We start from the raw sequence: 56,665 nt of genomic DNA on the forward strand, positions 1-56,665 counted from the left end.
TCGCGCAGGTGCAGCGACCAGACGTTGGGCACGATATTGCGCCAGGAAGCGATCTCCACCTTCATGCCCAGATTGGCGAGGATGCCCGAGAGCTTGGCGATGGTCTCTTCCAGCGGCCGGTCCTTGCCGGGAACGTAGGTCTCGCTGCCGGTATCGCTGGGCAACAGCAGGGCCTGGGCATCGGCGTCCAAACTCTCCACCGCCTCGATGATGAAGTCCGGACCGGCCTGCACCGCCTTCTTCACCGTGCAGCGGTCGATGGATCTGAGGATGCCCTGGCGATCCTTGTCGGAGAGATCCGCGGGCAGCTCTACCTGGATCTTGAACGTCTGCTTGTAGCGGTTCTCCGGGTCGACGATGTTGCTCTGCGCCAGGCGGATGTTGTCGGTGGAGATGTCGCGGGTCTGGCAGTAGAGCTTGACGAAATAGGCCGCGCAGAGCGCCGAGGACGCCAGGAAATAGTCGAAGGGCCCCGGGGCCGAGCCGTCACCCTTGTAGCGGATGGGCTGATCGGCGATCACCGAGAAGTCGTCGAACTTGGCCTCGAGCCTCAGGTTGTCGAGAAAATTGACCTTGATTTCCATGCACAGCTTTCCGGTTTGAAGACAGATTGGCGGCCATTATCCGGACAAAGGGGCGCGGGCGATATGCAGGCCGTCGTTCCGTGGACCACGGGGCAGGCGTCGTCAGTCGCTAGTCCAGCAAAAAGGTGCCGTCTGGATACCGTGCGCAGAGGAAGGCGACGAAGGCCTTCACCTTGGGGCTCTGCAGTCGTCGCGAGGTGTGCAGCACCCAGAGTTCGGTCTCACCGGCGAGGGTGCCCCAGCGCCTGAGCGCGCCTTCGTCCAGCTGACGTTGCACCAGCGAAAGCGGTAATAGCGCCGCACCCGCCCCGGCCAGTACCGCCTCGCGGATGGTCAGCAGCGAAGTCAGCTGCAAGACCGGCTGGGGCAGGAAGCGCTCCCCGCCCTCCGTCAGCGTCCAGACCTCGCCCTCGCGCTGGCCGGGCATGACCACCGCAGGCAGACGTGCAGGTTCGGCGCCGGACGCCAGAGGGCCTTCGAGGCCCGGCGCGGCGACCAGCACCCGGCGGTCCCGGGCGAAGCAGCGACCCACCAGGGTGCTGTCGGGCGCGGGGTTGATACGAATGGCCAGGTCGAAGTGTTCCTCCACCAGATCGACCAGGCGATCCTCGGCCACCACTTCGATGAGGATCTCCGGGTACTGCCGCCGGAAATCCGCACTCAGCCGGCCCAGCGCCACCTGGGAGAACAGCAGCGGCGCCGCGATGCGCAGCCGCCCGCGGGGCACAGCCACGCCCTCCTGCACCGCGGCCACCGCCTCCTGAATCTCGCGCAGCGGTCCCAGGGTACGGGCCGCCAATTCAACCCCGGCAGGCGTCAGGACGAGGCTGCGTCCGCCGCGCTCGATCAGGCGTATCCCCAGCGCCTCTTCCAATTCGGCCAGCCGCCGCGACAGGCTGGCCTTAGGTCGGCCACTGGCACGACTGGCCTTGCCAATGCCGCCGTGAGTGGCGATGAGCTGAAAATCGGCCAGCAGGCTGAAGTCCATCAAGCTGTCTCAATAATGGAACGGTATGTCCCTATCCTAGCGGCTATTGGCGAAACATGGGACGACTTAAGGTGGCTCCACCCTCACCCATCTGGAGTTACCGACATGACCATCCTCGTCACTGGCGCCACCGGCCGCGTAGGCCGCCACCTCGTTCACCAACTGGTACAGCGCCAGGCCAAGGTCCGGGTGCTGACACGCAATCCGGTCAACGCCGTTTTCCCCACCGCGGTGGAAGTCATCCGGGGCGACCTGCTGGATCTCGATTCACTGCGCGGCGCCTTCGCTGGCGTTTCCACCCTCTTCCTGCTCAACGCCGTGACCGGCGACGAATTCACCCAGGCGCTCATCACCCTCAACATCGCCCGGGAAAGCGGGGTCGAGCGGATCGTCTATCTCTCGGTCTTTGGCGCTGACAGCGCGGTCAACGTGCCGCACTTCGCCGTGAAGTTCGGCGGCGAGCGGATGCTGGACGCCATGGGTTTCAGTGCCACCGTCCTGCGGCCCACCTACTTCATCGACAACGAGGTCATGATCAAGGACATCATCCTGCAGCATGGGATCTATCCCATGCCCATCGGCAGCAAGGGCGTGGCCATGGTCGACGCCCGGGATATCGCCGAGGTCGCAGCCCTCGAACTCATCCGCCGCGATCAGGCGATCGACAAGCTGCCCAGCGAAACGATCAACCTGGTCGGCCCGGACAGCCTCACCGGCGCAGGCGCCGCGGCGATCTGGAGCGAACTGCTGGGCCGCCCCATCCACTACGCCGGTGACGATCCGCGCGGCTTCGAGCAGAACATGGCGACCTTCATGCCGGCCTGGATGGCCTACGAAATGAGACTCATGGCCGAGCGCTATGTCAGCGACGGCATGCTTCCGCAACCTGGGGACCGTGAGCGGCTGGTGCAAATGCTCGGGCGCCCGCTGCACAGCTATCGCGACTTCGCCCGGTCGCTGATCGACTGACCGTGCGCCACCTCTGAGCCTGGGCCGCCCGACGACCCCGACTTGCCAGCTAGACAATATACATTATATAAAACTGTATATTGTATAAGTCGGGCTTGCTCATGATTACTCCACCTACCAGACCCACCCCAGGCGCGGTCCTCTCCCCCCAGGACATGCAGACCCGCGCCCGGGAGGTGGCTGCCCTGCTCAAGACCCTGGCGCATCCGGTTCGCCTGCTGCTGGCCTGCGCCCTCGCCGAAGGTGAATACGCGGTCGGCGAACTGGAAGCCCGCCTGGACATCCACCAGCCCACCCTCTCCCAACAACTCGGCGTGCTGCGCGAGGCTGGCCTGGTCACCACCCGCCGCGAGGCCAAGCAGATCTTCTACCGGCTCACCGAAGACAAGGCCGCCCAGCTGCTGCAGGCGCTCTACCAGATCTTCTGTCAGCCCGAGAGCCAGACACCATGATCCTCGTCTCCTATATGCCCGCCCTGGGTGGCGGTCTGCTGCTGGGCCTGGCCGCCAGCCTGCTGTTGCTGGTCAATGGGCGGATCGCCGGCATCAGCGGGATCTTCGGCCGGCTGCTCGGCGGACAGCAGGCCGGCACCGGCCTGGTCTTCGTGCTGGGCCTGGTGCTGGGACCGCTGCTGATGAGCGGCCTGCACGCACCTCCCTCCCTGACCGTGGACGCGACCTGGCCGCAACTGCTACTGGCGGGGCTGCTGGTCGGTTTCGGGACGCGGCTGGGTTCAGGCTGCACCTCGGGCCATGGCATCCTCGGCGTGGCCCGCGGTTCGCGCCGCTCGCTGGCCGCCACCGCCGTCTTCCTGGCCTGCGGCCTGGCCACGGCCACCCTGCTGGGACTGCTGCGATGAAATCGTTGCGACTGGTCGTAGCGCTGCTGGCTGGCCTGCTCTTCGGCAGCGGCCTGGCCCTCTCGGGGATGCTTGATCCCGCCCGCGTGCTGGGTTTTCTCGATCTCGCCAGCGGACACTGGGACCCTGGCCTGCTGTTCGTGCTGGGCGGCGCCCTGCTGGTGGCGCTGCCCGCGGTCCAGCTCCAGCGCCGGCTGGCAAGGCCCCTGCTCGACAGCGCCTTTCACCTGCCGCCCACCGTACCTGTCGACCGCCGCCTGCTACTAGGCTCCCTGCTCTTTGGCCTTGGCTGGGGGCTGGCCGGGCTATGCCCCGGGCCCGCGCTGGCGGGCCTGGGGTTGGGTATCGCCAAGGTCCAGGGTTTCGTCGTGGCCATGGTCCTGGGGATGGTGCTGCATGACCGCCGCGCTAGTGGGCATTTCCAGGCAAGGCGTAGGCCTTGAGGTAGTCCCCCGCCTTGGTGCCCAGACCACCATGACCACCTGCGGCGATGACCACATACTGGCGGCCATCACGCCCGGTATAGGTCATGGGCGTCGCTTGGCCCCCCGCGGGGAGGCGCGTCTTCCATAGCTCCTGGCCGCTGGCCGCGGAAAAGGCCCGCAGGTAGTTGTCCGCCGTGGCGCCCATGAAGATCAGCCCCGAGCGGGTATTGACCTGGCCGCCGATATTGAACATGCCGGTGAGAAACGGCGGCGCCATGTGCAGGCCCAGAGGACCCATGTCGCGGGTGGTACCTACGTCATGCTGCCAGGCCAGGGTGCGGGATTTCAGGTCCACGGCTGCCAGCTGCCCCCAGGGCGGCGCCTTGCAGGGCGCACCGAGCAGGCCAAGCCAGGGGTCGACCTTGACCACATAGGGCGTGCCGTATTGCGGGTTGATGGCGAACTTCTTCGGCCGCGGCGGTGTGCCCTTGCCGTCCCAGGGCTCCACCAGCCCTTCGCGCTCGGCATCCGCCCGGGCATAGACCTCGGCCTTGAAGGGGATGTAGCTGAGGTTGGCATAGAGGCGCTTGCGCTCCGGGTCGATGGAGGCGCCATGCCAGTCGATCACGCCGTCGAACGCCGGATACACCAGGGTCGTCTTGTCCAGCTCGAAGGGCGTGAAGGCGCCCTTGTAGTTCATCTGGCGGAATTCGATCCGGCACAGCAACTGGTCCAGGGGCGACACGCCCCAGGTGTCGGACTCCTTGATCTCCGGCGGCGCGAAGGTGGGCATGCCCGTCGAATAGGGTTGGGTCGGCGCGACATGTTCCTCCGGCAGCCCGCCCTGGGGGGCCGGCTTTTCCTCGACCTGGGCGATGGGTTCGCCGGTCACCCGATTGAGCATGAAGAGTTCGCCGCGCTTGGTGGTCTGCACCAGCGCGGGGACGCTGTTGCCCTTGCCGTCCGGCAGGTCCACCAGCGATGGCCCTATGGGTACGTCCATGTCCCAGAGGTCATGGTGCAGCGTCTGGAAACTCCAGCGCGGCGCACCCGTGTCCACGTCCAGCGCCACCAGGGAGCTGGAATACTTCTCGTCGAAAGGTCTGCGCTCGGCGCCGTAGTAGTCGGGCACCGCATTGCCGGTGGGCAGGTAGATGATCCCGCGCGCTACATCGGCGGTATAGACGCCCCAGGCGTTGGGCGTGCCCCGGGTGAAGGTCTGGTCTGGCGCCGGGTGGACCACCGGATCGTCCGGATGGCCGATATCCCAGGCCCAGACGATCTCGCCATTGATGGGGTTGAAGGCCCGCACGGCGCCTGATGGCTCGTTGGTCTTCTGGCCGTCATAGATCCAGCCCCCGAGCACCACGCGGTCGTGGATCACCAGGGGTGGCGAGGTCACGAAGTGAAAGCCCTTGGGTACCTCGCCCAGATACTGCCGCAGCGAGACATAACCGCCTTTGCCGAAGTCCTGGCACAGCCCCCCGGTACGGGCATTGAGGGCCATGATGCGGGCATCGCCCACCGACGAGATGATGCGCTCCGGACAGGCCGTCGCCGTTCCTTCGGGGGCCTTGTAGTAGGCCACGCCACGGCAGGCCAGGTAGGCATTGTTCGAGGTATCGGCGCGCGGATCGAAGCGCCAGCGCTGCTCGCCGGTGTCCGGATCGAGGGCGATGACTTCCCGGTGCGGGGTGCAGAAGTAGAGGGTGTCGCCAACCTTGATCGGCGTGGCCTCGAAGTTGAATTCGTAGCCGTGCTTGTTTTCGTCGCCCCTGGGCAGATCGCCCGTGCGGTAGGTCCAGGCTTCCTGCAACTGGCTGACATTGTCAGGCGTGATCTGCGCCAGCGGCGACCAGCGCTCGCCTTCGGCGGTGCGCCCATAGAAATTCCAGTCACCCTCGGCGACACCCGAGGCATTGGTAGTCACCTGGCTACCTGGCGCGACGGCTGCCAGAGGCTGGTCTGGCGGATAGGGATGGGCGAAGAACAGACCGCCGACCAGGGCCGCGGCGGCCAGGGGAACGATCACATAGCCTGCCCCTGAAACCCTGCGGTTGCCATCCAGGCGCCGACGGATGAAGGGCAACAGCAGATAGAGCCCCAGCAGGGTCGGTAGCATGAGTCGGGGTTCGAGCTTCCAGACGTCGGGGCCAACCTCCCAGAACGCCCACAGCACGCTGCCCAACCAGACGAGGCCGTACACCCACAGCGCCAGCCGGCGCCCCTTCATCAGCAAGCCGCCGGTCAGGCAGAGGCCTATGCCGGCAACCAGGTAATAGGCGCTGCCGCCCAACAGCAGCAGCCAGGCCCCGCCAGCGGCCAGCAGTATGCCGAGGAGCAGGATGAGCAAGCCGGATAACCGGGGTTTCGTCAGGAGCCAGGACTTCATGCGTCTTATCCGCCAGATTTGTTGTTCTCCACTGGCAGACTAGGCACGACCGGCTGGTGTTCAAATGTTTTGCAAGAAATTTCAAAGATGGCGAGGGGTGGAACTAGCCTTGCTCTGCCTACCTGCAGGCTCACTCGCCTGAAGATCGCCCGAGCAGGACCGCGGTGGCCCTTCCTCACTACGGGCGGTGCCTGGCCACGACCTGTGCAAAGGCCCTCCTCCCGATCAGCCACCACCTGTCTCGTTTTCATGATGAGGCCGGAGCGGACGCTGCGGGTACTTCAGCCAAACGTCACTGTCCAAGCCTCTGACAGGTTGCCTCGGCGAACAGCGGGCAGTGGACTTCCGCTTGCGGACCGTCCAGGCCAGCGCCAAAAGCGCCACTCGCCTTGATCCCTTGCCCCAGGAGGCGCCCATGTGTGGCCGCTTTGCCCAGTACCGTTACGCTCTCGACTATCTGGACGCCCTGGGCGCCAATGCGGCTGACGTCCGCACCGGCCTGGAACCTCGCGCCCTGGGCCGCTACAACGTGGCACCCGGCACCCGGGTGCTGCTGCTCAATCAGCAGGAGGATGGCTTGCACCTGGACCCGGTGCTCTGGGGTTACCAGCCCGCCTGGGCGCGCCAGGCCAAGCGCCCACCCGTGATCAATGCCCGCGTCGAAACGGCGGCCACCAGCCGGATGTTTCGCGGCCTCTGGCAAAGGGGCCGCGCCCTGGTGATCGCGGACGGCTGGTACGAATGGAAAAAGGATCCTGAGGACCCGAAGCGCAAGCAGCCCTATTTCATCCAGCTGAGATCCGGCGAGCCGCTGTTCTTCGCCGCCATCGGCCACTTTCGGCCGGCAGACCAGGCGCCCCAGGAGGATGATGGCTTCGTCATCGTCACCGCAGCTTCCGACGCCGGCATGGTCGATATCCATGACCGCCGCCCCCTGGTCCTGCCCCCGACCATTGCCCGCGAATGGCTGGATCCCGAGCTGTCCATGGAGCGCGCCGCCGAGATTGGTGAGATCGAAGGAACGCCAGTGGAGGCCTTCGACTGGTATCCGGTCGGCAAGGCCGTGGGCAGCGTGAAGAACGATGGGCCTGAACTGCTGGAGCGGATCGCCGAGCCGCTGGTGTAGGCGCGATCAGCCTGAGCCTTGGCATCCAGCCCGCCGCGCCCGTGGTCCGCCCTTACTGCCTCTTGCCCTTGGCATCCTTGACCAGCAAGACACCAAGACCGAAGCCAGCGGAGTGCATGTCCAGACCGCCAACGCTGAAATTGAGGAAGTAGAACATTCCCGGCAAGGCCTCCGAACTCGTCCAGATCTTCGCGCCTTCGCCGAAATCCGCCGCTGCGACATTGGGAAAGACGCGTCGATCGAGCTTCAAGCCCGCGCAGCTATCCACCAACAGGGTCTCCAGCTCAGGCTCCGTGGGCAGGCGCCACTCGCCGAGAACAGCCTGAGCGGCGCGCTGGGCCTCCTTCTGCGAGTACCCCTTTGCCACACCCTCGCAACCCTTGGTCCGTGCGTTCCAGGTCGTTCCCAGCAGACAACGCTTCCAGACCAGTTGGGCCTGGCTGTCCAGGGCGCTGTCGCCCGCGATCTGCAGTTGTAGTGGCGGATGCTCGACGCAGGTGGCTGCTACTGCCGAACTCAACAGGAGCCCCCCCAAACACGACAACCCCACTCCCAGCCTCATCAACATCCCTTGCAAAATAAATACTCCAGAACGCCAAACAACAATTAAGACCAAATAAATGAGCGCGCGCATATCATGCAAAACAACCAAAAAAGAATACTACGAACGCACTATCAATACCTTATAAGCCCTTGATGCCAAGGGATTCATCCAAACTGCTACGCCTTTTTCCTGAAGATCATAAGCTTGCAGCCGCTCTTTGTAATAATCTAGAACCACGTCAGCAAACTTATAGAAACTTATCGCCAGAAGAATGGATAACGCTGGCCGAAGCATGATTCCAGCGACTTATCCATGACTCCAACCGTATTATCTTCGTTAAATGGCCAAGCTCGATGAAAATCATACTGATGCGCCATGGCAAGCCGGCGCTGAAGAGCTGTCCCGCCATGGCCTCCGCTGCCATGGCGCGCTGGATCGCGGACTATGATCGGTCCGAAATAGGCACGGATACCCCCACTTCGGAGGCAATAGCCGCAGTCAGGGATATCGGCCTGGCGGCCACCAGCACTGCCCCACGTGCCCTGACCTCTCTCGCCGCGCTGGGCATAGCACCAACCATCAGGGATTGGGTCTTCTGCGAGGCAGCGCTGCCCGTGGTGAGCGTTCCGATTCTGCGCCTGTCGCCCTTCACCTGGGCGTTCGTCTTTCGTCTGCTCTGGCTCTGCGGGCTGGCGAAGGAGCCGGAGTCCTATGCCCAGGCAAAGGAGCGGGCGCACCAGGCGGCGGATCAGCTGGCCGCGCTGGCCGGGCGCACTCCGGGAAGCGTATTGCTGCTGGGACACGGCTTCATGAACCGCCTGATCGCCAGGCAGCTGCAGCGTGGCGGCTGGGCCGCAACAGGCAATAGCGGTAGTGGCTACTGGAGCGTTGCCGTCTATGAAAAGGCGGGGTAACGCCGTCTTCGGTAAGCGCCTTTGACCAAGGACGGGTAACGTTCCCCTTTGCGGTTCGTCGCCAGAGCGCCGGGACGGTCTTCCCGCCTCAAGGGCGCCGCCAGACGCAAGCCCGGCAGCCCTGCTTCAACGAAGACCCGGCCTCAACCCTCCGGATTCAGCATCTCGTTGATCTTGTTGGCCAGGGTATCGATGGCGAAGGGCTTGGTGATGATCTCCATGTTCGCGGCGAGATAACCACTCACGTTCGAGCCTTCCGCATAACCGCTCGCCAACAGCACCTTGAGCTCCGGACGATTGGCTTGAGCCAGGTCCGCCAGTTGGCGGCCATTCATGCCAGGCAGACCCACATCGGAAATCATCAGATCGATGCGTTGAGGATTCTCCAGGAAGGGTATGGCCGCCTGGGCATCCGCTGCTTCCAGGGTCTGGTAGCCCAGTTCACCCAGCACCTCCAGGATCAGGGAGCGAACCACGGCCTCATCTTCGACGACCAGGACCACCTCGCCGCCTCCCAGAGGCGCAGCCTTCTGCTCCTCGACCGCGAGGATGCCTACCTCCCCACCCAGGCACGGCATGTAGAGTTGCACCCTTGTCCCTTTCCCCGGTTGCGAGAGGATACGGACGGCGCCATTGGCCTGGCGCATATAGCCATACACCATGGACAACCCCAGGCCCGTGCCCTGCCCGATCGGCTTGGTGGTGTAGAAGGGCTCGAAGACCTTGGCCAGGACCTCGGGAGTCATGCCCAGACCGGTATCGGCGACGGAGAGCATCACGTAGTCGCCCTCCTTGAGCTCCATGGCCGCGCCCTGCTCTGCGGTGACGTGCACGGCTGAGGTGGCGATGGTAATGGTGCCGCCGTCGGGCATGGCATCGCGGGCGTTGATGGTCAGGTTGATAATGGCGCTTTCCAACTGGTTGGCATCCATCCGCACCAGCGACAGGCCGGCGGCCAGCTGCGTCCGGATGGCGATGTCTTCCCGGGTCGTGCGATGCAGGAGGTCTTCCAGCGAGGCCACCAGTGGATTGACCTCGAGCGGTTTGAGATCGAGGGTCTGCCGGCGGGAAAACGCCAGTAGCCGCTGGGTAAGCGCCGCCGCCCGCTGGGCCGAGGTGACCGCCGCGTTGATGTAGCGCTCGTCCTCACTCGCATCGCCACCGCGTCGGCGCCGTTGCATCAGCTCCAGGCTGCCAATGACGCCAGTGAGCAAGTTGTTGAAGTCATGGGCGATACCACCGGTGAGCTGACCGACCGCCTCCATCTTCTGCGCCTGGTGCAGGGTGTCTTCCACCCGGGAGCGCTCGGCCACCTCGGCGGAGACGCGCGCTTCCAGCGTCTCGTTGAGTTCGAACAGCGCCTTCTCGGCTCGCTTGCGGGCGGTGATGTCGACGCAGGTGCCGGTCACATAGGACGGCTGGCCAGCGGCGTCGCGAAAGACCTTGCCCTTGCTCAGCAGCCACTGCTCTCCTGCCCCGCGGTGGAGCCGAAACTCGACAGCGAAATCCTTCCCCCGCAGGCACTCGGCCAGGCATCCGCGTAGCACGTCCCGGTCGCCCCCATGCACGAAGTCCAGGAAGCGCTCGACGGGATTCGTCGTCAGGACATCGGGCAGGCCGAAAAGCTGTTGGAGGGCGCTATCGCAATAGAAGCGACATTCGTCGAGGTACCAGTCGAAGATACCGGCTTCGGAGGCAAGCAGCGCCGCCCGAAAGCGTTCGTCGGCGAGCTTGAGACTCGGGCGGGAATGTTGCTGGGCCAGCACCTGTTCGGTGACGTCTTCGGTCTGGTGGATGATGTAGATCACTTCACCCTGGTCGTCCAGCACCGGAACGTTCAACGGACTCCAGTAACGCACCTCGAAGCCGCCACCTTCGCTGGACCGCCGCGGAATGTCGTACTGGGTTACCGCCATGCGATCGGGCTCACGGCTCTGCATCACCCGCTCCAGCGAAGCGCGCAACACGCCGGCGCCGAATTCCGACCTGCCGTCGGGATTGCGGCCGAACACCTCGAATATCGACCGCCCCATGCAGTCTTCGCGGCGGGTATTGGTGCCGCGCAGGCGTCCTTCGTTGGCTGCCACCATGATGAAGTCAGGACCTGGAGAGAGCACCAGCACCAGATGGGGAAGTCCTTCGAACAGCAACTGGAAGTCTGGATCCTGACGCATTGGCACCTGCGGAGTCGGTCGTCGCGAAGCGAGTCGATGCCTGGTCTAGTCCAGACACCCCTGTCTTGTCTCCTTCAGTGGAGGCCGATCGCCAGCGCTCGGTTCAACCAAGAAGACGAGACGCCTTTGGTGGAGCCATGAAGCCTGCCGATCCAGCAGGCCTGATGGGTTCGGGTGAGAGCAGCAGACGGCGGTCTGGTGCTGGCTAGACTCGCGGATGAGCATGCGTTGCAGCGAGAGCGGGCCTCACCGCCCTGCCCTCACCACACCCCCGAACCGCCGCCGGTAATCCCCCGGGCTCAGTCCCACGACACGGGTGAAGACCTTGCGGAAGGCGCCCGGATCGCTGTAGCCCACCTCCCAGGCGACGCGTTCGAGGGGCAGACGGCTGGCCTGCAACAGCTCCCGGGCGCGGCCGACGCGCAATTGCTGACAGTAGGCGGTGGTGGTCATGCCGGTCGCCTGGCGAAAGCGGCGTAGAAAGGTGCGCTGTTCGAGTCCGGCGCGCTTGGCCAGGGTAGCCAGGGCGATGTCCTGGGCGCCGGTTTCCTGCAGCCACTCCTGAACGGCGAGGACGGCGCTGTCACCATGGCTCAGGCGCGGCGAAAAGGCGCTGTAGTAGCGCTGCTGCCGACCCGGCGGGTCGATGACCAGGATGCGTGCGGTATCGAGCATCCGCTTGGCGCCCAGGTACCGATCGACCAGGCGCAGGCCGAGGTCGGTCCAGGCCATGAGGCCGCCCGCGGTGACGAGATCCTCGCCATCGATGAGGAGCTGGTCGGCGTCCAGGCGGACGCCAGGGAAACGCGCGTTGAAGCGTTCGACATAGAGCCAGTGGGTGGTGGCGGTGCGACCCTCGAGCAAGCCGGTTTCAGCCAGCAGAAAGGCTCCGGCGCAGATCGAGGCCAGACGCACGCCGCTCTGGTGCTGGCGACGTAGCCACTCGCGATAGGGCGCAGCAGCCTCCGGTGTGATCGGCTCAGCCAGGCTGGGTGGCAGGATCAGCACGCTGGGTGAGCCGCTCGCTGCGGACAGCGAGTCGTAGACCCGCCTGGGTGCCGCTTCGCCCTCCTCCAGCCGCCAGTGGCTGACGCGCAATCGAGGGCGCTCGGCATCCTCCGCGGTCCCGGTCAGGCGCCCGGCGATCTCGAACAGATCCGTGAGGCCGTGGACCGTCGCCAGTTGTACGCCGGGATAGAGCAGCAGACCTAGTTCGACCGGTGGTTGATCGTGCATGTGTCGCTGGCACCCCTGATGTTGTCGGTCACGCCCCTTCGCCTGCCGGCGCGGCTGGCCAATCATGACCGGACCCAAGACCTGAAGCATCTTCCGAGGAGCTGGACATGAGCAAGCACGCCGTCGTCGTCATCGATCTGCAGAACGAATACCTCCCCACCGGCAAATTGCCCCTCGACGGCATAGAGGCCGCGGTCGCCAACGCCGCCCGGATCATCGCCAACGCCCGCGACCAGGGCGTCCCGGTGATCCATGTGCAGCATCAATCGCTCAGCAGCGAGGCACCGATCTTCGTGCCTGGCAGCGACGGCGTCGCGATCCAGGCGGCCGTCACGCCCCAGGCTGGCGAGCCGGTGGTGGTCAAGCATCATCCCAATGCCTTTCGGGAAACCAACCTGAAGCAGCTGCTGGACGAGCGGGGTATCGGCTCGCTCGTCGTGGTGGGCGCCATGAGCCATATGTGCATCGATGCGGGCGTCCGGGCCGCGGCCGACATGGGCTACGCCGTGACGGTAATCCACGATGCCTGCGCCACCCTCGATCTGGAATTTAAAGGCGTCCGGGTGCCGGCTGCCCAGGTGCATGCCGCCCTGATGGCGGCGCTGGCCTTTGCCTATGCGAGCCTGGAATCCACCGACGCCTATCTCGCCGGCTAAAGCGCTGGCGAAAGGTTGCCCAGGCCGGCGAGGAATTTCAGCTGTCGCGCCGCAGCCTCAGGTACCGGCTCGACAGGGTCGGCCCCGTGCAGCAGGTATTATCCAGCCGATGTTCGGACTTTTTTCCAAAGACGCAGTAGGTATCGCGCCTGACCGGTGGTAGCTAGAAAACGCCCGTCAGGACCACCATCCGCCGGGAAGGACACTTTCAAGGATGCCTTATCGGCAGGCCAGCCTTTAGAATGACGAGCTAACCGGTTTGGCCGTGCCGATTTGCAAAGGGCGCGGTCCAAGCCCGGCATGGGTTACCCTTGCACGTGAATTCTATTTGGAGCGGTGAGCTGAACGATGGGCTTTGAGCAACTAGCTGAACTACGCGACCGCCTGCGGGCCGAGAAAGCGCAGGTAACGACCGAGAGCAAAGAGCGGCCGGCGCGGAGACCTTCACCGAAAGCCAAGCCCCGCGAGCAAAAGCCCCGCGAGCAGGATCCGGTGGTCGAGGGCATCCGCCGCCTGCAAAAGCATTTCCCGCTGGCCTTCCCGGTCAACCCTGCGCCCAAGGTGCCGCTCAAGGAAGGTATCCTGAAAGACGCCGAGCAGCATCTGGAGCGGCTGGGCATCACCGGTGACCAGCTCAAGCAGGCCATCGCCACCTGGTGTCGCGGCACTCGCTACTGGGCGGCCATGACCGAGGACGCGCCTCGTCTGGACCTGAATGGCCAGCCGGCCGGCAGCGTGACCGCTTCCCAGGCGGTCTATGCCAAGCAGCAGGCGCGCCGCCAGCGCGCCCAGGCCCGCCGCGAGCAGGCCAAGGCCAAGGCTGAAACGGCCTCGCCCGCCGAGCCCGAAGCCACCGAACCCGTCGCCGCTCCCGCGGACGGCGAATCGGCCTGACGCCGATGGCGCGCTGCCCTGGGCGGCGCGCCACTCGACGACGGGTTGCTGTTACAGCAGCAAGGCTACTTCTCCGGTAACGATCGCGACTGGCGCGGCCATCTGGTGGTCGCTATCTCCGTCGCCACACCCCTTTCATCCTTGCAGCGTTCGCTGCGGGGCCGAAGTCTGGCACCTGCCCCGCAGCCGGGATAGCCGAGCCTGATAGGCTTCATCGCGTCATTCCAGGACGTCGAGCCCCTGCTTCCGCTTGGCAGCCTCCACCAATAGGCGGCGTCCTTCTCCAAGGGGATGCGGGTGCCCGCTGTCTATCAGGCGAGTGGGTTCACCCTTCAGGTCACCGCACCCAGCTGCCAGGGCACGAACTCGTTTTGCCCATAGCCATGTAGCTCGCTACGGCTACGCTCTCCCGAGGCCAGGGCCAGCAATCGCTCGAAGATGAAGGCGCCGCGCTCTTCCAGAGTGGTGCTGCCATCGACCAGGCCGCCGCAATCCACGTCCATGTCATCACGCTGGCTCTCCCAGAGCCGGGTATTGGTGGCGATCTTGAGCGATGGCGTCGGTGCACAGCCATAGGCGGAACCGCGTCCGGTGGTGAAGGCGATGAGGTTGGCACCGCCCGCCACCTGGCCGGTGGCCGAGACGGGGTCGTAGCCGGGGGTGTCCATGAACACCAGGCCGGGGGTGCGCACCGGTTCGGCGTAGCCATAGACCGCCATGAGATCGGTGGAGCCTGCCTTGATCACGGCGCCGAGGGATTTCTCCAGGATGGTGGTGAGACCACCCGCCTTGTTGCCCGCCGACGGATTGTTGTCCAGGCTGGCGCCCGCACGGGCGCAATAGTCCTCCCACCAGCGGATGCGCTCCACCAGTCGCTCGCCTACCGCCGGGCTGGCGGCGCGGCGGGTGAGCAGGTGTTCGGCGCCGTAGATCTCCGGGGTTTCCGAAAGGATCGCGGTGCCGCCGGCGGCCACCAGCAGATCCACCGCGCGGCCCAGCGCCGGGTTGGCACTGATGCCTGAATAGCCGTCCGATCCGCCGCATTGCAGACCAAGGATCAGATGCCGGGCGCTGACCGGCTCGCGCTCCACCTCGTTGGCCGCAGGCAACAGGGCTTTCACGGCTTCAATGCCGCGAGCAACGGTGGCGGTGGTACCGCCGCTGTCCTGGATGTTGAGGCTGCGCAGCCCCGCATGCTCGGCGAGACCCTGGTCAGCGAGCAGCGTGGGGATCTGGTTGGCCTCGCAGCCCAGGCCGATGAACAAGACGGCGGCGAAATTGGCATGGGCCGCGTAGCCGCCCAGGGTCCGGCGCAGCACCGCCATGCCCTCGCCCTGGGTATCGATGCCGCAACCGACGCCATGGGTCAGGGCTACCACGCCGTCGACATGGGGATAGGGCTGCAGCGCCTCGGGGTGGACGTCGCGCCGAAAGTGGTCGGCCACCGCTCGCGCCACCGTTGCCGAGCAGTTCACCGAGGTGAGGATGCCGATGTAGTTGCGGGTCGCCACCCGACCATCGGCACGGACGATGCCCCGGAAGCTGCGCTCGATCGGCACCGGCGCGCCACGGGCCTCGATGCCGAAGGCATGCTCCCGGGTGAAGTCGCCCATGGCGAGGTTGTGCACGTGGACGTGGCTGCCCGCGGTGATGGCCTCCCGGGCGAATCCGATGATCTGACCATAGCGTCGTACCGGCTCGCCCACCGCTATAGGACGCACGGCAACCTTGTGACCGGCAGGCACAGGTTCGCGAACCCGCACCCCCTCCTCCGGCAGTTCCAGGCCCGGTACCAGTGGCTGGCGGGCGATGAGCACATCGTCCTGGGGATGCAGGCGCAGGGTGGCGCGGGTGGCCGCCGCCGCGCCGCTACGGGTGATCAGTTCCATGTCCGTCTCCGCTTCAGCATTCGATGAGGGCCTTGACCACGCCCTCGGCAGGATCGAGCAGGGGTGGGAAAGCCTCGGGCACGTCCTCCAGGCGCAGTCGGTGGGTATTCAGTGCCTGGGTGGGCACCAGCCCGCGCCGGAGACAATCGTGCACGTGGCGGAAATCCTCGGCGGTGGCGTTGCGGCTACCGAGCAGGGTCGCCTCGCGCTTGTGAAATTCCGGATCGGCAAAGCTAAGGTTGCCCTGGACTATCGACACCAGCACGTACTTGCCGCCATGGGCGATGAAGGCGAAGCCGCGCTCCATGGCGCGGGGATTACCGGTAGCGTCGAACACCACATCGAAGAAATCGCCGCCGGTGAGGTCGCGCAGGCGCGCCTCGTCATCCTCGCCAAGCGCGACCGTGGCCTGCACCCCAAGATGCTCGGCGCAGAAGGCCAGGCGATCGGTACGGCCGTCCAGCACCGTCACCCGCGCCCCGCGCAGGCGGGCGAACAGCGCCACCGCCATGCCGATGGGACCGGCGCCCACCACCAGCACCTGCTGCTGGGCGGCCACCTCACCACGCCGCACCGCATGGGCGCCAATGGCGAGAAACTCCACCATGGCCGCCTGGTCGGCATCCAGGCCATCCGCACGGAACAGTGCGCTGTGGGGCAGGCTCAGGTAGCCGGTCATGGCGCCATCACAATGCACGCCCAGGACCTGGATGCGGGTGCAGCAGTTGGTCTTGCCCTGGCGGCAGGCCACGCAGTCGCCACAGGACAGATAGGGCATCACATAGACCAGATCGCCCTCGGCGAGGCCCGAGTCGGCTTCGGTCTCGGTCACCGTGGCGGAGATCTCGTGGCCCATGACCCGCGGATAATTCAGGTAGGGCTGATTGCCGGAAAAGATGTGCAGGTCGGTGCCGCACACCCCGACCCGCTCGATGCGCACCAGGGTTTCGCCCGGGCGACGCGAGGGCTTCTCCCGCTGCTCGGCGCGCAGCAGACCGGGCTCCTGACAGACGATGGTCAACATCAGTGTCTCTCCTCTTCCAGGCGCCGCACGGCCTGTTCCACGCCGCGCAATTCGGCCAGGCCCTTGAGCCGGCCGATCAGCGAGTAACCTGGATTGGTCCGTCGGCCCTGATCATCCAGCAGTTGGTGACCGTGATCCGGTCGCATCGGCAGGCGCGCACCGCCTTCGCGTTCGCGGCGACGCTCCTCGCGCACCAACTCGCGGATCACCCCGACCATGTCCACGTCGCCATCCAGATGATGGGCTTCGTGGAAGCTGCGTGGATCTTCCTCACGGCGGGTCGCCCGCAGGTGGACGAAGTGAATGCGCGAGGCGAACTGGCGGGCCATGGCTACCAGGTCGTTGTCGGCGCGCACGCCATAGGAGCCGGTGCAGAAGGTCAGGCCGTTGGCGGGGCTGGGCACCGCCTCCAGCAGCCACTGGGCGTCGGCGGCGGTGGAGACCACGCGGGGCAATCCCAGCAGCGGCCGGGGCGGATCGTCCGGATGTACCCCCAGGCGGATCCCCACCTCCTCCGCCACCGGCACCACGGCCTGCAGGAAGACCGCCAGGTGCTCACGCAGGCGCGTGGCGTCGATCCCGGCATAGGTGGCCAGCAACTGTCGGAGGTCGGCGACCGAATAGCCTTCCTCGGCACCGGGCAGCCCGGCGATCAGGGTGCGTACCAGCTCTTCGCGACCGGCCGCGTCGAGACCGTCGTGATAGCGACGCGCCCGTTCGATCTCTGCGGCGGAGTAGTCCGCTTCGGCCCCGTCCCGCTGCAGGATGCAAAGGTCGAAGGCGGCGAAGGCATCCTGATCGAATCTCAGCGCCCAGCCGCCGTCGGGTAGTCGATGGGCCAGCTGGGTGCGGGTCCAGTCCAGCACCGGCATGAAGTTGTAGCAGACCACGTCGATGCCGCACTGGGCGAGGTTGCGCAGGCTCTGCCGGTAGTTGTCCAGGTAGCGCTCGTGCCCCGGCAGGCCACGCTTGATGTCTTCGTGTACCGGGATGCTTTCCACCACCGACCAGCTCAGACCCGCCGCCTCGATCAGCGCCTTGCGCTCGGCGATGGCCGCTAACGGCCAGACCTCGCCATTGGGAATCTCGTGCAGCGCCGTGACGATGCCGGTGGCACCGGTCTGGCAGATATCGGCGAGGGAGATGGGATCGCGCGGGCCGAACCAGCGCCAGGTATGTTCCATGTCAGACTCCTTGATCGGTCAAGTCGGCGATGGCTGCGCCTATGCCCGCCTCGGCGATGCGCCGATGGGCCCGCTGCACCGCTTCGCGGAAGGCGGCCTGCTCGGCCAACGCTGGCGGAAAGACCTCGGCGAGCGCCAGGACGGCATCCACCCGCGCCACGCCGGTAGGCAAGGCGGCCAGGGTGGCGCGCAGGGGATCGTCCAGCGCCTCGCCCTCACCTTCACCAAAGTGAATCCAGGCCGCCACGCCGAGGGCGGTACAGGAGAAATCACCGCCCTGCTCCAGCAGCCGCTGGGCCCCCAGCAGCCAGCGCTGGGGCAGCTTCTGCGAGCCGTCCATGGCGATCTGCCGCAGCCGGTGCTGCAGGGCATCGTTGCGAAAGCGTGCGACCAGGGCTTCGGCATAGGCATCGAGGTCGACACCGTCGGGCATGTCCAGGGTCGGCGCCGCCTCGCGACTCATGTAGCGGTGCACCAGGGCGGCCAACTGGCGGTCGGCCATGGCCTCGGCCACGGTGCCGTGGCCGGCCAGGCTGCCCACATAGGCCAGTAGCGAATGGCTGCCATTGAGCAGCCGCAGCTTCATGGTCTCGAAGGGGCGGACGTCCGCCACCATCTGCACCCCTTCGTGCTCCCAGTCCGGGCGTCCCTGGGGAAAGCGATCCTCGATCACCCACTGGCTGAAAGCCTCGCCCACCACCGCAGCGGGATCGTCACAGCCAAGGTCGCGCAAACGGGCGAAGGCGGCCTCGTCCATGGCCGGCACGATGCGATCGACCATGCTGCAGGGAAAGGCCACCTCGGTGGCGATCCAGGCCGCCAGGTGGGTGTCCTGGACCTCGGCCAGGGACATCACCGCCTGGCGGGTGCGCTGGCCGTTGTCCGGCATGTTGTCGCAGCAGAGCACGGTGAAGGGAGCGATGCCCGCGGCACGGCGCCGGCGCAGCCCCTCCACCAGCAGGCCGGGCGCCGTACGCGGGGTGCGCGGTTCGGCCAGGTCGTGGACGATGCCCGGATCGTCGCGACGCAAGGCGCCACTGGCCGGGCTCAGGCAATAGCCCTTCTCCGTCACCGTGAGGGTGACGATGCGCACCTCGGGATCGGCCAGGCGCGCCAGCAGGGCTTCGCGGTCGGCTCCGCCGTCACCGGCATAGAGCACTTCGCGCAGGGCACCGATTTCACGCAGCGCCCCCTCGCGTTGGTTACGGTACTCCGCCACATGATAGCGACCGCCGCTGGCCTGCAAGGTCTCCACGAGGGCCCGCCCGGATCTCAGGTTGGCGCTGCACAGGCCCCAGGCGCCGCCACCGTGGCGGGCCAGGTTGCGCTCCAGGTAGACCGCCTGGTGGGCGCGATGGAAGGCGCCCAGGCCCAGGTGGACGATGCCGATGGCCGGCACCGGATAGCGCGAGGGAATGCGTTCGAAATCGCTCATCGGACGCCTCCCGCCGCCAGCTCGGCCGGTGCGTCAGCCGGCCGCTCGGCCAGTGGCTTGACGAAGCGCGCCACGCACAGCGAACCGATCACGGTGAGGGCGCCGGCCAGCAGGAAGGCACTGGTGAAGGCGCCGGTGAATTGCACCAGGTAGCCGGTCACCGCTGGGCCGATGATGCCCGAGGTGTTGGCCAGGAAGTGCATGAAGCCACTCACCCCGCCTACCCGTGCCGCCGGCACCGTATCCTGGATGATCGCCCAGTAGATGGCGCCGGTCAGGTAGAGGAAGAACACCGAGAGCGCGACCAGGGCCACGGCGGCATAGAGGGTGCTGACCAAGCCGGCCACGGCGATGCACAGGGCACAGGCCAGCAGACAGGTCACCAGCACCACCTTGCGCGAGAACATCAGCCGGCCGGTCTTGCGGAATACCCAGTCGGACAGGTAGCCACCCACCGCCAGGCCAATGAAGCCCAGCACCCAGGGAATGACCGTGGCGATGCTCATGTCCTTCACGTTGAGGCCGTAGGCCTGGATCAGGTAGCTGGGGAACCAGGTCAGGAAGAAGAACAGCGTGTAGTTGTAGGCGAAGAATGCCAGGGCGGTGAACAGCACCGTGGGCTGGCGCAGGTAGTACTTGAGCGGCCGCACCTCGGTATCCACCACGGCCACGGCGCGCTCCTCGGCGGCGATGTCGGCGGCCAGCTGGCCGGTCGGCTTGTCCTTGATCCAGAGGTACCAGACCACCGCCCAGACGAAGCCGATCAGCATGATGACGACAAAGGACACCTTCCAGCCGTAGGCCACCGCGATCACCCCGACGATGGGGCCGGAGATGGCACCGCCCAGGGGCGTGCCCGACATCGACAGGCCCAGGGTGCGTCCGCGGTTATGGGGCGCGTACCAGTTGTTGACCATCTTGCTGGTGGAAACGCTCAAGGGACCCTCGGCCATGCCGAACAGCACCCGGATCACGATCAGCGCGGCGAAGCCCGAGGCCAGCACCGTGAGGCCGCTGAACGCCGACCAGAGCACCATCGCCAGTAGCAGCGTGGTCTTGGCGCCGTAGCGGTCGGCGGCCCAGCCACCGATGAAGTTGAACGCCGCATAGCCGACGAAGAAGGCGCTGAACAGCAGCCCCATCTCCCCGGCGCCCAGCCCGAAGTCCTTCTGGATCAGCGGCGCTGCCACCGACAGCGCCGAGCGATCCAGATAATTGACGACCCCCGCCAGAAACAGCATGACGAGTACCAGTCCACGACCTTGTCCAGCCATTTGTTACCTCCCGCTCATTGTCTTTATTCGGTAAGGCATCAGAGAACTCCCCGAGGGGGGAGCGTGTTTTTCAGGCGTTACCACCCCACTGCACCAGCACCTTGCGCGTCTGCTCGGGGTGCTTTTCGATCAGATCGATGGCGGCCGGCATCTCCTGGCTGGCCACCTGGTGACTGATCAGCGCCGCAGCATCCAGCTTGCCTGCCGCCAATAGCTCGATGACCCGCGGAAAACGCCCGTTGTTGAGCCGCGAACCCACCAGGGTCAATTCCTTCTTGATGATCTCCAGCTGCACCAGCTCGCTGGGCGTGGCGCTGAAACCCAGCAGGCCGATGCGCCCCGCCGGCGAGGCCAGGCGAACGATCTCTGGCAGCAGGGCCGGATGGCAGGCCGCATCGACGATCAGGGGTACGCCCTCGCCACCGGTGGCCTCGCGCAGCGCCGCTTCCACGTCGGTATCGCGGCCGTTGAGGGTCCGCGTCGCCCCCAGGGCGCGGGCAGTGGCCAGGCGATCATCGAGTACGTCGGTGACGGTGATGTCCTCGATGCCCAACGCTCTGCCCATCTGCACCAGGGTCAGGCCGATCACACCCGCGCCGTAGATCAGCAATGAATCGCCGGGAAACACCTGCATCCGCTCCAGCACATTCAAGGCGATGCTGTAGGGCTCGACCAGGGCGGCCTGGGCCAGCGGCAGACCGGCCGGCAGGCGATGGGCATTGGCCGCAGGTACGCAGACCTCTTCGCTGAAGCCGCCATCGCGGTGCACGCCCAGTACCTGCAGGCGACTGCAGACGTTGGGGCGGCCGATGCGGCAGGGATAGCAGCTGCCGCAGGCGATCACCGGATCGACGCAGACCGGATCGCCCACCGCCAGGCCGCTGACCCCCTCGCCCATCTCGCGCACCACGCCGGCGAATTCGTGGCCGGTGACGCGGGGGAAGCGCACGAAGGCGTTCTGGCCGTGGATGATGTGCATGTCCGAGCCGCAGATGCCGGCATAGGCCACCCCGACCCGGACCTCGCCGGGCGCCAGCGCGGGCACCGCGACCTCTTCGATGCTGAATTCGTGGGGTGCTCTGACCTGAAAGGCTTTCATCCTGGATTCCTCGCTCACCAATGCCACAGGGTGCCGTCCACCAGCCGGTTCACCGGCAGGCTGGCGCGTTTGTAGGGATAACGGGCGGCGAGGTCCTCGTCGATGTCCACGCCGTGGCCGGGCACCTCGCCCGGGGTGAAATGGCCGTCCTCGAAGCGATAGGCATGGGGAAAGACCTCGTCGATGCGCGCCTCGTGGGGCATGTGCTCCTGGATGCCGAAGTTGGGTACCCAGGTGTCGAAGTGCAGCGCCGCGCCCATGCACACCGGCGACAGGTCGGTAGCGCCATGGAAGCCGGTGCGCACCTGGTAGAGCGCCGCCAGGTCGGCGATGCGCCTCATGTGGGTGATGCCGCCGGCATGCACCAGGGTGGCGCGGATGTAGTCGATCAGCTGCTCCTGGATCAGTTCGCGGCAATCGTGGATGGAGTTGAACACCTCGCCCACCGCCAGCGGCGTGGTGGTGTGCTGGCGAATCAGCCGGAAGGCCTCCTGGTTTTCCGCCGGGGTGCAGTCTTCCAGCCAGAACAGGTTGTATTCCTCGACACGCTTGCCCAGCCGGCCCGCCTCGATGGGCGTCAGCCGGTGGTGCACGTCGTGCAGCAGATGCAGGTCGTCGCCGAAGCGCTCCCGCACCGCGGCGAACAGCTTGGGAACATGGTTCAGGTACTTGGCGGTGTCCCAGACGTGCTCCGCCGGCAGATCGCTGTCGGCCGGCTCGTAGCGCTCGCCCTCGCGCTTGGCCACGCCGTAGGTGGTGGGGATGCCCGGTACCCCGCACTGTACCCGTACCGCGCGATAGCCCTGCTCGACATGGCGGGCCACCTCGTCCAGGCAGCTCTCGATGTCCTTGCCGGTGGCGTGGCCATAGACCATCACCCGCTCGCGGCTCTTGCCGCCAAGCAGCTGGTACAGCGGCAGGTTGGCGGCCTTGGCCTTGAGATCCCAGAGCGCCACGTCCACCGCGGCGATGGCGGTCATGGTGACTGGGCCGCGCCGCCAGTAGGCCCCGCGATAGAGGTACTGCCAGATGTCTTCGATGCGGTGGGCGTCGCGGCCGATCAGCGCCGGCAGCACGTGTTCCTCCAGGTAGGCCACGACCGCCAGCTCGCGGCCATTCAGGGTGGCGTCACCCAGGCCGTACAGGCCTTCGTCGGTGACGATCTTGAGCGTGACCAGATTGCGGCCGGGACAGGTGACGATGACGCGGGCTTCCGTGATCTTCATGGGTTCAAGCCTGGGCAGTGAGAGAAAGAGACAGGGGCGGCATTGCCGGCATGGCCGCGCGCGGGATGAGCGCGCCAGGATGCTGGATGACCGTGGCGGCGAGGCGATGGCCCCAGCGGGCGGCCACGTCGGGCGCACCACCCTGGAGGCGGCAGGCCAGGTAGGCAGCGCTGAAGGAATCGCCGGCGGCCGTGGTGTCGACCACCCGGGCGACCGCTTCGCCATGCACCTCCTGGCGCCCCTGGCGATCCTGCACCAGGCAACTGCGGGCACCCCGCTTGAGCGCGACCTCGGCCACCCCCCACTCGGCGTACTGGGCGAACAGCGCGGCTTCGTCAGCGAAGCCGAACAGCGCGGCGTCGTCCTCCCAGGTCACCAGCGCCAGGTCGGTGAGCTGCAGCAGCCGCTGGTAAGCCGTGCGCGCGGCCTGGACGCCTGGCCACAGCCGTGGCCGGTAGTTGTTGTCGAACACAAGGCGGGTACCTGCGGCGCGTGCTTCACGCAAGGCGGCGAACAGCCGCTCGCGCCCGGTATCGGTCAGCACCGCGAGGCTGATGCCACTGAGATAGAGCACCTGATAACCAGCCAGCGCCGTCAGCAGGGGCTGGGCGTCGGCGCCGTCGAAACATTCGCGTGCCGCCGCCTCGCCCCGCCAGTACAGAAAGCGCCGCTCGCCATCGGCGTCGGTCTGGATCAGGTAGAGGCCCGGCAGGCGCCCGGGCAGCACCCGCACCCGCTCGTCACTCACGCCCTCCTCGCGCCAACGGGCGCGCATGGCCTGGCTCAGGGTGTCGTCGCCCACCGCGGTCAGGTAATCCACCTGCACCTCGCCATCCTCCAGCAGGCGCCGCAGGTAGACGGCCGCATTGAGCGTATCGCCGCCAAAGGCCTGGGCCAGTTGCCCATCCGCCTGGGTACGCAACTCGACCATGCACTCGCCGATGAGGCCGATGCGGGTCAGCGGGGACGAAACGAGGGGCAGCGTCATGCAGATTCCTTTGGTTATTCCGGTACCCGGACGCGGCAGGCGGAAATCGCCAGGCCGGGTACCCCGGGATCAAGATGGAAGGTACGGCCGGCCAGGGGCTGGGCCAGGCGCGCACGGTCGTCGAGTCCCACGCAGGCGGTGGTCACCAGCAACTGCTCCAGACGCTCGCCATAGAAGGCGCAGGAAGTCACCCGCGCCACCGGGAAATCCAGCCAGTCGAGCAGGTGCCCCTGGGCATCCCAGCGACTCAGCCGAGCGCCGTCCCAGTGTGCGATCCACAGGGCGCCCTGGCTGTCCACCGCGAGCCCATCGGGCACGCCGGGCTGATCACCGAAGTCGATCAAGGTTCGCGTCCGACCGAGTTGGCCACTGCTGAGATCGAAATCGAAGGCCTGCACCCGGCGGGTGGGCGAATCGATGTAGTAGAAGGTACGGTTGTCCGGGCTCCAGCCCAGACCATTGGAGACGGTGACGCCGTCGAGCACCTGGTGCAGGCGGCCGTCGAGGTCGAGGCAATACAGTCGTCCACCGCCTGGCGCCTCGTCGAGCAGCGTCGTACCCAGCCAGAAGCGTCCCAGCGCATCGCACTTGCCATCATTGAAGCGATGCTGCGGCCCATGTACCGCCTGGGGCGGCGTCGTGATCCGCACCGGTTGCGAGGTACCGGCGGCGAGGCGCCAGATGCCATCGCTCAAGGCCAGCCAGATGGAGCCATCGACATGGGGAACGGCGCAGCCCAGCGGCCGCCCGAAGCCCAGGACATCGACCTCGGCGGACTGGTGCGGCGCCGCCCGCAACAGCCGGCCGGCGAGAATATCGACCCACAGTAGCGCCCGCTGCCGGGCGTCCCACACCGGCCCTTCGCCCAGCTCATCCTGGTGATCGAACAGACACTCAGGCTGCGCCATGACCGGTCTCCTCCACGAAGCGCAGCGGAATCAGCACCAGCAGGCAGCTCAGCGCTAGCATGGCGTAGCTCCAGTGCCAGCCGAAATGCTCGATCACATAACCGGCCACCGGTCCTACCAGAAAGCCCGCGAGGCCTAGGCCGACCCCGATAAGCAGGCCCAGGCCACTGCCGGCCGCGCGTGGCGAAGAGTCCACCGCCAGCGAGTAGAGCACCACATAGGGCGAATTGCGGAACAGGCCCCAGGCCAGCAACAGGGTCCAGGCCATGGCGCGGCTGTCGATGAACATGCACAGGGCGACGCACACGGAGAAACCGACGGTCAGGATACCCAGGGCGAACTTGCGGCCGCGGCGGTCACTCAGGGTTCCCCAGAAGATCTGCCCTGCCCAGCCCACCAGGCCCGAGGCGCCCGAAATCACCGCGGCTTCGGCCAGCGTCAGGCCCAGCTGGCTGGTCAGCTGATAGGTCAGAAAGGTGGCCACGCCCATTTCGGTCCAGAGAAACAGGAAGTTCATCACCAGGCAGAGGCGCACATTGCGCTCGGCGAACGCCTGGCGCAGGTTGGTCAACGGATTGCGCGAAACCGGCGCCGAAGCATCGACGGGAACCGTAAGGTGCGCCTGGCGAATCCAGGCATAGACCTGCTCCTCGTTGCGACGCCGCCCCAGGTACAGCTGCAGCAGGATGATCGGCAGGCCGATAAGGGGAATCCACAGGAAGGTGGCGCGCCAATCGCCATTGGCCAGGATCAATCCCATCAATACCGGGCCGGCGAACTGGCCGAGCGGCATGCCGGTGTGATGGACACCCAGGGCGAAGCCGCGATTCTCCTTCTGCCAGAATTCGCTGGCGACCGCGATGTTGACCGGCTCCATGGCGCCGGTGCCGAGGCCCATGGTGAATCTCAGCACCTGCAAGGCGCCCAGCGAACGCGCATAGACGGTGGCGAAGGCCGAGCCTATGGTCAGCGCGCAGGCACCCACCCAGCTCCAGGCACGGCGATGGCCGGTGCCGACGCTATCGGCCAGCACCCCCACCACCAGGGCCCCGATCAGGGTACCGACAAAGCTCAGGGAACTGAGCCAGCCGCCCTGGGCGGCGTCCAGACCATACTCCTGCATGATCGCCGGCAGCACCGTCGGCAGGAGCTGGCGATCCACCGAAATCATCAGCATCGCCAGGGTAGTGACGCCCAGCATCTGCCAGGAGACCGGGTGAGCCCGGGGCAGCCAACCAGAGGCACGACCGGCAGGCGCCAGGGCGCCCGGCGCTTTGGTAGTGGATTTCATCGTAGCAGGTCCCGTTGTTGTTTTTGTCCGCTTCGCTGGCAACCGCCAGCGCTGGGATACCGACCCTTAGCAAAATTATGTGGAACGTTGTTCCATTCGCTAAATCCAGTGTCGCTGGCATTTCCCGCATCCGTCAATCAGAATGGAACAGTGTTCCGTCAACCAGACGACAGGCGGTCTTATGGAAAAAACAGCGACGCTCGGCAACGACATGGTTAGCGCGGTCGGCCGCACCCTGGCGGTACTGGAGGCTCTTGGCGAGCGCGAGGATGACTGCGGCGTCTCCGAGCTGGCGCAGCAGCTCGGCCTGTCCAAGAGCACTGTTCACCGCTTCCTGCAGACGCTCAAGGCACTGGGCTATGTGGTCCAGGACACCGAGGACCGCTACCGGCTGAGCGTCAAGCTGTTCGAGCTGGGGGCCCGCGCCCTGCCCCAGCTGGACTTGGTCCGTGAGGCCGAACCGGGGATGCGTCACCTCAACGATCTCACCGGGGAAACCGTGCATCTCGGCATCTTCGACGAAGGCGCCATCGTCTACGTACACAAGCTCGATTCGCGCTACACCCTGCGCATGTATTCGCGCATCGGCCGCCGGGCGCCGTTGTATTGCACCGGGATCGGCAAGGTCCTGATGGCCTGGCGCCCGGAGGGCGAGGTCCGCCAGATTCTGGCCCAGGAAACCTTTGTTCGCCGCACGCCTAATACCCTCGACAGCCTGGACGCCTACCTTGCGGAACTGGCGCGCGTCCGCGACTTGGGCTTTGCCGAGGACCACGAGGAATTCGAGGACAACATGAGGTGCCTGGCCGCGCCGATCCGCGATCGTTTCGGCCAGGTCGTCGCCGGCCTGAGCGTGTCCTTTCCGTGCTTTCGCTTCCGTGAGGAACTCAAGGCCGACTACGTCCGGGAGATGCTCACCACCACGGCACGGATCTCCGCCCAGCTCGGTGCACCAGCGCGCTAGCGATTCCTGATCGTCCGGCGCATGCGGGTCGCCGGGCGCCCGCCGCCAGCACCCCGGCGTGACTTGGGCGGCCGTTCACCGCTGGTCCCCGCGCCCCGCTGGCGGTGCCTTCCAGTCCCATGGCTCTTCGCCAGACGGATGGCCATGCGGCTTGGGCCTTCTTAAGGTACCGCTAAGACACCCCCTATAGCGTGTGACGCACATCACAAACCAATCCCACTGTCCAGCTGGGAATCTTCAAGGTGACTGTCATGATGATGCGCACACTCAAGATGGGCCGCCGCTCGGCTCTGGCCTTCTCGATTATCGTAGCAATCGTCATCACGCTCGGCGCCATTGCCGTGACCCAGATGCACCTGCTGAGGCAGTCGGAAATCAAGGTGGAAACGGACTGGATGCCCAGTGTCCGCCAGGCCGGTGAGATGACCGCGGCGCTGCTCCGGCTCCGTCTCGAAAGCCTGCGCAGCCTTGGCACCCTTGATCCGGCGCTCAAACCGGAAATGGTCGATACCCTGGCCGATCTGCGCGGCCGCTTTTCCACCCAGGTCAAGGCCTATGCACGGCTGGTGTCCAGCGACGAAGAGCAGCAGCTCTACCAGACCGTGCAGAATGGCACCTCCGCCTATCTCGGCCAGCTGGACACCTTCGAGACCCTGTATCGGCGCGGCGACCTGCAGGGCGCCTCCGCGCTGGCCAATGGCAGCTTGCGCGCGGCGGCAGATCAGGTGCAGACGCAGATCGAAAACCTGGCTGCCCTGAACGACCGCGGAGCCACCGCCTCGGGGATCGAGGCGACCCAGATCTATAATCACGGCCTGGCCTGGACCATCGGCCTGATCGCTACCACCCTGCTGGTCACCGTGACGCTGGCGCTCCTGCTGACGCGCAGCATCACGCTCCCCATCAGCGAAGCGCTGCGCATCGCCCAACGGATCGCCAACAAGGATCTCTCCGAAGACATCCAGGTCGTAGGCCGTGACGAGGCTGCCGGCCTGCTGACCGCCCTGGCCGGCATGCAGGCCAATCTGCGCGACACCGTCGCGCACCTGGCGGACAGCTCCGGCCAGCTCGCCGCCGCGGCCGAGGAGATGACCGCGGTGATCGACGAGGGTAACCATGGCCTGCTCAGGCAGAACGACGAGATCAGCCAGGTCGCCACGGCGGTGACGGAAATGAGCGCCGCCGTGGACGAGGTGGCGCGCCATGCCGAGGAAAGCGCCGGCGCGTCGCAACAGGGCAGCGCTCTTACCCGGGCCGGCCTGCAGCACGTCGGCTCCACCCTCGCCGCCATCGAGCGGCTGACCGCCCAGGTTGGTCAGAGCAGCGGCCAGATCCAGACCCTGTCTAGCCGGGTCCAGGACATCAGCAACGTCGTCGACGTCATCCGCGCCATCGCCGAGCAGACCAACCTGCTGGCCCTCAATGCCGCCATCGAGGCCGCCCGGGCAGGCGACCAGGGACGCGGCTTCGCCGTGGTGGCGGATGAGGTCAGGGCGCTGGCCCATCGTACCCAGCAGTCGACGCGAGAGATCGAGACGATGATCACCACCATCCAGCACGACTCCACGGAGGCGGTGAAGGCCATGCAGCAGAGCAGCCAGACGGCCGCCGCCTCCCTTGCCGTGGCCCGGGACGCCAACGGCGCGCTGCTGGCCATCGCCGAGGCCATGGGCGGCATCGACGAACGCAGTGCCCTGATCGCCACGGCCGCCGAAGAACAGGCGCTGGTCGCCAAGGACATCGACCGCGGCCTGATCAGCATCAAGGACCTGTCCGATCAGAGCGCCGCCGGCGCAAGTCAGACCTCCGGGGCCAGCAACGAGGTCTCGCGCCTGGCCGCGGGCCTCAAGCTGGTGGTGGCCGAGTTCGTGATCTAGCCAGTGGACTCAAGGTCCCCTGAGGTACCGCCCTGGATTAGCGCAACCCGCCAAAGCGCCGATAGAAGCCGTCGTTCATCTCCGGCAGCGGACCATCGGCGGTTTCCAACACCTGGGCCAGGTAACCTTCAGCCGGTAGCGCGGTGAGTCGATAGAGGTTGCGACAGAGTTGCCGGGCCGCACGGCCTTCCCAGTCGGCAGGCAGCAATTCGTCTGGCAGCTGGGGATCGCGCAGGACCAGCTTGCGGTACTCGTGGATCAGCAGCAGTCGCACCAGAAAGCATTCCTGGGCATCGAGCGCGGTCTTCTCGTTCAGCGCCTGCCACAGGGGCCGGAACAGGGCGATGAATTCGCGGTAGTGCTCACCCAGTTCGTCCAGCCGCCAGCTGTCCCGCACCTGCAGGCGCATGGCCTTGGACGCCAGCACCTCCTGGCCACGAGTCTCGAAGATGAGGCTGTCGTCCAGCACGCCCAGCTCCTTGAGGGTGGTCGTGACATCGGCGCGGTCGCTGCGCGGACAGGCCAGGGTATTGGCCGCCAGCGCCCCGAAGCCCTGCCACTCCAGCTCTTCGCGGACGCGCTTGCGCTGCTCGGCGGGAACCTGCGACAGCAACACCATCAGCCAGGTACCGTCCCACGCCGCGGGCGCCCCGCTGTAGACGCGCTTGAAGGCCTTCTCGAAGCGGCGCCGCCCGGAGCCAGTGAGGCTGTAGTAGCTACGACGGCCGACTTTCTCCGCGATCAGCCACTCTTCCTTGGCCAGCCGAAAGACCGAGGTGCGCACCAGGCGTTCGTTGATGCCCATGGGTTCGAGCAGGGTGAAGAGGCTGCCGAGCCAGACCGTGCCACCGTGGGGCTCGATCACATCGCCATAGAGGGTAATGATCAGCGAACTGGCGCGGACGGGACCGTTCTGCTGGAAGCGGGCGATCAGTTGATCGAGTTGCGGCTGACTGCTCATGGGCGAATGCATGGAAAAGGAGCCGCGACTATACCCGCGCGGCCGCGGCGCTGACCACGCCCCTCCGCAGGGCTGTTCAGGACAACGAAGGCGTCTTGGGGCGGAAACCGGCATCCACCTGCCGCGGCCGATTCGCCTCCACCGCCGTCAGGGGCGCACACTCCGCCAATCCCTGCCGGCAACGCTGTGCCAGCAACTGGTATTCCGCCGTGCCCCGCTGCTTCCAAGCCAGCTCTTCGGCGCTCAGGGTGCGCACCACCTTGGCCGGCGAGCCCATCACCACGCTTAGCGGCGGGCACTCGAAGCCAGCCTTGACGAAGGCGGTGGCCGCTACCAGGCAGCGCTCGCCGATCCGCGCGTTGTCCATGACCACGGCGTTCATGCCTACCAGGCTGTCCGCGCCGATATGGCAGCCATGGAGCACGGCGCCATGACCGATATGGCCGTTCGACCCCACCACGGTGTCACTGGCGGGAAAGCCGTGCAGAACGCAGGTGTCCTGAACATTGGCGCCCTCCTCCAGCAGGATTCGCCCAAAGTCGCCCCGCAAGGCGGCCAGGGGGCCGACATAGCACCCCGGTCCGACGATGACGTCGCCGATCAGTACGGCGGTGGGGTGCACGAAGGCACTGGGATCCACGACCGGCACCAGGCCGTCGAGTCGGTAACAAGGCATCTGGCGATCTCCTCTACGCGGCCGCCCTGGCAAGCCGACTGAACGAAACACGCGGCAGCCTCGCCAGACAGGGCTGCACTCAAGGGCTGGCAAGGGACGACGGTAGGTCAGGCCCAAGGTCCCTCGGCCATCCCACCCTGACGAACACAACCAATACGCCAAAGAGACACAAATTAAAACCATAACGTTGATTATTTGTATCGGTTAGTGCCTATACTGAAGCTGTCGAGTGCCCGTTCCAGCACGAGACCCTGCTGCAGAACCAGAACAACACCAAGACGCCGGCCCTGAGCCGCGCCTGCTGCAAAGGAGTGTCCATGCCGCGCACCCTGAATGTGCTGCCGCCGGAGAAAGGTGTCTGCCTGATCACCCTCCAGCGCCCCGAGGCGCTGAATGCCCTCTCCACCGAACTGCTGGGCGAGTTGGCACAAGCCCTGGAAACAGCCGAACGGGAGCCTGAGGTCCGCGTCGTGGTCCTCACCGGCAGCCGCAAGGCCTTCGCCGCGGGCGCCGATCTCAAGGAGATGGCCGAACGGGATCTGATCGGTACCCTCGAAGACCCCCGGGTCCGCCACTGGCAACGCATCGCCGCCTTTTCCAAACCCCTGATCGCCGCGGTCAACGGCTTCGCCCTGGGCGGTGGCTGCGAGTTGGCCATGCATGCCGACATCCTCATCGCCGGCCGCGACGCCCGCTTCGGCCAACCGGAAATCAATCTCGGCATCATCCCCGGCGCGGGTGGTACCCAGCGCCTGCTGCGGGCGGTCGGCAAGTCCCAGGCCATGCAGATGGTGCTCACCGGCGAGGCCATCGATGCCTGCCAGGCCCAGCGCGTCGGCCTGGTCAGCGAGATCACCCAACCCGAACTCACCGTCGAGCGCGCCCTCGAAATCGGCCGACTCATCGCGGCCAAGGCGCCACTGGCGGTGCGCCTCGCCAAGGAGGTGCTGCTCAAGGCGCAAGACGTGGATCTCGCCAGCGGGCTGAAGATCGAGCGCCAGGCCTTCATCATGCTGGCGGGCACCGCGGACCGCACCGAAGGCCTTCGCGCCTTCCAGGAAAAACGCCCGCCGCGCTTCGTCGGCCGCTAAGCCCTTTCCGCCTCTGCCCTGGAGCCAGTCCCATGACCTTCGAACACCTGCTGTTCTCCGTCGAAGACGGCGTCGCCCTGCTCAGCCTGAATCGGCCGGAGCAGCTCAACAGCTTCACCCCGCCGATGCACCTGGAGCTGCGCGAGGCCCTCAAGCAGGTGCGCCAGACGCCCGAGGTGCGGGTGCTGCTGCTGACCGGTGAAGGGCGCGGCTTCTGCGCCGGCCAGGATCTCTCCGATCGCAATGTGGCACCCGAGGCGGCGATGCCAGATCTCGGCGCCTCCATCGAGACCTACTACAACCCCCTGATCCGCGCCCTGCGCGACTTGCCCATGCCGGTCATCTGCGCCGTGAACGGCGTGGCCGCCGGCGCCGGGGCCAATATCCCCCTGGCCTGCGACCTGGTCCTGGCCGCACGCTCGGCGAGTTTCATCCAGGCCTTCTGCAAGATCGGCCTGATCCCCGACTCGGGCGGCACCTGGATGCTGCCACGCCTCATCGGCATGGCCCGCGCCAAGGCGCTCGCCCTGCTGGGTGAACGTCTCACCGCCGAACAGGCCGCCGACTGGGGGCTGATCTACCGGGTGGTGGACGACGCCGAACTGCGCAGCGAAGCCCTCAAGCTTGCCCGCCATCTCGCGACCCAGCCCACGGCCGGACTGGCGCTGATCAAGCGCAGCCTGAACGCCAGTTTCGACAATAGTTTCGACGAGCAACTGGACCTGGAGCGCGACCTGCAACGCCTGGCCGGGCGCAGCGACGACTATCGTGAGGGTGTCAGCGCCTTCATGGCCAAGCGCTCCCCCACCTTCAGGGGCCGCTGAGATGGTTGCCTTGCCAGAGACAGCGCGGATCGCGGTCATCGGCGCCGGGGCCATGGGCGCCGGCATCGCCCAGGTCGCGGCCCAGGCCGGCCACGAGGTGCAGCTCTACGACAACCGCCCCGGCGCCGCTGTCCGGGCCATCGATGGCATCGCCTGGCAACTCGGTCGGCTGGTGGAAAAGGGCAAGCTGGAGGGCGCCACGCGCGACGCCATCCTCAGTCGCCTGCGGCCCGCGGTGTCCCTCGACGCCCTGGCCGAGGTCAGCCTAGTGATCGAAGCCATCGTCGAGGACCTCGCGGTCAAAGGCGCGCTCTTCGCGCAACTCGAAGCCCTCTGCGCCCCTGACTGCATCCTCGCCAGCAACACCTCTTCGCTGTCCATCACGGCGCTGGCTGCGGGCCTCGAGCGACCCGAGCGGCTGGCCGGCCTGCACTTCTTCAATCCCGCGCCGCTGATGGCGCTGGTCGAGGTGGTCAGCGGCCTGGCCACCGACGCGGCGGTGGTGGAGACGCTGCTGGCCACCGCCCGTCGCTGGGGCAAGCGCCCGGTCCGCACCCGCTCAACCCCCGGTTTCATCGTCAATCGCGTCGCCCGCCCCTTCTATGCCGAGAGCCTGCGCCTGCTGCAGGAAGGCGCCGCCAGCTGCGCCTCGCTGGATGCGCTGCTGCGTGAGGCCGGTGGCTTCCGCATGGGCGCCTTCGAGCTGACCGACCTCATCGGCCAGGACATCAACTATGCCGTCACCTGCTCGGTGTTCAACGCCTATCACGGTGATCCGCGCTTTCGGCCCTCGCTGATCCAGAAGGAGCTGGTCGATGCCGGCCGCCTGGGCCGCAAGAGCGGCCAGGGCTTCTATGACTATCGCGAAGGCGCGACCCGTCCGGCTCCAACCGAATTGGAAAGCGCCGCCACCGTCGACGGCTGCGTGCTGGAAGGCGACCTCGGCGTGGCCCGGTCATTGGTGCAGCGCCTGCGGGCCACGGGGATCGCCGTCACCGAGCGGGCCGGTAGCGGCCTGTTGCGAGTGGGCGATGCGGTACTGGCCCTGAGCGACGGGCGCCTGGCGAGCGAGCGCGCCCGGCAAGAGGGCCTGCGCAATCTGGTCCTGTTCGATCTGGCGCTGGACTACGGCACGGCTAGCCGCCTGGCCATCAGCTGGGCAGCCGACACCACCCCCCTGGCCCGTGATCAGGCCGTCGCCCTGTTGCGCCACGCCGGCCTCAAGGTCACACCGATCCGCGACCTGCCCGGTCTGCCGGTGCTACGCACGGTGGCGATGCTGGCCAATGAAGCGGCCGATGCCGTCCTGCATCAGGTGGCGTCCGCCGCGGACGTGGATCTCGCCCTTTGCGCTGGCGTCAATTACCCACTTGGGCCACTGGCCTGGGCGGAGGCGATCGGCCTGGGACTGGTACTGACCACCCTGGAAAACCTGCAGCGCAGCTATGGTGAGGATAGGTATCGACCCTCGCTGCTGTTGCGCCGAACCCTGGCCGAAGGAGGTCGCCTGCATGAATGACGCCCATTCGCAGCCCCTGGCCGAGGCCTGCGCCGAAGCCCTGCTCAGTCGCGACCGCGCCTCTCGCCAGCTGGGCATCCAGCTGCTCGACGTCGGCCCCGGCAGCGCCCGCCTGAGCATGCTGGTCACGCAAGACCACCTGCAGGGCTACGGCACCTGCCACGGCGGCCTGCTCTTTACCCTGGCCGACTCGGCCTTTGCGGTCGCCTGCAACACCTACGACCAGGCCACGGTCGCGAGCGGTTGCAGCATCGATTTTCTGGCCCCGGCCCAAGCGGGAGACCGCCTGGTGGCGACCGCCATCGAGCAGAGCCGGCGGGGTCGCACCGGCCTCTATGACGTCCGTATCGACAACCAGCAGGGCCAGCTTATCGCCCTGTTCCGCGGCAGAGCCTACCGCGTGCATGGCCCGGTGTTGGTACAGGAGACCCGTGAGGAGTGATGCCCTCTGAACCCGGACGCCTGAGCAACGCCCAGGCATTGCGCAAAGGCCGCCCGCAGCCTCCAACACAACTTTCGAGTGACGCCATGAACCTGCCCCTCGACGCCAATCGTGCCCTGCTCGACCCGCTGGAGATCGCCAGCCTAGACAGCCTGCGCCAGCATCAGCTGGACCGGCTGCGCTGGAGCCTGAAGCACGCCTACGAGAACGTACCCCTGTATCGCCGGCGTTTCGAGGAGGCCCAGGTGCACCCGGACGACCTGCACTCCCTGGACGATCTGGCGCGTTTTCCCTTCACCGGCAAGAGCGACCTGCGCGATCACTATCCCTACGGCATGTTCGCCGTGCCCCAGCACGAGATCGTGCGCTTGCACGCCTCCAGCGGCACCACCGGCAAGCCAACGGTGGTGGGCTATACCCAGGGGGACATCGATACCTGGGCCAGTGTCATGGCCCGCTCGATTCGCGCCGCGGGCGGTCGCAAGGGTGACCGGGTGCATATCGCCTATGGCTACGGCCTGTTCACCGGCGGGCTGGGCGCCCATTACGGCGCCGAGCGCCTGGGCTGCACCGTGATCCCGATGTCGGGCGGCCAGACCGAGAAGCAGGTCCAGCTGATCCGCGACCTGCAACCCGACATCATCATGGTCACCCCTTCCTACATGCTCAACCTGGCGGACGAGATCGAACGCCAGGGCGTGGACCCGCACGAATTGCGGCTGCGCCTGGGCATCTTCGGCGCCGAACCCTGGACGGCCGAACTCCGCCGTGTGGTGGAAGAGCGCCTGGGCATCGTCGCCCTCGACATCTACGGCCTCTCCGAGATCATGGGGCCTGGCGTGGCCATGGAGTGCGCCGAAACCAAGGACGGCCCCACGGTGTGGGAAGACCACTTCTATCCGGAGATCATCGATCCGGTCAGCGGTGCCGTGCTGCCGGATGGTGAATACGGCGAGCTGGTCTTCACCTCGTTGAGCAAGGAAGCCCTGCCGATGATCCGCTATCGCACCCGCGACCTGACCCGCCTGCTGCCGGGTACCGCCCGCCCCATGCGGCGCATCGACAAGATCACCGGGCGGAGCGACGACATGCTCATCATCCGGGGCGTCAACGTCTTTCCGACCCAGATCGAGGAGCAGGTGCTCAAGGCCGGCATCCTGGCCGAGGTCTATGAACTCCACCTGTCCCGCCAGGGCAACCTGGACAGCATCGAGGTGCATGTGGAACTTCGGCACGAACTCCAGCACCTGGCCGCCACCGAACAGGCGCAAATCGCCCAGGAACTGGCACGGCAGATCAAGACCCACGTCGGCATCAGTACCAGGGTCCTGTTGCAGCCCTGCCACAGCCTCAAGCGCTCGGAAGGCAAGGCCTGCCACGTCTACGACTGTCGTCAGCGCGCCTGAGCCACCGCCACTCTCCAGACGCGAGGGCGGCGCCTCGGTGCTCGGTCCCAAAGCCGTCTTTCTCGCCTACGCTGTGCGTGAATCGATCGGATCACGGGCCGGGCAGGCGCTTGCCAACCGTGGGTTCCCCGCAAAGCGGCGCCTCTAGCGGATGTCATGGCCACAGGTGATCCACCAGCGGCCCTTCAGGCGCCCACAACCCGACACAAATAAATTGCACTGTACATTGCTTTTTGTATCGTTTAGAACTGAAGACCTGGGAGGCGATACCTCTTTTCTCCACTGCACAGGAGCCGACTCATGTACGCGCAACTGGTCGAGACCGGCACCAAGGGTGTCAAGTCGCTCGAAGAGATGTCACCCGAGGAGCGGGCGTTCCAACAGAAGATCGATGACGAGATCAAGATCGAAGCCAAGAACTGGATGCCCGAGGCCTATCGCCAGACGCTGATCCGGCAGATCTCCCAGCATGCCCATTCGGAAATCGTCGGCATGCTGCCCGAGGGCAACTGGGTGACCCGCGCGCCGACCCTCAAGCGCAAGCTGCAGCTGATGGCCAAGATCCAGGACGAAGCCGGCCACGGGCTCTACCTGTACAGCGCCATGGAGACCCTGGGCGCCGACCGTGACGAGGAGATCGCCAAGCTGCACACGGGCAAGGCCAAGTACTCCAGCATCTTCAACTACCCGACGCTGAACTGGGCCGACATGGGCGCGGTGGGCTGGCTGGTGGATGGCGCCGCCATCGTCAACCAGGTGGTCCTGCAGCGCACCTCCTACGGCCCCTATTCCCGCGCCATGATCCGTATCTGCAAGGAGGAGAGCTTCCACCAGCGCCAGGGCTACGAGCTGCTGCTGACGATGATGCGCCAGGGTACCCAGGCCCAGCGGGACATGGTGCAGGACGCCATCAACCGGCTCTGGTGGCCGGCGCTGATGATGTTCGGCCCGAACGACGCGCACTCTCCCAACAGCGCCCAGTCGCTGGCCTGGAAGATCAAGCGGCAGAGCAACGACGAGCTGCGCCAGCGCTTCATCGACCAGACCGTGCCGCAGCTGGAGCTGCTCGGCTGCACCGCGCCCGACCCGGAGCTCCGGTGGAACGAGGCTCGCGGGCATTACGACTTCGGCGCCATCCAGTGGGAGGAATTCTACGAGGTGCTCAAGGGCAACGGCCCCTGCAACGCCGAGCGCCTGGCCACCCGCCGCAACGCCATCGACGGTGGGGCCTGGGTCCGCGAAGCCGCGGTCGCCCACGCCCGCAAGAAACAACAACGCACTAGCGCCGCCTGACCCTGGGAGATCGCCGCCATGGCTGAATGGGCCCTGTTCGAAGTCTTCGTGCGCAGCAAGCACGGTCTCAACCACAAGCACGTCGGCAGCGTCCATGCGGCCGATGCCGCCATGGCCCTGGAGAACGCCCGTGAGCTCTACACCCGGCGCAGTGAGGGCGTGAGCCTCTGGGTGGTGCCCTCGGCGCAGATCACCGCCTCGTCGCCGGACGAGAAGGAGCCCCTCTTCGACCCCGCCGACGACAAGGTCTACCGGCATGCCAGCTTCTATGAGCTGCCCCCTGAAGTCGGCCACATGTGAGCCCTGCCATGAGTGAGCATCACGCCAAGATCGAGTACCTGCTGCGGCTGGCCGACAGCGCCCTGATCCAGGGCCAGCGGCTGTGCGAGTGGTGCGGCCGGGCCCCGGCGCTGGAAGAGGAGCTGGCGCTGATGAACGTCGGCCTGGATCTGGTGGGCCAGGCGCGCAACTGGTACGACTACGCGGCGGAATTGCTGGCCGACGGCCGCGATGCCGATCACCTGGCCTTTCGCCGCGACGAGCGTGCCTTCCGCAATCTGTTGCTGGTCGAGCAACCCAACGGCGACTACGCCGTGACCCTGACGAAGCAGTTCCTCTACGACGCCTGGCACCTGCCCGTGCTGCGCGGCCTGAGCGAGTCCGGCGACGCCCGCATCGCCGGTATCGCCGCCAAGGCGGTCAAGGAAGTCACCTATCATCTGCGTCGCTCCGGCGAATGGGTCGAGCGCCTGGGCGATGGCACCGAAGAGAGTCACGCACGGATGCTGGCTGCCCTGCCCCAGGTCTGGCGCTTTACCGTGGAGCTGACCCAGGGCGACGAGGTGGAGCAGGCGCTGCAGGAGGCAGGTATCGGCCCGGATCCGCTGGCCATTGCCAGCGCCTGGCAAGCGCAGGTCGAGGAGACCTTCGCCCGGGCCACCCTGCCCGTGCCCGCCCCTGCGGTGAACTTCTACCTCAGCGGACGCCGTGGCCTGCACACCGAACACCTGGGCACCCTGCTGGCGGAAATGCAGTTCCTGCAACGAGCCCATCCCGATGCGACCTGGTGAGCTGATCGCCAGCAGTCACGGCGCCCGTCCAGGCACCGCCGCCGACCTCGACCTGGCCTGGCGGGTGCTCGGCGCGGTGATGGATCCCGAGGTGCCGGTTGTCAGCGTGGTCGACCTGGGTATCGTGCGCGACCTGGATTGGCAGCAGGGCCACCTGCATGTGGTGGTGACCCCGACCTACTCCGGCTGCCCGGCCACCGAGGTCATCGAGCAGGACATCCAGCAGGCTCTTGAGACCGCCGGCTTCGCCGCCCCGCGCCTGGAGCGCCGCCTGGACCCGGCCTGGACCACCGACTGGATCACCGCCACCGGCCGCCAGGCGCTGAGCGCCTACGGCATCGCTCCCCCCGCCCCCGGTGGCAGCAAGCGCAGCCTGCTGGGCGAGGCGCCGGAAGTGAGCTGTCCGCAATGCGGCAGCCGCGACACCGAACGGCTGAGCGAATTCGGCTCCACGGCCTGCAAGGCGCTGTATCGCTGCCTGGAATGCCGCGAGCCCTTCGACTACTTCAAGTGCATCTGAGCGGCGGCGCCGCACGAGGTCGACCATGAGCCGATTCCACCGCCTGACCATCCGCGACGTCCGTCCCGAAACCCGCGACGCCGTGTCCATCGCATTCGACATCCCCGCCGAACTGCAGGAACGCTTTCGCTTCACCCAGGGCCAGCACCTGGTGATCCGCACCCGGGTGGAGGGCGAGGAGCTGCGCCGCTCCTACTCGATCTGCAGCGGCGTCAACGATGGCGAGCTGCGGGTGGCCATCAAGCGGGTCAACGGCGGCCGTTTCTCCACCCACGCCAACCAGGCGCTCAAGGTCGGCAGCCAGCTGGATGTCATGCCGCCCGCGGGCCGCTTTCAGACTCCCCTTGATCCCCAGCGCCAGGGCCACTATCTGGCCGTGGCGGCAGGCAGCGGCATCACCCCCATCCTGTCGATCATCAAGACCACCCTGGAAACCGAACCGCTCAGCCAGATCACCCTGCTCTACGGCAATCGCTCGGGCAACGCCGCCCTGTTTCGCGAGCAACTGGAGGACCTGAAGAATCGCTATCTGCAACGCCTGAACCTGATCTTCGTCTTCAGCCGCGAACAACAGGACGTGGACCTCTACAACGGTCGTATCGACGCCGATAAATGCGCGCAGCTGTTCAGTCGCTGGCTGGACGTTCCTTCCCTCACCGCCGCCTTCATCTGCGGTCCCCAGGCGATGACCGAAATGGTACGGACGCAGCTCACCGCCAGGGGCCTGCCAGCTGAGCGCATCCACTTCGAGCTCTTTGCCGCCGCAGGAAGCGAGCGATCGGAGGCGCGTCAGACCATCGAAACCGGCAGCACCGCAACCAGCCAGATCACCGTCATCCACGATGGTCGCGCTCTGGCATTCGATCTGCCACGCAACAGCGCCAGCCTGCTGGACGCCAGCAACGCCCAGGGTGCTGAACTGCCCTATTCCTGCAGGGCGGGCGTCTGCTCCACCTGCAAATGCCGGGTGATCGAGGGTGAGGTGGAAATGGACAGCAACTTCGCCCTGGAGGATTACGAGGTCAAGGCCGGCTATGTGCTCGCCTGCCAGGCCTACCCCCTCAGCGACCGGGTGGTGCTCGACTTCGACCAGCGGTAAACCGTCGCCCAGGGCGAAACCAAGAACGATAACGAGAGCCGCCGCCCCGGTGTCGGACGCGCTCCAGGAGGAGTCCCATGAACAACGCCCCCGTCCTGCAAAGCTTCATTGGCGGCCGCTGGATCGGCCAGCACGGTGCCCAGCCGTTGCGCAGCGCCCTGAATGGTCGACCGGTCGCCCATACCCACGAGGAACGCCTGGACTTCACCGAAGCGCTCCGGCATGGCCGCATCCAGGGGCAGCAGGCGCTGATGGCGCTGGACTTCCAGCAGCGCGCCCAGTGCCTCAAGGCCCTGGGGCTCTATCTGCTGGAACACAAGGAGCGCCTCTACGAGATCAGCCGCCACACCGGCGCGACCCGCGCGGACAGCTGGATCGATGTGGAGGGCGGCGCCAGCACCCTCTTCGCCTACGCCGGCCTCGGCCGCCGCGAGCTGCCCTCCGGCAACCTCATTCACGAAGGCCCGGCCTTCCCCCTGGGCAAGGCCGGGCATTTCGCCGGCACCCATATCCTGGTCCCCCGCGGGGGCCTGGCGGTGCATATCAATGCCTTCAACTTCCCCATCTGGGGCATGCTGGAGAAATTCGCACCCAGCTTTCTCGCCGCCATGCCCTGCATCATCAAGCCGGCCACTGCTACCAGCTACGTGACCGAAGCGGCTGTGCGCCTGATGCAGGAATCCGGTCTGCTGCCCTCCGGCAGTCTGCAACTCATCATCGGCAGCACCGGCGACCTGCTGGATCAGCTGCAAGGCCAGGACGTGGTCACCTTCACCGGCTCGGCGGACACCGCTGCCCGGCTGCGGGTCACGCCCAACCTGATCCAGCGTTCGATCCCCTTCAACGCCGAGGCGGATTCGCTGAACTGCGCCATCCTCGCCCCTGACGTCACACCCGACGATGAGGAATTCGAGCTCTTCGTCCGCGAGGTAGCGCGCGAGATGACCGCCAAGGCCGGGCAGAAATGCACTGCCATTCGCCGCGCCATCGTCCCCAGCCAGCATCTCGATGCCGTGGCCGAACGCCTGAGCGCCCGCCTGGCCAAGCTGGTGATCGGCGATCCGGCGGTGGAAGGCGTGAAGATGGGCGCCCTGGCGTCCCACGCCCAACAAGCCGATGTGGCCGAGCGCGTGCAGGCCCTGCTCGCCTCCAGCGAGCTCATCCATGGCGCCCGCGACGGCTTCGAGCCCCGTGGCGACGGCGTGCGGGACGGCGCCTTCTTCGCCCCGACCCTGTTGCGCAGCCGCGATCCCCATGCCCCCGGCGGCGCCCATGACATCGAAGCCTTCGGTCCGGTCAGCACCCTGATGGGCTACGCCGATCTGGACGAAGCCCTGGTGCTGGCGGCCCGCGGCCAGGGCAGCCTGGTAGCTACCCTGGTCACCCGCGCGCCACAGATCGCCGCGCGGATGGCACCGACCATGGCCGCCCTGCATGGCCGCCTGCATATCCTTGACCGTGAAGCCGCCGCCGAATCCACCGGCCACGGCTCCCCGCTGCCCATGCTCAAGCATGGCGGCCCCGGTCGCGCCGGTGGTGGTGAAGAGCTGGGCGGCCTGCGCGCGGTAAAGCACTATCTGCAACGCGCCGCAGTCCAGGGCTCCCCGACCATGCTCATGGGTATCACCGGCGAGTACGTCCGCGGCGCCGTCCTGCACGAAGGCGAGGTTCATCCCTTCCGCCACCACTTCGACGACCTGCGGATCGGTGAATCCCTGCTTACCCATAGACGCACGGTGACCGAAGCCGATCTGGTCAACTTCGGCTGCCTGTCGGGCGATCACTTCTACATGCACTTCGATGAACTGGCCGCGCGGCAATCGCAATTCGGCAAGCGCATCGCCCATGGCTACTTCGTACTCTCCGCCGCGGCCGGGCTGTTCGTTTCTCCCGGCGTCGGCCCGGTGCTGGCCAACTACGGCCTGGACACCCTGCGCTTCGTCAATCCGGTCGGCATCGGCGACACCATCCAGGCCCGCCTCACCTGCAAGCGCAAGATCGACCAGGGCAAGCTGAGTCCTCTAGGTGAGCCCCAGGGCGTGGTCGCCTGGGATGTCGAGGTCACCAATCAGGACCAGGTGCTGGTGGCGAGCTACGACATCCTGACGCTGGTCGCGAAGCGCGCTGACCTGGCGCCTGCCGGCTGAATTGTCAGCAGGCCTTTTCTACAGGCACAAAAAAAGCTGCCCTAGGGCAGCTTCTCTTGCGTCGTTCGGGCAGTTCAGAGGACCCGGAACGACTTCTATATGGCGCAGCGGACGGGACTCGAACCCGCGACCCCCGGCGTGACAGGCCGGTATTCTAACCGACTGAACTACCGCTGCGCATTGCGTGTACCTTGCGGAACACTTCCCGAAGAGTTTGGTGGCTGATGACGGGATCGAACCGCCGACCCCCTGCGTGTGATGCAGGTGCTCTCCCAGCTGAGCTAATCAGCCATCCCCTTCGGGTGACGCGCATTCTGCTCGTAGCCCCTTGATCCGTCAAGGATTTTTCCAATTTATTTTTTCTGCTCGCGACTATTCGACGTAGATCATCTTGCGCGTCATGCCCCCATCCAGCGTGATGGCTTCACCACTGATGAAGCCGGCATTACCACCCAGCAGCCAGGCCACGCAGGCCGCCACGTCTTCCACCGTCCCCACCCGCCCAACCGGATGCTGCTCGTGATCGGTAGCGGACAACGGCTCGGCGTCCCGGACATGGGGATCCCGTGCATCGATCCAGCCGGGACAGAGGGCGTTCACCCGCACCTCCGGCCCGAGGCTGATCGCCAGTGCATGGGTCAGCGCCAGTAGCCCGCCCTTGCTGGCGGCATAGGCTTCGCTGTGCGGCTCGGATTGCTGAGCGCGAGTCGAGGCGATATTGACGATGGCGCCCTGCTGCTCGCGCAGATAGGGCGCGCAATGCTTGGCCATCAGCATGGGGCCGTCCAGATTCACCCCCAGCACCCGACGCCATTCGCCCAGCGCCAGGCTTTCCAGCGGCTGGCCTTGAGCGCTGGCGAGGCCGGCATTGTTGACCAGGGCATCCAGTCGCCCGAACTGGCCGATCACCTGGGCAACGGCGGACTCGACCTGGGTCTCGTCGGCCACGTCCACCGCCACGAACCAGGCACGATCACCCAGGGCAGCGGCCACCTTGGCGCCACGCTCCTGCTCGACGTCAGCCACCACCACACGCCAGCCCTCGGCCACCAGCCAGGCGGCAATGCCCAGACCAATGCCACGCGCCGCGCCCGTGACCAGGGCCACGCGCAGCTCTACCGGTGCGAAGGTCAGACTCATAGGGCCGCCAGTCCGCGAGCCAGGTCCTGCTGCAGATCACCGCGGTCCTCCAGACCGACGGCGATGCGGATCAGACTGTCGCTGATCCCGGCGCTGGCCCGCTCGGCCGGCGACAGCCGCCCGTGGGAAGTGGTGGCCGGGTGGGCGATGGTGGTCTTGGTATCGCCCAGGTTGGTGGTGATGGAAATCATCCGGGTGGCATCGATGAAGCGCCAGGCAGCATCACGCCCACCCGCCACCTCGAAGCTCACCACGGCGCCAAAGGCCGTTTGCTGGCGGCAGGCCAGCTCATGCTGCGGATGGCTTTGCAAGCCAGCGTAATGAACACGCTCGATGCCGGGTTGCGCTTCCAGCCAGCGCGCCAGTTCCAGCGCGGTCTGGCTGTGCGCCTGCATGCGGATCTTCAGTGTCTCCAGCCCCTTGAGGAACAGCCAGGCATTGAAGGGACTCAAGGTCGGCCCGGCGGTGCGCAGGAAGCCCACCACCTCCTTCATCTGCTCGGCGCGGCCAGCGACCACCCCGCCCATGCCACGGCCCTGGCCGTCGATGTACTTGGTCGCCGAATGGATGACGATGTCCGCGCCCAGCACCAGCGGCTTCTGCAGCGCCGGGGTGCAGAAGCAGTTATCGACCGACAGCAGCGCACCCTGGGCATGGGCGATCTCGGCCAGGCCGGCGATGTCCACCAGCTCGGCCAGCGGATTGGACGGCGACTCGACGAAGAACAGCCGGGTGTTGGGCTTGCAGGCCGCTCGCCAGGCGTCCAGGTCCGCCAATGGCGGGTAGTCCACCTCGATGCCGAAGCGCTTGAAGTACTTCTCGAACAGACTGATGGTGGAGCCGAACACGCTGCGCGAGACCAGCACATGGTCGCCAGCGCTACACAGGCTCATCACCATGGCCAGGATGGCCGACATGCCCGAGGCGGTCGCGACGGCCTGCTCCGCCCCTTCGAGCGCCGCGATGCGGGTTTCGAAGGTACGGACCGTGGGATTGGTATAGCGCGAATAGACATTGCCCGGCACTTCGCCGGCAAAGCGCGCCGCCGCATCCGCGGCGGTACGGAACACGTAGCTGCTGGTCAGGAACAGGGCTTCGCCGTGCTCGCCTTCAGGCGAGCGCTGCTGCCCTGCCCGCACCGCCAAGGTCTCGAAGGCCGCGCCTTCGAGATCACTGTCCAGGCGTCCGGCATCCCAGTCTTGGCTCATGTGCAGCTCCTTAGTCGTTGTAGAGATCGATGATGGCGCTGACCGCCTGGTGCTTGACCTTGGCCGCGTCGTTGCGCGCCTGCTCGATCCGGTTCAGATAGGCGGCATCGATGTCGCCGGTGATGTACTCGCCATCGAACACCGCGCAATCGAACTGCTCGACCTTGGGTGCCTTGCGGGTCCGTACGGCCTCCTGCAGGTCCTGCAGGTCCTGGTAGATCAGCCAGTCGGCGCCGATCAGCTCACCGACTTCCTCGGTGGTACGACCATGGGCGATCAACTCGTGGACGCTGGGCATGTCGATGCCGTAGACGTTGGGGAAGCGCACTGCCGGGGCGGCCGAGCAGAAGTAGACCTTCTTCGCGCCCGCCTCGCGGGCCATCTGGATGATCTGCTTGCAGGTGGTGCCGCGGACGATGGAGTCGTCCACCAGCATCACGTTCTTGCCGCGGAATTCCAGCTCGATGGCATTGAGCTTCTGGCGTACCGATTTCTTGCGCGCGGCCTGGCCGGGCATGATGAAGGTACGGCCGATGTAGCGATTCTTGACGAAGCCCTCGCGGAACTTGACGCCCAGGTGGTTGGCCAGTTCCAGGGCCGCAGTGCGGCTGGTATCCGGGATCGGGATGACCACGTCGATGCCGTGATCCGGACGCTCGCGCTGGATCTTCTCGGCGAGTTTTTCGCCCATGCGCAGGCGGGCCTTGTAGACCGAGATGCCATCGATGATGGAATCCGGGCGGGCCAGGTAGACGTGTTCGAAGATGCAGGGCGCGTACTGCGGATTCTGCGCGCACTGACGGGTGTAGAGCCGGCCGTCTTCGGTGATGTACACGGCTTCGCCCGGCTCCAGGTCGCGGATCAGGGTGAAGCCGAGCACGTCGAGGGCGACGCTTTCGGAAGCGATCATGTATTCCACGCCGTATTCGGTGTGGCGCTGGCCGAAGACGATGGGACGAATGGCGTTGGGATCGCGGAAGCCGACGATGCCGTAGCCGGTGATCATGGCCACCACGGCGTAACCGCCACGGCAGCGCTCATGGACTTCGGATACGGCGGCAAAGACGTCGTCCTCGGTCGGCTGCAGCTTGTTGCGCACCGCCAGTTCGTGGGCGAAGACGTTGAGCAGCACCTCGGAATCGGAGGTGGTGTTCACGTGGCGCAGATCGGACTCGTAGATCTCGCGGGACAGCTGCTCGACGTTGGTCAGGTTGCCGTTGTGCGCGAGGGTGATGCCATAGGGCGAGTTCACGTAGAACGGCTGCGCCTCGGCGGAGCTGGAGCTGCCGGCCGTGGGATAGCGCACGTGACCGATACCCATGTGGCCGATCAGGTGCTGCATGTGTCGTTGCTGGAAGACGTCGCGAACCAGGCCGTTGTCCTTGCGCAGGTAGAGTTTACCGTCCCGACTGGTCACGATACCGGCGGCATCCTGACCGCGATGTTGAAGGACGGTGAGCGCGTCGTATAGCGACTGGTTGACGTTCGTCTTGCCCACGATACCTACGATGCCACACATGTGACGCGACCCCACTGTTTCAAGTGATGCGACGGCGAACCATCGCAGGATGACCCCGGCAGAGCGAGGCCTGGAAAACGGTTCACGGGGCCTTGGGCCCCAGCTGTGGCAGCAGTTGCAGGCTCGGCATGGGCGTCGCGCCCAGCCATTGACCGGCAAAGCCCAACAGCAGATTCTTCGACCAATCGGCTACCAGGAGAAAATGCGGCACCAGCACCGACTGCTGCCACCAGCCGTCCTGCTGGACTGGCCCCAGGCTCAACAGGCCCACGGCCACGGTGATCAACAGGGCGCCCCGCGCGGCGCCGAACGCCATGCCGAGAAAGCGATCGGTGCCCGACAATCCGGTGACGCGGATCAATTCGCCAAGCAAGAAGCTCACCAGAGCGCCGACGAGCAGCGTCAGCACGAAGAGAATGACACAGGCGGCGATCACCCGTCCGGAAGGCACCTGAATATAGTCCACCAGGTAGGTGGAAAGCGCCCCGCCGAATACCCAGGCTACCCCACCAGCAACAATCCAGGTGGCCAGTGACAGCGCTTCCTTGACGAAGCCGCGCTTGAGGCTGATCAGGCAGGAAACGATGACAACGGCGACGATCGCCCAGTCCACCCAGGTGAAGCCCACGGCAAGGTCCACTAACAAAAAGGCTCTGCATTCTAGCAGAGCCTTGTGACCGGGTTAACCGCGCTCTGGCTGAAAGCGTACGACGAAGCCCTTGACGCCATTCTGCTTGTTGAGCTGATCGCGCAAGCGATCCGCCTCGCTGCGCTCGATCACCGGCCCGACGAAGACGCGATTCATGCCGTCGGCGGTCCGCACATAGGCGTTGTAGCCCTGGCTGCGCAGCTTGGCCTGCAGCGCATCGGCACTGGGCCGGGACGACAGGCTGGCCAGCTGGACCGACCAGCTGTTCGGTAGGTTGGCCGCGCCCAGGCGCGAATCAGGTTTGGCGGCCGGTGCCGGGGTAGCGACCGGAGCGGCAGGAGCGCTGGCGGCAGGCGCCTTGGCGACCGGGGCGGCAGGTGCAGCCTGGGGTGGCGGCGGCGCCGTTACCGGAGCGTTCTGTGCCGGCGCCTGACCGGAGGTACCGGCGATAGGCGTCTGCGGCTTGCCGAGCGGCTTGGCCGGCTCGTCGGGGACCACCACCACCGGCGGTGCCTCAGGCGTCTGCACCGGTTGTACCTCGGTGCTGGGCACGGTGGGCGCCGCCGGCTGGGGCGGTGCCTCGACCACCACCTTGCGAGCGTCATCCTGGCGATTGAAGAGCATGGGCACGAAAATGATGATCAGCGCCAGCAGCACCAGCGCTCCGATGACTCGTTGCTTGAGCATGGGTTATGCCTCCGCGGATTCGGATGGGGAAGAAAGCTGCGCGACGACCTCGGCAACGCTATAGAAGGAGCCGAACACGACCACCTCGTCGGCCGCCGCACTGGCCGCCAGTTGCGCCTCGAAGGCGGCCAGCAGCGAGGCATGGACCTCGGCCTTGGCGCCGCGTGCGGTCAGGATCCCCGCCACTTCGGCGCCATCGCGACTGCGTCCGGTCGGCAACGTGGCCACCGCCCAGCTGGCGAAGAGCCCTTCCAGCGGTGCCAGGATCCCGTCCAGGTCCTTGTCCGCCAGCACGCCAAATACCGCCCGACGCACGCCGGCGATCGGCTTCATTGCCAGGCGGCGGGCCAGGTACTCGGCCGCATGCGGGTTGTGCGCCACGTCCAGCAGGATGTGACGCGCCTCCCCTGCCCGCTCAACCTGCCGACGATCCAGCCGACCGGTCATACGGGTGGCCAGCAAGGCGGCAGCGATCTGCTCGGGGAGCCAGGGCTGGTCGAGCAAGGCATAGGCCTGTAGCGCCAACGCCGCGTTCTCCATGGGTAAATCGAGCAACGGCAAGCCAGGCAGGAGTCGCTCGTTGCCCTGGGCATCCCGACCGCGCCAGAACCAGCTGGCGCTCTCGATCTGCAGGTCGAAGGCTTCGCCGCGTTGCAGCAGCGGTGCTCCCAGCCGCTCGGCAGCCTCGGCCACCTCCGCTGGAGGCTGCACGTCACCACAGAGAGCCGGTTTGCCGGCGCGGAAGATGCCGGCCTTTTCCACAGCGACGCTTTCGCGGGTGTCGCCCAGCCATTCGGCGTGATCCAGGCCAATGCTGGTGACCAAGGCCAGATCGGCGTCGATCAGGTTCACCGCGTCCAGGCGGCCACCCAGACCGACTTCGAGGACGGCGACGTCCAGGTCGGCGCGCTCGAACAGCCAAAAGGCCGCCAGGGTGCCCACCTCGAAATAGGTCAGGCTGATCTCGCCACGGGCGGCTTCCACCGCGGCGAAGGCGGTGCAGAGCTCGCTATCGCTGGCCAGGGCGCCATCGACGTCGACGCGCTCGTTGTAGCGCACCAGATGGGGCGACGCATAGACGCCCACCCTCTGCCCGCTGGCGCGCAGCAGGCTGGCGAGAAAGGCACAGGTGGAGCCCTTGCCGTTGGTGCCGGTCACGGTCACTACCCGCGGGGCCGGCCGGGTCAGCCCCAACCGCTGCGCGACCTCGCGCACCCGGTCCAGGCCCATGTCGATCGCCGAGGGATGCAGCTGCTCGAGATAGGCCAGCCACTGCGCGAGGCTGCGCGAAGCCATCAGGCCGCCGGAACCGGCTGGTGCTGGAAGGTCGCCAGTAACCGCGCCAGGCGGTCACGCAGCTCCTTGCGCGACACGATGAGGTCGACGGCGCCGTGGTCCAGGAGGAACTCACTGCGCTGGAAACCTTCCGGCAGCTTTTCACGCACGGTCTGCTCGATCACGCGCGGACCGGCGAAGCCGATCAGGGCCTTGGGCTCGGCGACGATGACGTCACCCAGCATCGCCAGACTGGCGGAGACACCACCGTAGACCGGATCGGTCAGCACGGAGATGAAGGGAATGCCCTCTTCGCGCAAGCGTGCCAGCACCGCGGAGGTCTTGGCCATCTGCATCAGGGAGATCAGGGCTTCCTGCATCCGCGCACCACCGGAGGCGGAGAAGCAGATCAGCGGGCAGCGCTGTTCCAGGGCCACATTGGCCGCGCGCACGAAGCGCTCGCCGACCACGGCGCCCATGGAGCCGCCCATGAAGGAGAATTCGAAGGCACAGACCGCCACCGGCATGCCCTTGAGGGTGCCACGCATGGAGATCAGGGCATCTTTCTCGCCGGTTTCCTTCTGCGCTGCGGTGAATCGATCCTTGTACTTCTTACTGTCGCGGAATTTCAGCCGATCTACCGGCTCCAGCTCGGTACCCAATTCCTCACGACCTTCGGCGTCGAGGAAGATGTCCAGGCGGCGACGCGCATTGATACGCATGTGGTGACCGCACTTCAGGCACACGTCCAGGTTCTTTTCCAGCTCCGGACGGTAGAGGACCGCTTCGCAGGCCGGACACTTGTGCCAAAGACCTTCCGGCACCGAACTGCGCTTCACCTCGGACCGCATGATGGAAGGAATCAGTTTGTCGACCAGCCAATTGCTCATGCATCTCTCTCCACTTGCATGGGCTCCCAGCGCGGCCTAGGCCACGCCTTCCTTGAGCATCTAATAGGTTCGGCAGCGCCCGCTACGTCCCGGGCCGCTACCCTCTTGTCTCATGCCGCCTCCAAGGGAGCCGGACTTCAGCCCCGCGCGAGGCGGGCCTGTCGAATATGTCGCAGGTGTGGACGGCCATCGGCCCACGAGGGTCACATCAGGCGACCGGCGCACCCCGCACAGCGGCGATGAAGCGCGCGATCTCGGCAGCATCCTTGATGCCCTTGGCCTGCTCTACGCCGCCGCTCACGTCCACGCCATAGGGCCGGGATGCGGCGATGGCCGTGGCGACGTTGTCCGCGTCCAGCCCACCCGCCACGATCAATGGCAGCGAGAGGTCAGCAGGCACGCGCGTCCAATCGAACGCCTGGCCGGTACCTCCGGGTACGCCAGCGACATAGGTATCGAGCAACAGACCGCGGGCGTCCGCATAGTCCCGGGCGATGCCGGCAAGGTCGATGTCCTCGCGCATGCGCAGGGCTTTGATATAGGGACGGCGATAACGGGCACACTGGGCCGGCGACTCGTCGCCGTGGAATTGCAGGAGATCCAGGGGCACGGCATCCAGCGTCTCTTCGATCTCGCAGGGCGAGGCATCGACGAACAGCCCCACACTGGTCACGAAGGGCGGCAGCGCCGCGACGATCTGCCGTGCCTGAGCGGCCGTGACCGCCCGCGGGCTGCGCGCATAGAACACCAGGCCGATGGCATCGGCACCGGCTGCCGCAGCCGCCAGCGCATCCTCGACCCGGGTGATGCCGCAGATCTTCACTCGAACGTTAGCCAAACCGGAATGACCTCGTTCCAAATCGATGGATGTTAGCAGACCACCTGCCCAGCGTCAGCCTTGGGGGTCATCCAGCTCGGGGATATGCCCCAGGAACAACGGACCCAGCGGCCGCTTCGGCACGGGCGTGCTTTCGGGATATTCGGCGTCCACCAGGTAGAGGCCGTAGGGATGGGCCGTAACACCGCCCAGGCGCCGCTCACGCGCGGCCAGGACCTCGGCGACCCATTCCACCGGCCGCTCGCCACAGCCCACCGCCATCAGCACCCCGGCGATGTTGCGCACCATATGATGCAGGAAGGCGTTGGCGCGGATATCCAGCACGATCAGCCGTCCGCTCTGCCAGAGACGCAGATGGTGGATCGTCTTGATCGCCGACTTGGCCTGGCAGGCCTTGGCGCGAAAGGAGGTGAAATCGTGCGTACCGAGCAGCACCTGGGCGGCTTCACGCATCGGTTCGATCCGCAACGGCCGATGATTCCAGGTGACCTCTTCGGCCAGGTGGGCAGGCCGGATCGGATCGTTGTAGATCACATAGCGGTAACGCCGGGCCATAGCGCTGAAACGGGCATGGAATTCATTGCTGACCGGCTTGACCCAGGTGACGCTGATGTCGGACGGCAGATTGGCGTTGGTGCCCATCACCCAGGCCTTGAGCGGTCGAGCGACAGGGGATTCGAAATGCACCACCTGGCCGGTAGCATGCACCCCGCAATCGGTCCGCCCCGCGCAGTGCAGGGCGATAGGTGCCGCGGCGACCTCGGACAAGGCGTCTTCCAGCGTCTCCTGAACGGAGCGCACACCGTGTTGCTGGCGCTGCCAGCCGCGATAGCGAGCACCCTTGTACTCGACGCCAAGCGCGATGCGTTGCGGGGGAACGATGATGGTGGGGTCTAGAAAATCCAAGGCGGCGGCCAGGCAAAAAAAGGGGTGGCAGCTTATAGCGCCTCCCCTCCTCTGCCAAGCCCGACCGGCGTCAGCTGAGCTGGGCGATGATCGCCCGTGCTTCCTGCTGCTGCCCGGCATTCCCCTCGGCCAGTACCTCGTCGAGGATGTCCCGGGCACCCTCGGGATCGCCCATGTCGATGTAGGCACGCGCCAGATCCAGCTTGGTAGCGGTCTCGTCTTCACCGGACAGGAAATCGAAGTCGTCCAGCCCATCTTCCTTCGACGACCCGCTGGTGGTTTCCGCATCGAACTGACGCGAAGCCTCCTGCAGGCGTGCGGCGAACTCCTCGTCGCTCTCACGCTTGGCCGCAGGCTGCTCCTCGAAGTCGGCGAGATCGAAGTGCGCCGGCAACTCGGCATCGGCGGCCGGCTCCTCCGGCGTGGTCAGCGGCTCATCGAATGCCGCGGTGCTCGGTGCCTCGTCGCTTGCCAGGTCGCCCTGCCGCTCGAACTCGCTGAAGTCGAGGGCGAAGTCGTCATCCTTGGTCGCCGGAGTGGTACCGGGAGCAGCGGCGGGTTCGGGGTCGAAGTTGAGATCGAAGTCGAAGTCGTCCCGGGAGTCCGCTGCGTTGGCCTTGGCTTCGGCAAAGGCTTCGCCGAACAGCGGCTCTTCAGCCGGGCCGGCAGGCTGGGTCGCATGGTTATCTTCGGTGCCGAAGTCATCCAGGGACAGGTCGAAGTCCTGGCTGTCCTCGGTCGCCGAGAAACCCTGATCCCGGGCCTGTTCTTCGCTCAACTCATGAGCGGCGGCCAGGGCCGCAGCGCCGACCGCCGCGGAGGCCACGGCCACGGTAGCCATGGCCGGATAGCGTGACTTCAGGTGCTCGACCTCTGGCTGGGCACCGCCGATCTCCTTGAGCTCACGCTCCTCGCGCTGGAAACCGTCCTTGTCACCCATCTCGGCATAGACTTCCATGAGCTTGAGGCGCAGATCGGCGCGATGAGGTTCCTGGTCGCTGGCTTTCTTGAGCACCTCAGCCGCCTGGCTGAAGCGGCCGTAGGCCATGTAGATGTCCGCCTGCCCCAGGGCATCGTCCTGGGCGTCGGCGTCGCGGGAGGTATCCTGGCCGGCCTGGCTCAGTTCCAGGCCCGCGAGCCCGTGGTGGTCGCCCAGCTCGGGATCGGCATCGAAGACGGTATCGGGACGCGCCGCTTCGGCCTCCCGCTCGCGCTCGGCCTCCTTCACCGCATTGCGGCGCGAGTTGATCATCAGCAGCACCAGCAGAGCCAGCAGTGCGCTGCCACCGATGATGCCCAGCCACAGCGGGTTGCTGAGAATCTCGTCAAGGAAGCTGTTGGTCGCTTCGGTAGGCTCGGTCGCCGGACTGCTAGGGGTGACCGGAATGACCTTGGGCTCGTTGGCACTCGCCGCGGGCGGCGCGTTACCGGTAGCGGCTTCGCTGGCCGGCGGCGTGGCGGGTTGAGCCGGTGCAGCCTCGGCCGGCGGCGTAGCAGGCGCGGTCGCCGCCGGATCCTGAGGCACTGGCGTGTTGGGGTTTTCGGCGGGAGCAGGCGTGCCTGGGGCCGCCGTCTCAGGCGTGGCCTGCGCGGCGGGCTGACCTGCCGCCTGCGGATTGGCCATGTTGGCCTGCATCCGGGCCAGCTGAGCGTCCTTGAGCTGCATGATCTTCTGCAGCTTGTCGAGCTGCGACTGCAGATCGCCCAGACGACTCTTGAGTTCTTCATTCTCGCGCCGGGTGGTGTCCAGGCTTTCCTGAGTCACCGCCAGCTTGTCGGCGAGGGCCTGATCACTGCCCTTTCCACCTGCGGAGTCGCCTCCGCGGCTGGACGACTGGCCAGAGAGCAGCTTGAGGTTGTCCTTGGGCGCGGCGGTCGCCGGCGCCTCGTTTCCACTCGGCTGGGCGGAGGCATCCACCTGCCGACGCGGCGTACCGGTCGGAGCACTGTCGCCACCCTGCCTCCAGGCCCGGGTCTGACGCGCGATCTCCGCTACGGCTTCGCGCTGGGGACGTGCTCCAGCCTGTGCCTGGTCGGGCAGGCGCAGCACCTGGCCGCTCTTCATGAGGTTGATGTTGCGATCGATGAAGGCGTTGGGGTTCAGATCCTGAATCGCCAGCATGGTCTGATCGACGCTGACAGTGGACGCCGGGCGATTGCGCGCCGCCACTTCCCAAAGGGTGTCACGCGGCTCGGTGGTGTAGGTACCAGGCGTCTGGGTCGCGCTCGGCGCTGGCGCGGCGGGCGGCGTGGCCGGACGTGAAGCGTTCGACGTGGTGTTGCGTGCACGCGGCGTGGCCGGAACCTGGGGGGCGAAGGGCGCTGCCGCAGCCTGGGGGGTGTAGAGCGGCGGATCCAACAGCACCGTGTACTCGCGGAGGATACGCCCGCTTGGCCAATTCACCTCGAGCAGGAAGTTCAGATAGGGCTCACGCACCGGGCGCGCCGACGTCACGCGAATGACGGCCCGCCCATTGCGCACTTCCGGCGCGAACTTGAGATCGTTGAGGAAGAAGGCACGGTCGACGCCGGCCTTGCCGAAGTCCTCGGCGGACGCGAGGTTGGGTCGCAGGTCGGCGGTGCCAAGATCACGCAGGTCCGACAGATCGATGGTGGCATCGAAGGGCTGATTGAGCGCGGAGTTGAGATGGATCTCCCCCAGGCTGAGGGCCTGGGCCGCGCCAGACATCAAGGCGCTCGCCGCTGCAATTGCCCGCACCAGTTTCTGAACTCGAACCATGACCGTCCCTTTTTAGAAGCTGTCGATCGCGCCACCGTGCGGGCGCCTGTGTCCATCGCTGCGTGCCACGACTACTGCCCTTTCGCTCAAGCCAAAAGGGCGAAGCATTTCACGAAGTATCTTTTAGGCCGACTGTTTAAGCAACAATTCGGCCAGCTGAACGGCCGTGAGCGCCGACAATCTGACGTTGTCCGCCACCAACCAGCACTCCAGCCGCCGCGCATCCCGCGGATGCAGCCTTACCCGTCCCACCAGCACCTCTTCGCGACCCAGGGCATCGCCCACCGCCGACGGACAGTCAACGTCTTCGTCGAGTGCCAGCCCGGGCTCATCACCCAGCGCTTCCAGCACCTGCTCCAGCTGCCAGGCTTCCCTACCCCGCAGACTCAGCGCCAGGCTGTCGCCAAAGAACACGGGCGCCTGTACGGCAGTGACGTCCAGTACCGGCAAGGTCTCGCCCAGCACCTGCTGACATTCGTCCAGCAGGCGATGTTCCTGGGCAGTATAGCCACCCACAGCGGGAGCACCGGTGCGACCGAGCAGATTGAAGGCCAGCTGGCCTTCGAACAGCCGGGCCTCGACGGGCCGACCATTGAGCAGTTCGGTGGCCTGCCGCGCCAACTCCTCGACACCGCCACGGCCGGCGCCGGACGCGGCCAGGCAGGCGGTCAGGGAAGCATCGCTGAGCGTATTGAAGCGAGCCAGCACGGCTGCCACGCTGGCAGCGGCCTGTGCCGCCGCGAGCGGTACGCCAAGCCAGGCGGCAGCGGGAAGGCTATCGAGCGTCTCGCCATTGATGCGCGGCAGTACGGACGCCGCGGCGGAGGCACCACTGAGGTCCAGTACGGCGCAACCAGCGGCGGTCAGTTGTGGCCTCAGGGTTTCCACCACGGCTGCCGGCACCGCGAGGATGACAAGGCCGACCTGAGCGAAATCGAAACCTTCGAGACCGGCGACGCGCAGATTGCTGCCTCGGAAGGGCAGATTCTGACCCGCCGATTCACCGCTGGCGAGCAGGTGCAGCCTGCCGAGCGGCACGTCACGTTCGTCGAGGAGCTCACGAATGGCTTCGCCATAGGCACTGGTGGCGCCGATGAGGGCGATATCTCTGGCAGTCATGATAGGACGGTCCGCAACGAAAGAGGGCCGCACTTTACTGGCGGCCCTCCTCTATAGGCAAACGTTTAACCGTCGGCTCACTGCTCGAGCAGGATCCGCAACATGCGGCGCAACGGCTCCGCGGCGCCCCACAGCAGCTGGTCGCCCACGGTGAAGGCGCCCAGGTACTGGGAGCCCATGTTCAGTTTGCGCAGGCGGCCAACCGGTACGCTCAAGGTGCCGGTAACGGCAGCCGGGGTCAGGTCGCGCATGCTGACGTCGCGGTTGTTCGGCACCAGCTTGACCCAGGGATTGTGCTGGCTGATCAGACCATGGATGTCGGACAGCGGCACGTCCTTGTTCAGCTTGATGGTCAGCGCCTGGCTGTGGCAACGCATAGCGCCGATGCGCACGCAGATGCCATCCACGGGAATGGGATTCTTGAAGCGACCGAGGATCTTGTTGGTCTCGGCCTGGGCCTTCCATTCCTCGCGGCTTTGGCCGTTGGGCAGTTCCTTGTCGATCCAGGGGATCAGGCTGCCGGCCAGCGGGACGCCGAACTGCTCGGTGGGGAAGGCCTCGCTGCGCAGGGTCTCGGCGACCTGACGGTCGATGTCGAGGATGGCGCTGGCCGGGTCGGCCAGGCTGTCGGCGACGGCGGCGTGGGTCGCGCCCATCTGGCGAATCAGTTCGCGCATGTTCTGAGCACCGGCACCGGACGCGGCCTGATAGGTCATGGCGCTCATCCAGTCCACCAGACCGGCTTCGAACAGCCCGCCCAGGGCCATCAGCATCAGGCTGACGGTGCAGTTGCCGCCGATGAAGTCCTTGCGGCCATCGGCCAGGGCCTGGTCAATGACGCGACGGTTGACCGGGTCCAGCACGATGACAGCGTCATCCTGCATGCGCAGGCTGGAAGCCGCATCGATCCAGTAGCCTTTCCAACCGGCCTGGCGCAGCTTGGGGAACACCTCGCTGGTGTAGTCGCCGCCCTGGCAGGTAAGGATGACGTCGAGGGTCTTGAGCTCGTCGATGCTGTAGGCATCCTTGAGCGGCGCCACGCCCTTGCCAATGGCAGGGCCTTCACCACCGACATTGGAGGTGGTGAAGAACACCGGCTCGATCAAGTCGAAATCCCGCTCTTCGAGCATGCGTTGCATGAGCACGGAGCCCACCATGCCACGCCAACCGATCAGACCTACACGTTTCATCGCTACTGCACCTTTATTGTCTTGAGGACGGCCGCCTCCCCTGGCGGCCGATCAGATTAACGCCTTGCGAGGGCGGCGACCACTGCTTCGCCCATCTCGCGGGTACCGACCCGCTGCTTGCCTTCCGACCAGATGTCGCCGGTCCGCAGCCCCTGGTCTAGCACTTGGCCCACCGCCGCCTCGATGGCCTCGGCCGCCACGGCGGCGCCAAAGGTGTATCTGAGCATCATGGCCACCGAAAGGATGGTCGCGAGGGGGTTGGCCACGCCCTGGCCGGCGATGTCGGGCGCCGAGCCGTGGCAGGGTTCGTACATGCCCTTGTTATGGGCGTCCAGGGACGCCGAGGGCAGCATGCCGATGGAGCCGGTCAGCATCGAGGCTTCGTCGGAGAGGATGTCGCCGAACATGTTGTCGGTGACGATCACATCGAACTGCTTGGGCGCGCGCACCAGCTGCATGGCAGCGTTGTCGACGTACATGTGGCTGAGTTCGACGTCCGGATAGTCCTTGGCCACCTCCTCCACCACTTCGCGCCA

General features: G+C 66.3%; 52 protein-coding genes, 2 tRNA genes and 1 pseudogene (2 of these 55 running past the window's edge). 22 read left to right on the plus strand and 33 right to left on the minus strand.

What is annotated here, in order from left to right:
- Window positions 1–584 carry the beginning of an OsmC domain/YcaO domain-containing protein gene (locus tag APT59_RS12460; protein WP_059315134.1) on the minus strand. Its footprint begins 1,618 nt before the window's first position, so 584 of the gene's 2,202 nt are visible here — the first part of the coding sequence; it begins with the start codon at window positions 582–584; its stop codon lies off the left edge, out of view.
- 109 nt (window positions 585–693) lie between these two features.
- Window positions 694–1,572 carry a LysR family transcriptional regulator gene (locus APT59_RS12465; protein ID WP_059315135.1) on the minus strand — a complete coding sequence of 293 codons (879 nt, stop codon included), beginning with the start codon at window positions 1,570–1,572 and terminating at the stop codon, window positions 694–696.
- A gap of 105 nt (window positions 1,573–1,677) precedes the next feature.
- Between APT59_RS12465 and APT59_RS12470 the strand changes: the two genes are divergently transcribed.
- The 4 genes from APT59_RS12470 to APT59_RS12485 all read left to right on the plus strand — a co-directional run bounded on the left by APT59_RS12470 (window position 1,678) and on the right by APT59_RS12485 (window position 3,843).
- A complete protein-coding gene (locus APT59_RS12470; RefSeq protein ID WP_059315136.1) occupies window positions 1,678–2,541 on the plus strand; it encodes an SDR family oxidoreductase in 864 nt (287 codons plus the stop codon).
- 101 nt (window positions 2,542–2,642) lie between these two features.
- Window positions 2,643–2,993 carry a sulfite-sensing transcriptional repressor BigR gene (bigR, locus tag APT59_RS12475; RefSeq protein WP_059315137.1) on the plus strand — a complete coding sequence of 117 codons (351 nt, stop codon included), beginning with the start codon at window positions 2,643–2,645 and terminating at the stop codon, window positions 2,991–2,993.
- Window positions 2,990–3,400: a YeeE/YedE family protein gene (locus APT59_RS12480; RefSeq protein WP_059315138.1), complete on the plus strand. Its 411-nt coding sequence runs from the start codon at window positions 2,990–2,992 to the stop codon at window positions 3,398–3,400. The genes bigR and APT59_RS12480 overlap by 4 nt, the downstream gene beginning before the upstream one ends.
- Window positions 3,397–3,843 (plus strand): DUF6691 family protein, encoded by a 447-nt coding sequence (locus APT59_RS12485; protein ID WP_059315139.1) that lies wholly within the window; start codon window positions 3,397–3,399, stop codon window positions 3,841–3,843. The genes APT59_RS12480 and APT59_RS12485 overlap by 4 nt, the downstream gene beginning before the upstream one ends.
- On the opposite strand, the gene APT59_RS12490 is transcribed toward APT59_RS12485, so the two are convergent.
- Entirely contained in the window at window positions 3,809–6,217 is a 2,409-nt protein-coding gene (locus APT59_RS12490; protein WP_059315140.1) for a membrane-bound PQQ-dependent dehydrogenase, glucose/quinate/shikimate family, read from the minus strand. The genes APT59_RS12485 and APT59_RS12490 overlap by 35 nt on opposite strands.
- A gap of 415 nt (window positions 6,218–6,632) precedes the next feature.
- Here APT59_RS12490 and APT59_RS12495 point away from each other — a divergent pair, with 415 nt between their 5' ends.
- Entirely contained in the window at window positions 6,633–7,343 is a 711-nt protein-coding gene (locus APT59_RS12495) for an SOS response-associated peptidase family protein (protein ID WP_059315141.1), read from the plus strand.
- A gap of 52 nt (window positions 7,344–7,395) precedes the next feature.
- Here APT59_RS12495 and APT59_RS12500 read toward each other — a convergent pair whose 3' ends face one another.
- Window positions 7,396–7,977 carry a DUF1566 domain-containing protein gene (locus APT59_RS12500; protein WP_082696347.1) on the minus strand — a complete coding sequence of 194 codons (582 nt, stop codon included), beginning with the start codon at window positions 7,975–7,977 and terminating at the stop codon, window positions 7,396–7,398.
- 263 nt (window positions 7,978–8,240) lie between these two features.
- Between APT59_RS12500 and APT59_RS12505 the strand changes: the two genes are divergently transcribed.
- On the plus strand, window positions 8,241–8,801 hold the full coding sequence (locus APT59_RS12505) for a hypothetical protein (protein WP_059315143.1): 561 nt from the start codon (window positions 8,241–8,243) through the stop codon (window positions 8,799–8,801).
- Between the two features lie 143 nt (window positions 8,802–8,944).
- On the opposite strand, the gene APT59_RS12510 is transcribed toward APT59_RS12505, so the two are convergent.
- Both APT59_RS12510 and APT59_RS12515 read right to left on the minus strand, forming a co-directional pair.
- Window positions 8,945–10,975, minus strand: coding sequence for an ATP-binding protein (locus APT59_RS12510; protein ID WP_059315144.1), 2,031 nt, complete (start codon window positions 10,973–10,975; stop codon window positions 8,945–8,947).
- A gap of 246 nt (window positions 10,976–11,221) precedes the next feature.
- Entirely contained in the window at window positions 11,222–12,211 is a 990-nt protein-coding gene (locus tag APT59_RS12515; protein WP_059315145.1) for a GlxA family transcriptional regulator, read from the minus strand.
- Between the two features lie 107 nt (window positions 12,212–12,318).
- Here APT59_RS12515 and APT59_RS12520 point away from each other — a divergent pair, with 107 nt between their 5' ends.
- Together APT59_RS12520 and APT59_RS12525 are read left to right on the plus strand one after the other, a co-directional pair.
- On the plus strand, window positions 12,319–12,867 hold the full coding sequence (locus APT59_RS12520; protein ID WP_059315146.1) for a cysteine hydrolase family protein: 549 nt from the start codon (window positions 12,319–12,321) through the stop codon (window positions 12,865–12,867).
- A gap of 348 nt (window positions 12,868–13,215) precedes the next feature.
- Window positions 13,216–13,761, plus strand: coding sequence for a ProQ/FinO family protein (locus APT59_RS12525; RefSeq protein ID WP_059315147.1), 546 nt, complete (start codon window positions 13,216–13,218; stop codon window positions 13,759–13,761).
- Between the two features lie 332 nt (window positions 13,762–14,093).
- On the opposite strand, the gene APT59_RS12530 is transcribed toward APT59_RS12525, so the two are convergent.
- From APT59_RS12530 to APT59_RS12575, 10 genes are all read right to left on the minus strand, one after another.
- Window positions 14,094–15,650: a UxaA family hydrolase gene (locus tag APT59_RS12530; RefSeq protein WP_059315148.1), complete on the minus strand. Its 1,557-nt coding sequence runs from the start codon at window positions 15,648–15,650 to the stop codon at window positions 14,094–14,096.
- A 13-nt stretch (window positions 15,651–15,663) separates the two neighbouring features.
- A complete protein-coding gene (locus APT59_RS12535) occupies window positions 15,664–16,674 on the minus strand; it encodes a zinc-binding alcohol dehydrogenase family protein (RefSeq protein ID WP_059315149.1) in 1,011 nt (336 codons plus the stop codon).
- A complete protein-coding gene (gene uxuA, locus APT59_RS12540; protein WP_059315150.1) occupies window positions 16,674–17,858 on the minus strand; it encodes a mannonate dehydratase in 1,185 nt (394 codons plus the stop codon). Before uxuA ends, APT59_RS12535 begins: the two co-directional genes overlap by 1 nt.
- A 1-nt stretch (window position 17,859) precedes the next feature.
- Complete coding sequence (locus tag APT59_RS12545; RefSeq protein WP_059315151.1) at window positions 17,860–19,293, minus strand: mannitol dehydrogenase family protein; 1,434 nt, start codon at window positions 19,291–19,293, stop codon at window positions 17,860–17,862.
- Entirely contained in the window at window positions 19,290–20,567 is a 1,278-nt protein-coding gene (locus APT59_RS12550) for an MFS transporter (RefSeq protein WP_059315152.1), read from the minus strand. Before APT59_RS12550 ends, APT59_RS12545 begins: the two co-directional genes overlap by 4 nt.
- 70 nt (window positions 20,568–20,637) lie before the next feature.
- On the minus strand, window positions 20,638–21,666 hold the full coding sequence (locus APT59_RS12555; protein ID WP_059315153.1) for a Zn-dependent oxidoreductase: 1,029 nt from the start codon (window positions 21,664–21,666) through the stop codon (window positions 20,638–20,640).
- 14 nt (window positions 21,667–21,680) lie between these two features.
- A complete protein-coding gene (gene manD / locus APT59_RS12560; RefSeq protein ID WP_059315154.1) occupies window positions 21,681–22,892 on the minus strand; it encodes a D-mannonate dehydratase ManD in 1,212 nt (403 codons plus the stop codon).
- Window positions 22,893–22,896: 4 nt separating this feature from the next.
- Window positions 22,897–23,880, minus strand: coding sequence for a sugar kinase (locus APT59_RS12565; protein WP_059315155.1), 984 nt, complete (start codon window positions 23,878–23,880; stop codon window positions 22,897–22,899).
- A 14-nt stretch (window positions 23,881–23,894) separates the two neighbouring features.
- The gene (locus APT59_RS12570; protein ID WP_059315156.1) at window positions 23,895–24,788 is read right to left on the minus strand and encodes an SMP-30/gluconolactonase/LRE family protein; all 894 of its coding nucleotides are present in this window, start codon (window positions 24,786–24,788) and stop codon (window positions 23,895–23,897) included.
- The gene (locus APT59_RS12575) at window positions 24,775–26,079 is read right to left on the minus strand and encodes an MFS transporter (RefSeq protein ID WP_237140515.1); all 1,305 of its coding nucleotides are present in this window, start codon (window positions 26,077–26,079) and stop codon (window positions 24,775–24,777) included. Before APT59_RS12575 ends, APT59_RS12570 begins: the two co-directional genes overlap by 14 nt.
- A gap of 181 nt (window positions 26,080–26,260) precedes the next feature.
- Here APT59_RS12575 and kdgR point away from each other — a divergent pair, with 181 nt between their 5' ends.
- The 3 genes and pseudogenes from kdgR (at window position 26,261) to APT59_RS22985 (ending at window position 28,920) form a co-directional block, all read left to right on the plus strand.
- Window positions 26,261–27,043: a DNA-binding transcriptional regulator KdgR gene (gene kdgR / locus APT59_RS12580; RefSeq protein ID WP_059315157.1), complete on the plus strand. Its 783-nt coding sequence runs from the start codon at window positions 26,261–26,263 to the stop codon at window positions 27,041–27,043.
- Between the two features lie 272 nt (window positions 27,044–27,315).
- A pseudogene (locus tag APT59_RS22980) lies at window positions 27,316–28,065 on the plus strand (MCP four helix bundle domain-containing protein); the annotation flags it as partial.
- A gap of 66 nt (window positions 28,066–28,131) precedes the next feature.
- Entirely contained in the window at window positions 28,132–28,920 is a 789-nt protein-coding gene (locus APT59_RS22985) for a methyl-accepting chemotaxis protein (protein ID WP_420480518.1), read from the plus strand.
- A gap of 37 nt (window positions 28,921–28,957) precedes the next feature.
- On the opposite strand, the gene paaX is transcribed toward APT59_RS22985, so the two are convergent.
- A complete protein-coding gene (paaX, locus tag APT59_RS12590) occupies window positions 28,958–29,881 on the minus strand; it encodes a phenylacetic acid degradation operon negative regulatory protein PaaX (protein ID WP_059315159.1) in 924 nt (307 codons plus the stop codon).
- 76 nt (window positions 29,882–29,957) lie between these two features.
- The gene (gene paaY / locus APT59_RS12595) at window positions 29,958–30,557 is read right to left on the minus strand and encodes a phenylacetic acid degradation protein PaaY (RefSeq protein WP_059315160.1); all 600 of its coding nucleotides are present in this window, start codon (window positions 30,555–30,557) and stop codon (window positions 29,958–29,960) included.
- Between the two features lie 317 nt (window positions 30,558–30,874).
- Here paaY and paaF point away from each other — a divergent pair, with 317 nt between their 5' ends.
- From paaF to paaZ, 11 genes are all read left to right on the plus strand, one after another.
- Window positions 30,875–31,648, plus strand: a complete 774-nt coding sequence (gene paaF / locus APT59_RS12600) for a 2,3-dehydroadipyl-CoA hydratase PaaF (protein WP_059315161.1) — start codon at window positions 30,875–30,877, stop codon at window positions 31,646–31,648.
- 32 nt (window positions 31,649–31,680) lie between these two features.
- Window positions 31,681–32,472 (plus strand): 2-(1,2-epoxy-1,2-dihydrophenyl)acetyl-CoA isomerase PaaG, encoded by a 792-nt coding sequence (paaG, locus tag APT59_RS12605; protein ID WP_059315162.1) that lies wholly within the window; start codon window positions 31,681–31,683, stop codon window positions 32,470–32,472.
- Between the two features lies 1 nt (window position 32,473).
- On the plus strand, window positions 32,474–33,991 hold the full coding sequence (gene paaH, locus APT59_RS12610) for a 3-hydroxyacyl-CoA dehydrogenase PaaH (RefSeq protein WP_059315163.1): 1,518 nt from the start codon (window positions 32,474–32,476) through the stop codon (window positions 33,989–33,991).
- Entirely contained in the window at window positions 33,984–34,433 is a 450-nt protein-coding gene (gene paaI / locus APT59_RS12615) for a hydroxyphenylacetyl-CoA thioesterase PaaI (protein WP_059315164.1), read from the plus strand. Before paaH ends, paaI begins: the two co-directional genes overlap by 8 nt.
- An 86-nt stretch (window positions 34,434–34,519) precedes the next feature.
- Complete coding sequence (gene paaK, locus APT59_RS12620; RefSeq protein WP_059315165.1) at window positions 34,520–35,839, plus strand: phenylacetate--CoA ligase PaaK; 1,320 nt, start codon at window positions 34,520–34,522, stop codon at window positions 35,837–35,839.
- Between the two features lie 300 nt (window positions 35,840–36,139).
- Window positions 36,140–37,132, plus strand: coding sequence for a 1,2-phenylacetyl-CoA epoxidase subunit PaaA (gene paaA, locus APT59_RS12625; protein ID WP_059315166.1), 993 nt, complete (start codon window positions 36,140–36,142; stop codon window positions 37,130–37,132).
- An 18-nt stretch (window positions 37,133–37,150) separates the two neighbouring features.
- A complete protein-coding gene (gene paaB / locus APT59_RS12630) occupies window positions 37,151–37,432 on the plus strand; it encodes a 1,2-phenylacetyl-CoA epoxidase subunit PaaB (RefSeq protein ID WP_059315167.1) in 282 nt (93 codons plus the stop codon).
- A gap of 8 nt (window positions 37,433–37,440) precedes the next feature.
- Window positions 37,441–38,202, plus strand: coding sequence for a 1,2-phenylacetyl-CoA epoxidase subunit PaaC (paaC, locus tag APT59_RS12635; RefSeq protein WP_059315168.1), 762 nt, complete (start codon window positions 37,441–37,443; stop codon window positions 38,200–38,202).
- On the plus strand, window positions 38,189–38,722 hold the full coding sequence (paaD, locus tag APT59_RS12640; protein ID WP_059315169.1) for a 1,2-phenylacetyl-CoA epoxidase subunit PaaD: 534 nt from the start codon (window positions 38,189–38,191) through the stop codon (window positions 38,720–38,722). Before paaC ends, paaD begins: the two co-directional genes overlap by 14 nt.
- A 25-nt stretch (window positions 38,723–38,747) precedes the next feature.
- Window positions 38,748–39,821, plus strand: a complete 1,074-nt coding sequence (paaE, locus tag APT59_RS12645; protein WP_059315170.1) for a 1,2-phenylacetyl-CoA epoxidase subunit PaaE — start codon at window positions 38,748–38,750, stop codon at window positions 39,819–39,821.
- A gap of 77 nt (window positions 39,822–39,898) precedes the next feature.
- Window positions 39,899–41,968 (plus strand): phenylacetic acid degradation bifunctional protein PaaZ, encoded by a 2,070-nt coding sequence (paaZ, locus tag APT59_RS12650; protein ID WP_059315171.1) that lies wholly within the window; start codon window positions 39,899–39,901, stop codon window positions 41,966–41,968.
- Between the two features lie 100 nt (window positions 41,969–42,068).
- Here paaZ and APT59_RS12655 read toward each other — a convergent pair.
- The 15 genes from APT59_RS12655 to leuB all read right to left on the minus strand — a co-directional run.
- A tRNA-Asp gene (locus APT59_RS12655) sits at window positions 42,069–42,145 on the minus strand.
- A 38-nt stretch (window positions 42,146–42,183) separates the two neighbouring features.
- A tRNA-Val gene (locus APT59_RS12660) sits at window positions 42,184–42,259 on the minus strand.
- Between the two features lie 81 nt (window positions 42,260–42,340).
- Window positions 42,341–43,108, minus strand: coding sequence for an SDR family oxidoreductase (locus tag APT59_RS12665; RefSeq protein ID WP_059315172.1), 768 nt, complete (start codon window positions 43,106–43,108; stop codon window positions 42,341–42,343).
- Window positions 43,105–44,316 (minus strand): O-succinylhomoserine sulfhydrylase, encoded by a 1,212-nt coding sequence (locus APT59_RS12670; protein WP_059315173.1) that lies wholly within the window; start codon window positions 44,314–44,316, stop codon window positions 43,105–43,107. The genes APT59_RS12665 and APT59_RS12670 overlap by 4 nt, the downstream gene beginning before the upstream one ends.
- Before the next feature lie 10 nt (window positions 44,317–44,326).
- A complete protein-coding gene (purF, locus tag APT59_RS12675; RefSeq protein ID WP_059315174.1) occupies window positions 44,327–45,835 on the minus strand; it encodes an amidophosphoribosyltransferase in 1,509 nt (502 codons plus the stop codon).
- A gap of 82 nt (window positions 45,836–45,917) precedes the next feature.
- The gene (locus tag APT59_RS12680; RefSeq protein WP_059315175.1) at window positions 45,918–46,463 is read right to left on the minus strand and encodes a CvpA family protein; all 546 of its coding nucleotides are present in this window, start codon (window positions 46,461–46,463) and stop codon (window positions 45,918–45,920) included.
- Window positions 46,464–46,517: 54 nt separating this feature from the next.
- Entirely contained in the window at window positions 46,518–47,171 is a 654-nt protein-coding gene (locus APT59_RS12685) for an SPOR domain-containing protein (protein ID WP_059315176.1), read from the minus strand.
- 3 nt (window positions 47,172–47,174) lie between these two features.
- Window positions 47,175–48,467, minus strand: coding sequence for a bifunctional tetrahydrofolate synthase/dihydrofolate synthase (gene folC / locus APT59_RS12690; protein WP_059315177.1), 1,293 nt, complete (start codon window positions 48,465–48,467; stop codon window positions 47,175–47,177).
- Window positions 48,467–49,336 (minus strand): acetyl-CoA carboxylase, carboxyltransferase subunit beta, encoded by an 870-nt coding sequence (gene accD / locus APT59_RS12695; RefSeq protein WP_059315178.1) that lies wholly within the window; start codon window positions 49,334–49,336, stop codon window positions 48,467–48,469. Before accD ends, folC begins: the two co-directional genes overlap by 1 nt.
- A 208-nt stretch (window positions 49,337–49,544) precedes the next feature.
- Entirely contained in the window at window positions 49,545–50,174 is a 630-nt protein-coding gene (locus tag APT59_RS12700) for a phosphoribosylanthranilate isomerase (RefSeq protein ID WP_059315179.1), read from the minus strand.
- 54 nt (window positions 50,175–50,228) lie between these two features.
- The gene (gene truA / locus APT59_RS12705) at window positions 50,229–51,080 is read right to left on the minus strand and encodes a tRNA pseudouridine(38-40) synthase TruA (RefSeq protein WP_059315180.1); all 852 of its coding nucleotides are present in this window, start codon (window positions 51,078–51,080) and stop codon (window positions 50,229–50,231) included.
- Between the two features lie 70 nt (window positions 51,081–51,150).
- Window positions 51,151–53,820, minus strand: coding sequence for a FimV/HubP family polar landmark protein (locus tag APT59_RS12710; protein WP_059315181.1), 2,670 nt, complete (start codon window positions 53,818–53,820; stop codon window positions 51,151–51,153).
- A 123-nt stretch (window positions 53,821–53,943) separates the two neighbouring features.
- Window positions 53,944–54,939, minus strand: coding sequence for an aspartate-semialdehyde dehydrogenase (locus APT59_RS12715; RefSeq protein WP_059315182.1), 996 nt, complete (start codon window positions 54,937–54,939; stop codon window positions 53,944–53,946).
- Window positions 54,940–55,016: 77 nt separating this feature from the next.
- Window positions 55,017–56,129, minus strand: a complete 1,113-nt coding sequence (gene asd, locus APT59_RS12720) for an aspartate-semialdehyde dehydrogenase (RefSeq protein WP_007158663.1) — start codon at window positions 56,127–56,129, stop codon at window positions 55,017–55,019.
- Between the two features lie 56 nt (window positions 56,130–56,185).
- Window positions 56,186–56,665, minus strand: partial view of a 3-isopropylmalate dehydrogenase gene (gene leuB / locus APT59_RS12725; RefSeq protein ID WP_059315183.1) — the end only. It continues 603 nt past the right edge of the window; 480 of the gene's 1,083 nt are visible here — the last part of the coding sequence; the start codon falls outside the window, past its right edge; it ends in the stop codon at window positions 56,186–56,188.

This window comes from Pseudomonas oryzihabitans (assembly GCF_001518815.1).
GTDB lineage: Bacteria > Pseudomonadota > Gammaproteobacteria > Pseudomonadales > Pseudomonadaceae > Chryseomonas > Chryseomonas oryzihabitans_E.

Bases quoted from the DNA above. Each gene is read 5' to 3' on its own strand.
- APT59_RS12465 (WP_059315135.1), bottom strand. From the start codon at position 1,572: ATGGACTTCAGCCTGCTGGCCGATTTTCAGCTCATCGCCACTCACGGC.
- APT59_RS12470 (WP_059315136.1), top strand. From the start codon at position 1,678: ATGACCATCCTCGTCACTGGCGCCACCGGCCGCGTAGGCCGCCACCTC.
- bigR (WP_059315137.1), top strand. From the start codon at position 2,643: ATGATTACTCCACCTACCAGACCCACCCCAGGCGCGGTCCTCTCCCCC.
- APT59_RS12480 (WP_059315138.1), top strand. From the start codon at position 2,990: ATGATCCTCGTCTCCTATATGCCCGCCCTGGGTGGCGGTCTGCTGCTG.
- APT59_RS12485 (WP_059315139.1), top strand. From the start codon at position 3,397: ATGAAATCGTTGCGACTGGTCGTAGCGCTGCTGGCTGGCCTGCTCTTC.
- APT59_RS12490 (WP_059315140.1), bottom strand. From the start codon at position 6,217: ATGAAGTCCTGGCTCCTGACGAAACCCCGGTTATCCGGCTTGCTCATC.
- APT59_RS12495 (WP_059315141.1), top strand. From the start codon at position 6,633: ATGTGTGGCCGCTTTGCCCAGTACCGTTACGCTCTCGACTATCTGGAC.
- APT59_RS12500 (WP_082696347.1), bottom strand. From the start codon at position 7,977: ATGCGCGCGCTCATTTATTTGGTCTTAATTGTTGTTTGGCGTTCTGGA.
- APT59_RS12505 (WP_059315143.1), top strand. From the start codon at position 8,241: ATGAAAATCATACTGATGCGCCATGGCAAGCCGGCGCTGAAGAGCTGT.
- APT59_RS12510 (WP_059315144.1), bottom strand. From the start codon at position 10,975: ATGCGTCAGGATCCAGACTTCCAGTTGCTGTTCGAAGGACTTCCCCAT.
- APT59_RS12515 (WP_059315145.1), bottom strand. From the start codon at position 12,211: ATGCACGATCAACCACCGGTCGAACTAGGTCTGCTGCTCTATCCCGGC.
- APT59_RS12520 (WP_059315146.1), top strand. From the start codon at position 12,319: ATGAGCAAGCACGCCGTCGTCGTCATCGATCTGCAGAACGAATACCTC.
- APT59_RS12525 (WP_059315147.1), top strand. From the start codon at position 13,216: ATGGGCTTTGAGCAACTAGCTGAACTACGCGACCGCCTGCGGGCCGAG.
- APT59_RS12530 (WP_059315148.1), bottom strand. From the start codon at position 15,650: ATGGAACTGATCACCCGTAGCGGCGCGGCGGCGGCCACCCGCGCCACC.
- APT59_RS12535 (WP_059315149.1), bottom strand. From the start codon at position 16,674: ATGTTGACCATCGTCTGTCAGGAGCCCGGTCTGCTGCGCGCCGAGCAG.
- uxuA (WP_059315150.1), bottom strand. From the start codon at position 17,858: ATGGAACATACCTGGCGCTGGTTCGGCCCGCGCGATCCCATCTCCCTC.
- APT59_RS12545 (WP_059315151.1), bottom strand. From the start codon at position 19,293: ATGAGCGATTTCGAACGCATTCCCTCGCGCTATCCGGTGCCGGCCATC.
- APT59_RS12550 (WP_059315152.1), bottom strand. From the start codon at position 20,567: ATGGCTGGACAAGGTCGTGGACTGGTACTCGTCATGCTGTTTCTGGCG.
- APT59_RS12555 (WP_059315153.1), bottom strand. From the start codon at position 21,666: ATGAAAGCCTTTCAGGTCAGAGCACCCCACGAATTCAGCATCGAAGAG.
- manD (WP_059315154.1), bottom strand. From the start codon at position 22,892: ATGAAGATCACGGAAGCCCGCGTCATCGTCACCTGTCCCGGCCGCAAT.
- APT59_RS12565 (WP_059315155.1), bottom strand. From the start codon at position 23,880: ATGACGCTGCCCCTCGTTTCGTCCCCGCTGACCCGCATCGGCCTCATC.
- APT59_RS12570 (WP_059315156.1), bottom strand. From the start codon at position 24,788: ATGGCGCAGCCTGAGTGTCTGTTCGATCACCAGGATGAGCTGGGCGAA.
- APT59_RS12575 (WP_237140515.1), bottom strand. From the start codon at position 26,079: ATGAAATCCACTACCAAAGCGCCGGGCGCCCTGGCGCCTGCCGGTCGT.
- kdgR (WP_059315157.1), top strand. From the start codon at position 26,261: ATGGAAAAAACAGCGACGCTCGGCAACGACATGGTTAGCGCGGTCGGC.
- APT59_RS22985 (WP_420480518.1), top strand. From the start codon at position 28,132: ATGACCGCGGTGATCGACGAGGGTAACCATGGCCTGCTCAGGCAGAAC.
- paaX (WP_059315159.1), bottom strand. From the start codon at position 29,881: ATGAGCAGTCAGCCGCAACTCGATCAACTGATCGCCCGCTTCCAGCAG.
- paaY (WP_059315160.1), bottom strand. From the start codon at position 30,557: ATGCCTTGTTACCGACTCGACGGCCTGGTGCCGGTCGTGGATCCCAGT.
- paaF (WP_059315161.1), top strand. From the start codon at position 30,875: ATGCCGCGCACCCTGAATGTGCTGCCGCCGGAGAAAGGTGTCTGCCTG.
- paaG (WP_059315162.1), top strand. From the start codon at position 31,681: ATGACCTTCGAACACCTGCTGTTCTCCGTCGAAGACGGCGTCGCCCTG.
- paaH (WP_059315163.1), top strand. From the start codon at position 32,474: ATGGTTGCCTTGCCAGAGACAGCGCGGATCGCGGTCATCGGCGCCGGG.
- paaI (WP_059315164.1), top strand. From the start codon at position 33,984: ATGAATGACGCCCATTCGCAGCCCCTGGCCGAGGCCTGCGCCGAAGCC.
- paaK (WP_059315165.1), top strand. From the start codon at position 34,520: ATGAACCTGCCCCTCGACGCCAATCGTGCCCTGCTCGACCCGCTGGAG.
- paaA (WP_059315166.1), top strand. From the start codon at position 36,140: ATGTACGCGCAACTGGTCGAGACCGGCACCAAGGGTGTCAAGTCGCTC.
- paaB (WP_059315167.1), top strand. From the start codon at position 37,151: ATGGCTGAATGGGCCCTGTTCGAAGTCTTCGTGCGCAGCAAGCACGGT.
- paaC (WP_059315168.1), top strand. From the start codon at position 37,441: ATGAGTGAGCATCACGCCAAGATCGAGTACCTGCTGCGGCTGGCCGAC.
- paaD (WP_059315169.1), top strand. From the start codon at position 38,189: ATGCGACCTGGTGAGCTGATCGCCAGCAGTCACGGCGCCCGTCCAGGC.
- paaE (WP_059315170.1), top strand. From the start codon at position 38,748: ATGAGCCGATTCCACCGCCTGACCATCCGCGACGTCCGTCCCGAAACC.
- paaZ (WP_059315171.1), top strand. From the start codon at position 39,899: ATGAACAACGCCCCCGTCCTGCAAAGCTTCATTGGCGGCCGCTGGATC.
- APT59_RS12665 (WP_059315172.1), bottom strand. From the start codon at position 43,108: ATGAGTCTGACCTTCGCACCGGTAGAGCTGCGCGTGGCCCTGGTCACG.
- APT59_RS12670 (WP_059315173.1), bottom strand. From the start codon at position 44,316: ATGAGCCAAGACTGGGATGCCGGACGCCTGGACAGTGATCTCGAAGGC.
- purF (WP_059315174.1), bottom strand. From the start codon at position 45,835: ATGTGTGGCATCGTAGGTATCGTGGGCAAGACGAACGTCAACCAGTCG.
- APT59_RS12685 (WP_059315176.1), bottom strand. From the start codon at position 47,171: ATGCTCAAGCAACGAGTCATCGGAGCGCTGGTGCTGCTGGCGCTGATC.
- folC (WP_059315177.1), bottom strand. From the start codon at position 48,467: ATGGCTTCGCGCAGCCTCGCGCAGTGGCTGGCCTATCTCGAGCAGCTG.
- accD (WP_059315178.1), bottom strand. From the start codon at position 49,336: ATGAGCAATTGGCTGGTCGACAAACTGATTCCTTCCATCATGCGGTCC.
- APT59_RS12710 (WP_059315181.1), bottom strand. From the start codon at position 53,820: ATGGTTCGAGTTCAGAAACTGGTGCGGGCAATTGCAGCGGCGAGCGCC.
- APT59_RS12715 (WP_059315182.1), bottom strand. From the start codon at position 54,939: ATGACTGCCAGAGATATCGCCCTCATCGGCGCCACCAGTGCCTATGGC.
- asd (WP_007158663.1), bottom strand. From the start codon at position 56,129: ATGAAACGTGTAGGTCTGATCGGTTGGCGTGGCATGGTGGGCTCCGTG.